This window comes from Bradyrhizobium sp. S3.12.5 (genome assembly GCF_040548225.1).
Classification (GTDB): Bacteria; Pseudomonadota; Alphaproteobacteria; order Rhizobiales; family Xanthobacteraceae; genus Bradyrhizobium; species Bradyrhizobium cytisi.
Map to the genome: position 1 here is coordinate 1 of NZ_JBEPRF010000024.1, position 56,117 is coordinate 56,117.

General features: G+C 64.8%; 53 protein-coding genes and 1 tRNA gene (1 of these 54 running past the window's edge). 28 read left to right on the plus strand and 26 right to left on the minus strand.

What is annotated here, in order from left to right:
• The 3 genes from ABIC09_RS29255 to ABIC09_RS29265 all read right to left on the minus strand — a co-directional run.
• A partial coding sequence (locus ABIC09_RS29255; RefSeq protein ID WP_354111433.1) for an Hpt domain-containing protein occupies positions 1–395 on the minus strand: 395 nt, incomplete at its 3' end.
• Between the two features lie 418 nt (positions 396–813).
• The gene (locus tag ABIC09_RS29260) at positions 814–1,263 is read right to left on the minus strand and encodes a response regulator (protein ID WP_354111491.1); all 450 of its coding nucleotides are present in this window, start codon (positions 1,261–1,263) and stop codon (positions 814–816) included.
• A gap of 116 nt (positions 1,264–1,379) precedes the next feature.
• Positions 1,380–1,751 carry a hypothetical protein gene (locus ABIC09_RS29265; RefSeq protein WP_354111434.1) on the minus strand — a complete coding sequence of 124 codons (372 nt, stop codon included), beginning with the start codon at positions 1,749–1,751 and terminating at the stop codon, positions 1,380–1,382.
• A gap of 273 nt (positions 1,752–2,024) precedes the next feature.
• On the opposite strand from ABIC09_RS29265, the gene ABIC09_RS29270 reads away from it, so the two are divergent.
• The 3 genes from ABIC09_RS29270 to ABIC09_RS29280 all read left to right on the plus strand — a co-directional run bounded on the left by ABIC09_RS29270 (position 2,025) and on the right by ABIC09_RS29280 (position 3,625).
• Complete coding sequence (locus tag ABIC09_RS29270; RefSeq protein WP_354111435.1) at positions 2,025–2,720, plus strand: Crp/Fnr family transcriptional regulator; 696 nt, start codon at positions 2,025–2,027, stop codon at positions 2,718–2,720.
• A 163-nt stretch (positions 2,721–2,883) separates the two neighbouring features.
• A complete protein-coding gene (locus ABIC09_RS29275; protein ID WP_354111436.1) occupies positions 2,884–3,279 on the plus strand; it encodes an Hpt domain-containing protein in 396 nt (131 codons plus the stop codon).
• A 97-nt stretch (positions 3,280–3,376) separates the two neighbouring features.
• Positions 3,377–3,625, plus strand: coding sequence for a hypothetical protein (locus tag ABIC09_RS29280; RefSeq protein WP_148755166.1), 249 nt, complete (start codon positions 3,377–3,379; stop codon positions 3,623–3,625).
• Between the two features lie 40 nt (positions 3,626–3,665).
• Here the strand turns inward: ABIC09_RS29280 and ABIC09_RS29285 are convergent, their stop codons facing one another.
• Complete coding sequence (locus ABIC09_RS29285) at positions 3,666–4,286, minus strand: LuxR C-terminal-related transcriptional regulator (RefSeq protein WP_354111437.1); 621 nt, start codon at positions 4,284–4,286, stop codon at positions 3,666–3,668.
• Between the two features lie 342 nt (positions 4,287–4,628).
• Here ABIC09_RS29285 and ABIC09_RS29290 point away from each other — a divergent pair, with 342 nt between their 5' ends.
• The 3 genes from ABIC09_RS29290 to ABIC09_RS29300 all read left to right on the plus strand — a co-directional run bounded on the left by ABIC09_RS29290 (position 4,629) and on the right by ABIC09_RS29300 (position 8,113).
• Positions 4,629–5,792, plus strand: a complete 1,164-nt coding sequence (locus tag ABIC09_RS29290; RefSeq protein WP_354111438.1) for a hypothetical protein — start codon at positions 4,629–4,631, stop codon at positions 5,790–5,792.
• A gap of 395 nt (positions 5,793–6,187) precedes the next feature.
• A complete protein-coding gene (locus tag ABIC09_RS29295; protein ID WP_354111439.1) occupies positions 6,188–6,613 on the plus strand; it encodes a hypothetical protein in 426 nt (141 codons plus the stop codon).
• Positions 6,614–6,898: 285 nt separating this feature from the next.
• Positions 6,899–8,113, plus strand: coding sequence for an EAL domain-containing response regulator (locus ABIC09_RS29300; RefSeq protein ID WP_354111440.1), 1,215 nt, complete (start codon positions 6,899–6,901; stop codon positions 8,111–8,113).
• Positions 8,114–8,125: 12 nt separating this feature from the next.
• On the opposite strand, the gene ABIC09_RS29305 is transcribed toward ABIC09_RS29300, so the two are convergent.
• Positions 8,126–8,986 (minus strand): DMT family transporter, encoded by an 861-nt coding sequence (locus ABIC09_RS29305; RefSeq protein WP_354111492.1) that lies wholly within the window; start codon positions 8,984–8,986, stop codon positions 8,126–8,128.
• Positions 8,987–9,094: 108 nt separating this feature from the next.
• On the opposite strand from ABIC09_RS29305, the gene ABIC09_RS29310 reads away from it, so the two are divergent.
• On the plus strand, positions 9,095–10,516 hold the full coding sequence (locus ABIC09_RS29310) for an aminotransferase-like domain-containing protein (RefSeq protein ID WP_354111441.1): 1,422 nt from the start codon (positions 9,095–9,097) through the stop codon (positions 10,514–10,516).
• Here the strand turns inward: ABIC09_RS29310 and ABIC09_RS29315 are convergent.
• Entirely contained in the window at positions 10,513–11,106 is a 594-nt protein-coding gene (locus ABIC09_RS29315; protein ID WP_354111442.1) for a GDYXXLXY domain-containing protein, read from the minus strand. The two genes, ABIC09_RS29310 and ABIC09_RS29315, sit on opposite strands and share 4 nt — an antisense overlap.
• A complete protein-coding gene (locus ABIC09_RS29320) occupies positions 11,103–12,374 on the minus strand; it encodes a DUF2157 domain-containing protein (RefSeq protein ID WP_354111443.1) in 1,272 nt (423 codons plus the stop codon). The genes ABIC09_RS29315 and ABIC09_RS29320 overlap by 4 nt, the downstream gene beginning before the upstream one ends.
• A 330-nt stretch (positions 12,375–12,704) precedes the next feature.
• On the opposite strand from ABIC09_RS29320, the gene ABIC09_RS29325 reads away from it, so the two are divergent.
• On the plus strand, positions 12,705–12,866 hold the full coding sequence (locus tag ABIC09_RS29325) for a hypothetical protein (protein ID WP_354037613.1): 162 nt from the start codon (positions 12,705–12,707) through the stop codon (positions 12,864–12,866).
• Between the two features lie 82 nt (positions 12,867–12,948).
• Here ABIC09_RS29325 and ABIC09_RS29330 read toward each other — a convergent pair whose 3' ends face one another.
• Entirely contained in the window at positions 12,949–13,929 is a 981-nt protein-coding gene (locus tag ABIC09_RS29330; protein WP_354111444.1) for a Bug family tripartite tricarboxylate transporter substrate binding protein, read from the minus strand.
• A 31-nt stretch (positions 13,930–13,960) separates the two neighbouring features.
• The gene (locus ABIC09_RS29335) at positions 13,961–15,652 is read right to left on the minus strand and encodes an FAD-dependent oxidoreductase (protein WP_354037612.1); all 1,692 of its coding nucleotides are present in this window, start codon (positions 15,650–15,652) and stop codon (positions 13,961–13,963) included.
• Between the two features lie 62 nt (positions 15,653–15,714).
• Here ABIC09_RS29335 and ABIC09_RS29340 point away from each other — a divergent pair, with 62 nt between their 5' ends.
• The gene (locus tag ABIC09_RS29340; protein ID WP_148755156.1) at positions 15,715–16,614 is read left to right on the plus strand and encodes a LysR family transcriptional regulator; all 900 of its coding nucleotides are present in this window, start codon (positions 15,715–15,717) and stop codon (positions 16,612–16,614) included.
• A 2-nt stretch (positions 16,615–16,616) separates the two neighbouring features.
• Here the strand turns inward: ABIC09_RS29340 and ABIC09_RS29345 are convergent.
• Positions 16,617–16,706 (minus strand) — tRNA-Ser (locus tag ABIC09_RS29345).
• 202 nt (positions 16,707–16,908) lie between these two features.
• On the opposite strand from ABIC09_RS29345, the gene ABIC09_RS29350 reads away from it, so the two are divergent.
• Entirely contained in the window at positions 16,909–17,772 is an 864-nt protein-coding gene (locus ABIC09_RS29350) for an alpha/beta fold hydrolase (RefSeq protein ID WP_354111445.1), read from the plus strand.
• Positions 17,773–18,202: 430 nt separating this feature from the next.
• On the opposite strand, the gene ABIC09_RS29355 is transcribed toward ABIC09_RS29350, so the two are convergent.
• The gene (locus tag ABIC09_RS29355; RefSeq protein ID WP_354111446.1) at positions 18,203–19,363 is read right to left on the minus strand and encodes an ROK family protein; all 1,161 of its coding nucleotides are present in this window, start codon (positions 19,361–19,363) and stop codon (positions 18,203–18,205) included.
• Between the two features lie 331 nt (positions 19,364–19,694).
• On the opposite strand from ABIC09_RS29355, the gene rplU reads away from it, so the two are divergent.
• The 3 genes from rplU (at position 19,695) to ABIC09_RS29370 (ending at position 21,205) form a co-directional block, all read left to right on the plus strand.
• Positions 19,695–20,084, plus strand: a complete 390-nt coding sequence (gene rplU / locus ABIC09_RS29360) for a 50S ribosomal protein L21 (protein WP_148755153.1) — start codon at positions 19,695–19,697, stop codon at positions 20,082–20,084.
• A gap of 98 nt (positions 20,085–20,182) precedes the next feature.
• A complete protein-coding gene (rpmA, locus tag ABIC09_RS29365) occupies positions 20,183–20,452 on the plus strand; it encodes a 50S ribosomal protein L27 (RefSeq protein ID WP_128962840.1) in 270 nt (89 codons plus the stop codon).
• Positions 20,453–20,611: 159 nt separating this feature from the next.
• Positions 20,612–21,205, plus strand: coding sequence for a GNAT family N-acetyltransferase (locus ABIC09_RS29370; RefSeq protein ID WP_354031103.1), 594 nt, complete (start codon positions 20,612–20,614; stop codon positions 21,203–21,205).
• Positions 21,206–21,237: 32 nt separating this feature from the next.
• Here the strand turns inward: ABIC09_RS29370 and ABIC09_RS29375 are convergent, their stop codons facing one another.
• A complete protein-coding gene (locus ABIC09_RS29375) occupies positions 21,238–22,152 on the minus strand; it encodes a DMT family transporter (RefSeq protein ID WP_354031104.1) in 915 nt (304 codons plus the stop codon).
• Between the two features lie 244 nt (positions 22,153–22,396).
• Between ABIC09_RS29375 and obgE the strand changes: the two genes are divergently transcribed.
• On the plus strand, positions 22,397–23,437 hold the full coding sequence (gene obgE / locus ABIC09_RS29380) for a GTPase ObgE (RefSeq protein WP_354111447.1): 1,041 nt from the start codon (positions 22,397–22,399) through the stop codon (positions 23,435–23,437).
• Between the two features lie 71 nt (positions 23,438–23,508).
• A complete protein-coding gene (locus tag ABIC09_RS29385; protein ID WP_354111448.1) occupies positions 23,509–25,143 on the plus strand; it encodes an alkaline phosphatase family protein in 1,635 nt (544 codons plus the stop codon).
• A gap of 136 nt (positions 25,144–25,279) precedes the next feature.
• Here ABIC09_RS29385 and ABIC09_RS29390 read toward each other — a convergent pair whose 3' ends face one another.
• On the minus strand, positions 25,280–26,245 hold the full coding sequence (locus tag ABIC09_RS29390; RefSeq protein ID WP_354111449.1) for a Bug family tripartite tricarboxylate transporter substrate binding protein: 966 nt from the start codon (positions 26,243–26,245) through the stop codon (positions 25,280–25,282).
• 199 nt (positions 26,246–26,444) lie between these two features.
• Between ABIC09_RS29390 and proB the strand changes: the two genes are divergently transcribed.
• The 10 genes from proB to ABIC09_RS29440 all read left to right on the plus strand — a co-directional run bounded on the left by proB (position 26,445) and on the right by ABIC09_RS29440 (position 36,145).
• On the plus strand, positions 26,445–27,566 hold the full coding sequence (gene proB, locus ABIC09_RS29395; RefSeq protein ID WP_354031107.1) for a glutamate 5-kinase: 1,122 nt from the start codon (positions 26,445–26,447) through the stop codon (positions 27,564–27,566).
• Positions 27,567–27,782: 216 nt separating this feature from the next.
• Positions 27,783–29,078: a glutamate-5-semialdehyde dehydrogenase gene (locus ABIC09_RS29400; RefSeq protein WP_148755147.1), complete on the plus strand. Its 1,296-nt coding sequence runs from the start codon at positions 27,783–27,785 to the stop codon at positions 29,076–29,078.
• Positions 29,079–29,101: 23 nt separating this feature from the next.
• The gene (locus ABIC09_RS29405) at positions 29,102–29,746 is read left to right on the plus strand and encodes a nicotinate-nucleotide adenylyltransferase (RefSeq protein WP_148755146.1); all 645 of its coding nucleotides are present in this window, start codon (positions 29,102–29,104) and stop codon (positions 29,744–29,746) included.
• A gap of 213 nt (positions 29,747–29,959) precedes the next feature.
• Positions 29,960–30,316 (plus strand): ribosome silencing factor, encoded by a 357-nt coding sequence (rsfS, locus tag ABIC09_RS29410; RefSeq protein WP_148755145.1) that lies wholly within the window; start codon positions 29,960–29,962, stop codon positions 30,314–30,316.
• 104 nt (positions 30,317–30,420) lie between these two features.
• Positions 30,421–30,903: a 23S rRNA (pseudouridine(1915)-N(3))-methyltransferase RlmH gene (gene rlmH / locus ABIC09_RS29415; protein WP_148755144.1), complete on the plus strand. Its 483-nt coding sequence runs from the start codon at positions 30,421–30,423 to the stop codon at positions 30,901–30,903.
• A 31-nt stretch (positions 30,904–30,934) separates the two neighbouring features.
• Entirely contained in the window at positions 30,935–32,290 is a 1,356-nt protein-coding gene (locus ABIC09_RS29420; RefSeq protein ID WP_354111450.1) for a murein hydrolase activator EnvC family protein, read from the plus strand.
• Positions 32,287–33,645, plus strand: a complete 1,359-nt coding sequence (locus tag ABIC09_RS29425; protein WP_354031111.1) for a S41 family peptidase — start codon at positions 32,287–32,289, stop codon at positions 33,643–33,645. The genes ABIC09_RS29420 and ABIC09_RS29425 overlap by 4 nt, the downstream gene beginning before the upstream one ends.
• 144 nt (positions 33,646–33,789) lie before the next feature.
• Positions 33,790–35,010, plus strand: coding sequence for a divergent polysaccharide deacetylase family protein (locus ABIC09_RS29430; RefSeq protein WP_354111451.1), 1,221 nt, complete (start codon positions 33,790–33,792; stop codon positions 35,008–35,010).
• A 64-nt stretch (positions 35,011–35,074) separates the two neighbouring features.
• Positions 35,075–35,581 (plus strand): RNA pyrophosphohydrolase, encoded by a 507-nt coding sequence (locus tag ABIC09_RS29435; protein WP_354031653.1) that lies wholly within the window; start codon positions 35,075–35,077, stop codon positions 35,579–35,581.
• 63 nt (positions 35,582–35,644) lie between these two features.
• Complete coding sequence (locus ABIC09_RS29440; RefSeq protein ID WP_148755140.1) at positions 35,645–36,145, plus strand: RNA pyrophosphohydrolase; 501 nt, start codon at positions 35,645–35,647, stop codon at positions 36,143–36,145.
• A 13-nt stretch (positions 36,146–36,158) separates the two neighbouring features.
• Here the strand turns inward: ABIC09_RS29440 and ABIC09_RS29445 are convergent, their stop codons facing one another.
• From ABIC09_RS29445 to ABIC09_RS29470, 6 genes are all read right to left on the minus strand, one after another.
• Positions 36,159–37,817: an adenylate/guanylate cyclase domain-containing protein gene (locus ABIC09_RS29445; RefSeq protein ID WP_354111452.1), complete on the minus strand. Its 1,659-nt coding sequence runs from the start codon at positions 37,815–37,817 to the stop codon at positions 36,159–36,161.
• A 149-nt stretch (positions 37,818–37,966) separates the two neighbouring features.
• Entirely contained in the window at positions 37,967–38,374 is a 408-nt protein-coding gene (locus ABIC09_RS29450) for a F0F1 ATP synthase subunit epsilon (protein WP_354031114.1), read from the minus strand.
• A gap of 98 nt (positions 38,375–38,472) precedes the next feature.
• The gene (atpD, locus tag ABIC09_RS29455; protein ID WP_148755137.1) at positions 38,473–39,915 is read right to left on the minus strand and encodes a F0F1 ATP synthase subunit beta; all 1,443 of its coding nucleotides are present in this window, start codon (positions 39,913–39,915) and stop codon (positions 38,473–38,475) included.
• A gap of 52 nt (positions 39,916–39,967) precedes the next feature.
• Positions 39,968–40,843, minus strand: coding sequence for a F0F1 ATP synthase subunit gamma (locus ABIC09_RS29460; protein ID WP_148755136.1), 876 nt, complete (start codon positions 40,841–40,843; stop codon positions 39,968–39,970).
• Between the two features lie 176 nt (positions 40,844–41,019).
• A complete protein-coding gene (gene atpA, locus ABIC09_RS29465; protein WP_148755135.1) occupies positions 41,020–42,549 on the minus strand; it encodes a F0F1 ATP synthase subunit alpha in 1,530 nt (509 codons plus the stop codon).
• Positions 42,549–43,109, minus strand: a complete 561-nt coding sequence (locus ABIC09_RS29470) for a F0F1 ATP synthase subunit delta (RefSeq protein WP_354111453.1) — start codon at positions 43,107–43,109, stop codon at positions 42,549–42,551. The genes atpA and ABIC09_RS29470 overlap by 1 nt, the downstream gene beginning before the upstream one ends.
• 659 nt (positions 43,110–43,768) lie before the next feature.
• Here ABIC09_RS29470 and ABIC09_RS29475 point away from each other — a divergent pair.
• Positions 43,769–44,278 (plus strand): septal ring lytic transglycosylase RlpA family protein, encoded by a 510-nt coding sequence (locus ABIC09_RS29475; RefSeq protein WP_148755133.1) that lies wholly within the window; start codon positions 43,769–43,771, stop codon positions 44,276–44,278.
• 289 nt (positions 44,279–44,567) lie between these two features.
• On the opposite strand, the gene ABIC09_RS29480 is transcribed toward ABIC09_RS29475, so the two are convergent.
• A complete protein-coding gene (locus ABIC09_RS29480; protein ID WP_354111454.1) occupies positions 44,568–46,778 on the minus strand; it encodes a primosomal protein N' in 2,211 nt (736 codons plus the stop codon).
• Between the two features lie 123 nt (positions 46,779–46,901).
• Here ABIC09_RS29480 and ABIC09_RS29485 point away from each other — a divergent pair, with 123 nt between their 5' ends.
• Both ABIC09_RS29485 and ABIC09_RS29490 read left to right on the plus strand, forming a co-directional pair.
• The gene (locus ABIC09_RS29485) at positions 46,902–47,867 is read left to right on the plus strand and encodes a tyrosine recombinase XerC (RefSeq protein WP_148755131.1); all 966 of its coding nucleotides are present in this window, start codon (positions 46,902–46,904) and stop codon (positions 47,865–47,867) included.
• Positions 47,868–47,970: 103 nt separating this feature from the next.
• Positions 47,971–48,564 (plus strand): DUF4337 domain-containing protein, encoded by a 594-nt coding sequence (locus ABIC09_RS29490; protein ID WP_148755130.1) that lies wholly within the window; start codon positions 47,971–47,973, stop codon positions 48,562–48,564.
• Positions 48,565–48,728: 164 nt separating this feature from the next.
• Here ABIC09_RS29490 and ABIC09_RS29495 read toward each other — a convergent pair whose 3' ends face one another.
• From ABIC09_RS29495 to sucD, 6 genes are all read right to left on the minus strand, one after another.
• The gene (locus ABIC09_RS29495) at positions 48,729–49,259 is read right to left on the minus strand and encodes a hypothetical protein (RefSeq protein ID WP_354086587.1); all 531 of its coding nucleotides are present in this window, start codon (positions 49,257–49,259) and stop codon (positions 48,729–48,731) included.
• Positions 49,260–49,291: 32 nt separating this feature from the next.
• Complete coding sequence (gene lpdA / locus ABIC09_RS29500) at positions 49,292–50,692, minus strand: dihydrolipoyl dehydrogenase (protein WP_148755128.1); 1,401 nt, start codon at positions 50,690–50,692, stop codon at positions 49,292–49,294.
• A 57-nt stretch (positions 50,693–50,749) separates the two neighbouring features.
• Entirely contained in the window at positions 50,750–51,511 is a 762-nt protein-coding gene (locus ABIC09_RS29505) for an SDR family oxidoreductase (protein WP_502917714.1), read from the minus strand.
• A gap of 55 nt (positions 51,512–51,566) precedes the next feature.
• Positions 51,567–52,805, minus strand: coding sequence for a 2-oxoglutarate dehydrogenase complex dihydrolipoyllysine-residue succinyltransferase (gene odhB / locus ABIC09_RS29510; RefSeq protein WP_354031118.1), 1,239 nt, complete (start codon positions 52,803–52,805; stop codon positions 51,567–51,569).
• Between the two features lie 199 nt (positions 52,806–53,004).
• On the minus strand, positions 53,005–55,974 hold the full coding sequence (locus ABIC09_RS29515) for a 2-oxoglutarate dehydrogenase E1 component (protein WP_354111456.1): 2,970 nt from the start codon (positions 55,972–55,974) through the stop codon (positions 53,005–53,007).
• A 137-nt stretch (positions 55,975–56,111) separates the two neighbouring features.
• Positions 56,112–56,117: the 3' portion of a succinate--CoA ligase subunit alpha gene (gene sucD / locus ABIC09_RS29520; protein ID WP_148755124.1), read on the minus strand. Its footprint extends 879 nt past the window's final position; the window shows 6 of its 885 coding nt (coding positions 880–885); its start codon lies beyond the right edge, outside the window — the gene reads right to left on this strand; it ends in the stop codon at positions 56,112–56,114.

Sequence of the window (56,117 nt, forward strand, 5' to 3'; positions counted from 1 at the left end):
ATTGCCGCCATGGCCGCCATGCCCTGCTCGACCATCGCTTCCAGCTTGTCGATGAGGTCGCGGTCGGTGCCTTCGGGCTCGGCTTCGGTCGCCTCTAACCCTGCGAGGATCTCCTTGATGCGGTCGATCGAGGACAGGATCAGCGTCACCGCCGGGCCCGTCACCGGCATGCCGTCGCGGAACTTGCTCATCAGCGTCTCGCCGGCATGCGCCAGCGCTTCGAGCCGCGGCAGTCCGAGGAAGCCGCACGTACCCTTGATGGTGTGGACCAGGCGGAAGATGTTATCCAGGATCTTGGCGTTGTTCGGCTCCTGCTCGAACTTCACCAGCTGATTGTCCACGGTGTCCAGGCTCTCGCTGGTCTCCGTCAGAAACTCCCGTAACAGATCATCCATGAGCTACGCCTTGACTGAGCTGACCTCGACGCCTGCACCGCGCTTGGAATCGGCGGAAGTCCGCTCCTAGATCGTTAGACAACCCATTTCACGGTCCCGTTAATTTCATCCTCCGTGCTAATACGGATATTGAAGCGAAGTTTGCTGTTCGACCGCGCGAGGCTGCGGTTTTCGGCGAATCCCGCATGCGGCATCGGGCCGAAAGCGCAACAGGTAAACGCGCCGATAACAGCGCCGGGATAAGCGCAGAAAAATCCCGCCAGAATCGGGAGATATGCACGGACCGCGCGAATTGAATCAAATCACGCGCGACCGAAATCGCCTCTGCGACCGTCTGTCGATGTTGTGCTGAAATCCGCAAGGATCGCGCTCGCGGTAAACGGACTCTTACCTCGCGAGCGTCGCGGACAATAACGCGCTAACCCAGCCGCGCAGCAGCGGCATGACGTTCGGCAAGACAGTCCTTGACGGTAGCCAGCAGCGCGTCCGGCGTGAACGGCTTGCGCAGGCAGCGCGCGGCGCCGAGCTCGAGCGCCATCCTCAGGAAGTCGGGCGCTGGCGAGTTCAGATCTGCAAAGGCGTAGCCGGACATCGCGATCAGCGGAATGGCGGGTGCATGGTCATGAAAGAACCGGATCGATTCGAAGCCGCGCATATGCGGCATGAAGATGTCGACGATCATCAGGTCGAACTGTTGATGCTCGAGCGCGCGAAGTCCCGCTTCTCCCCCGTCGGCAATCGTGACCCGAAAACCGTTTCGCTGGAGATAGATTTCGATGGCCATGCGCACCATCGGGTCGTCGTCGACGACCAGAATATGGCGCGAGCTTTCTGTCGTCGCTCGAGTTTCTCGTTTCGGCGATTCAATGATTGCACCGTAGCGCACGCCGTTCTCCTCTCGCTTGCATTGAAATGGTGATGACCGCGCGCACAGTCGAACTTGTGCAGCATGCGAACAGGAAGAACGCGAGATCTGCGGCCAGGTCAGGCAATGGCGAGAGGCAATTGCTGACGGCTGAAAAGAATCGACGAAGGAGATAAGGTGGTGCGGAGCAGCTGGCAACCGATGAACATGCGGATGCAATGCCTGCCGTCGATTGCCCGTTTCCGGCTCATGAAGGCCCCCTTGCCACTCATTCCCGGTTGATGACGCAGGACTGGCTCGCCGGGCGCACGAATCAGCGCGCAGTTCTCATTTCCGCCGCAAATGCGGCAGGCCGCCTGCCCTTCAACGGGTATATAGACATCAACACAACCAATAAGATATATCTGTTTGGCGCGCAGCCAAGCGGACCAGCGCCCAACCAATTGCTGCGAATGCTCGCTGCTGCCGACTTCGCTCTGTTGCGCCCTCATCTCAATCGCGACTGAATTGGTCAGAAAGACTGTCTTGGGTGAAGGCGTAGCGCTGCGACACGCCTACTCGAAATCATCATCGGCGGGCACGGAGGCGACCTCGGCTGCATGCAGCGTGCACACCAAGCGGGTATCCAGGCGATGGGCGCAGCTGTGAACAACGAACCAATTGCCAATATATCCCGCCGCGAACATGATGGAACTTGCCGAGGACAGCGAATGCGGGGGCGGACGTTCCTCCGGCGGAGGAGACGGGAGGCAGATTTGGAAACGATGGTACGCCCATCCAACGGTTTCCTATCAGCACTGTCGGCAGACGATTATGAATCGATCCGTGCACATCTGCGCACGGTCGATCTGCCGCATGATGCGGTGCTGGTCGAAGCCGGCGAAGCGCTCAAGCGCGCCTATTTCCCGCACCGTGGCGTGATCTCGCTGGTCGTGAAACTTGCCAAGGGCGAGCATGTGCAGGTGGCCATGATCGGCCGTGACAGCCTGCTCGGGACACTCTCGATCATGGGCGATGCCAGCGCGCTGAACACGGCGGTCGTGCTGGTTCCCGGCGTCGCATCGGTGATGGACCTCGATCGGCTGCGCGTGGCGGCCGAACAGAGCTCCACCCTGCGGACGCTGCTGACGCGCCACGGGCTCGCGGTCTACGCGCAGGTGCAGCAGACCGCGGGCTGCAACGCAGCGCATCCGGTGGAGGCGCGGCTGTCGCGCTGCCTGCTGCACACCCATGATTTGTCGGGCGACTACCGGCTGCTGCTGACCCAGGAGGCCATGGCGCAGATGATCGGGGCGCGGCGCAACAGCGTGTCGCTGGTCGCCAATACCTTGCAGCAGGCCAATTTCATCCACTATAGCCGCGGACACATCCAGATCCTCAATCTGGAGGGGCTGCGCCAGACGGCGTGCGAATGCTACGCCACGGTCAAGGCCCAGTACGACCGGCTGCTCGGGCCCTGACGGGCGCGGCGCGTACTAAAACAAGTGCTTGCGGCGCATGGTAAAGCAAGTGCTTAACGCCGCCTGCAAAGACCGCATATCTCGAGACCAGAACCGAAATCGGGATGGCGTAGATATCCCGGACGCCTCGCACCGCGACGCGCATCACGGGGACCGGGACACCATGTTCGACGCCGCTTTCGCGCCCGCGCAGGGCGCGCTCGCTACCGCGCCCCTGCGCGAGCTTGAACCGCTGCGCGAGCCTGGCGCGTTCATCGTGCTCGTGCGCGAGATCGGCGAGGACGGCGCCTGTGAAGTGCGCGCAGTATTCTGGAGCGAGACGAGCGCGCGGCTCAAGCTGTTTCATACGCTCGCGCTCGGCCAGCATCGTGGCCGGATCACGCGCGAGGCGCATTCGCTGAAGAGCACGGCCAGGACGTTCGGCTATCTCAGGCTCGCGGCGCTGGCGCTGCGGCTCGAGAGCACTGCCGGCACCCTGGACGACGCCGAATTCAGCGATCTACGGCAGCAGATGGATGAGGCCTTCACCGCCGCGAAGGCGCAGGAACCGCAGGGCTGACCAACCTAGCCTGCACCCGCCGTACTTATACGGTTTGCAATTTTCACAGATGACTAATCATAGGTGGCGATAGTCGCCGGAAACCAGGAGGGTTTCCATGTTCACCTATGAGACTGCGGACCAGAAAGAGGTCCGTCGCTTCCGCATCGCGCAGTTCAACGGCCGGATGGCCACGGTGAAGGCGGGCGAGTCCACGGTGACGGGTTTTGTCCGCTCGGTGCTGGAGCAGGATTCGACGATCCCGCCGCGCTGGACCATCACCATCATCCCAAGTGCCCCGAAGGAAGAGCCGAAGGCGCGGCGGTCCAATTCGCGCGTGCGCCCCTTCGCCGAGGATTATTTTTAGGCGCGACCGCGCCGCTACCAGGCGGCGCCAGACGACGGCCTCAATCGATCGAATGCAGCAGCGCCGCGCGGACAAGGTCCGCGGTGTTGCGCGCGCCGAGCTTGCGCATCGCTTCGGCCCGATGGCTCTCGAAGGTGCGCGGGCTGATCTGCATCCGCAGCGCCCCCTGCTTGTTCGAAAATCCCTCGCTGATCAGCCGCAGCACTTCACGCTCGCGCTTGGTCAGCCGCTTGCCCGACAGGCTCGATAATTCGGACCCCGCCTCGCGCGGCGCCGGCATCACGCGGCCGGCCCTCGACTCGGCATCCTCGGTTGTGGACGGCGCAGGCAACGCGCCCTTGTGAGAGCCGGCGAGCTGCTTGACCAGGTCGCAGACGCGCTCGGTCTGCGCCAGTGCGTTCTCCACCACCTGCTGCAAATAGGCACGGTCCGCCGAGACGGGCGCGAGCTGGTCGCTGTGGTGCTTGATCTCGCCCATGTAGAGCAGGAGCGCGGTCAGGGGACCGTTGAGCTCGCGGGCGATGGCCGCAGCCATCTCGTCGGCCGCCTTGGCGCGGGCGGCATTCAGCCGGACGAAATCGAGCTCTTCGGTCGGAGCAGTGCTGCTTTCGAACCATTCCGACGGCCGCGAATCAGCAACCGTATCGTTCTGTGACCCCATGTGACTTGTGTAGCGGAACCCGGGGCGGTCTGTGGTTAACTTTTTTCTCCGTAAGACTACGGTGATTTCGTCGCTTCTGTGCTGAAAAGGCGACGCAGGCACAATTTATGCTTGCAAACTGGGATATTTGACCATGTCAGGGTTGATAAACCTGCCTAAATCATGAGCAGAGCGCCGGAGGCATCCTCAACGATCGCGACTCGCTTGCCCGCGGCGCCCCGGATTTTACGGATAAATTAACGGCGGCCTGCTTCTCTTTGTCACAATTGAGAGCGCGCAAATGCCTCCATGCACTGGGCCGCCGGTAGGGCCTGCTGGAATCGTTGCGAGAGATTGCGTGCCATGGACGAGGTCGACCAGCTTTCGGAGTTCCTGCAGAAGCTGACACCGTTGTCGCGCAGCTGTCTGCTGAGCGAACTCGAGCGGCTCGAATCGTGCGGCATCGACATGCCGGGATCGGCCGGCGTGCAGGCAAAACTGCGCGCCGAGTTCCGCAAGGACGGATCGAACCAGGCGCGCGCCACCAATCCTTCGCGCTACTTCTTCGCGCCGCTCGAGCTGCTCCTGATCGACGGCGCGCCCGAGCACGCCAATGCGGGGCGGATCTCGCGCAACACGCTCACCCCGATCTGGGAATGGATCTGCCGCGACCTGCTGCCGACCATGGCGCGCGACTACGTCAAGGCGATCAACGACCAGGTCACCGCCAACAATCCCAAGGAAGTGCTGAAGATCGCGACGACCTTTCAGGTCAAGGTCGTCAAGGTGCTCGAGAACACGCTCGCCTCGGCCGAGAGCACAGAGTTCGCGCGCGGCAAGCTCGCGCAATACACGGCTTCGCGCACCGCCTTCAACGACGTGAAGAAGATGCAGCAGGTGCTGCGCGCCGGCGACGCACTGCCGAAGTTCAACGCGAAGCTGCCCGAGACCATCACGAAATTCGACGACGGCCAGGTCGCCCAGATCACCGCGCGGCTCGACGCGTTCAAGAAGGCCAATCCCAATGCGCTGCCTTTTGCACTGGCGCTGGTGGCGAGGCGCCTGAAGACATTCTGGCAGCTCGCATACCTTGCGACCAATGCGGCCGCGAGCAAGAGCGCTGCCGACGTTGCAGCGGCGCCCTATGCTTGCGTCGTTCCCATGGTGCTCGACCGGCTCGACGACAAGCGCCTCGCCCTGCGGATCGCACTTCGCCACAACCGTTTCCTCGTCGCGCGCGACCTGCTCACCGAAATCTACGAGGCCGAACACGCGCTCAAGCTTCGCATCGACGGCATCGAGCAGAGCGAATGGGGCGCCCGGCTTCAGCAACTGATGGATGCGATCGCGGCGCTGGTGTCGGCCGAGGTTAGCCGCTTCCCCGCCAATGTCGGTCACATCCTCGGATCGCGCCGGCTGCGCAGCCAGGAAACGCTGGGCGGTAAGCTGAGCTATCTGGCCTGGAAGGGCCGCGACGCCGTGCAGGACGGCGCGGCGGCGCTTCGCAAATTGATCGGGGCGACTTAGAGCATGATCCGGAAAAATGTGAAGCGGTTTTCCGACAAGATCATGCTCAAACAGAAAATGTCTCCCCGCTATTCGGGCGCGTGCGGCAGGCACAGGAAGCGATCGAGAAATCGCCCTGACATCACGAACCTGAACCACCAATAGATCAATCGCCGCGTCGTCATAGCTGCAATCCCTGACAGCCCACCACCGGCTAGGTGGACCAATAGCGCAGGTGCAGCAAGGCGCATGTGAGGTGCTTCACACTTGTCGGCCCGGCGCCTGCGCGAGTTGTCGCATGACTGTCACGCGCGGCGGGGGAACATGCGCGCATCGCGCGAATATGAATTCGTGGACTGAACGTATCGCTCCTATTCTCCGATGCATCGCATGCTGCATTGGGAAGGAGATAGGCGATGAGATCAATCCGACTGGTGTTGATGGTGACGGCGTGGCTGACGGGCGCATGCGCGCTCACACCGGCGACGATGGCGCAGACGGCACCGCCCTCCGGCAACGCCGCGCCGACCGCCGACAATGCCGTGCTGCTCACCGTCTTCTTCAAGCACGACCAGTCGCGTCCGCTCAGCGAGCTGAATGCGCAGCTCGACAAGCAAGGCTTCCGCAAAGCCTTTCCACCGGCGGGCGTGGAAGTCGTGAGCTGGTACGTGATGATGGGGATCGGCCAGGTGGTCACGCTGCGGCTGCCGGCCGCGCGACTGCGTGAGGTCAACCGCATCATCGAGGACACCGCGTGGGGGCCGTACCGCACCGAATTCTATCCGACCTATGACTACAAGGCCGTCGGCATGGCCGAACACGACAAGGCGACGGCCAACTGATACCGGCGTTATTGATTTGGGCGAAGCGCGCGCAGCTTCGTCCAATTGCAGGACACCGGCTGCGCTCACGTGCGGCCGGCGTCCTCTTGGAAATCTCAGCGATTGCCGCGCCGCTGCGCGCAAAACGCCGGCGAAAGTGAAATCTTCTCGAAGATAATCCGGACAATTTTACATATGATGGCGGCTTTAACGTTACCCGGATAATTCGACAATCGACTGAAGCTCTCCATATTTGAATCCGCTCATATCGGTAACACCACCGTCACGAAACGGGAGTGGTGTGCGATGAGTGATGGGATCAGTGAAGTCGCCGAGCGGAGGCCTAAGACCTTCGGACGGCGAAAGGTGACGCCGCGCGCCTGCGTGGCCGACGGCAAGCGCCATCTGCGCGCCTTCCTGAGCGACGTGCTCGAGGATCTCGGCTTCGTCACCAGCGAATGCGGCAGCGCGGACGAGCTGCAAACGGTGCTTGCCAGCGAATTGCCGGACCTGATCCTGTTCGGCGTCGCCGCCGACGGCATCGAGCCGGGAAAATTTCTGGAGACGCTGGTGCGCGAGGCCTTTGCCGGCAAGGTGGTAGCGGTCGGCGCGCGCGAGTCGATTATCCTCAAGGCGGTACAGCAGGTCGGCGAGGAATATGGACTTGCGATGCTGCCGCCGCTCACGACGCCCTTTGCCGCGGAGACGCTGCGCGAGCGCGTGGCGATGCTGCTGCCCGAGGAGCCGGCCCCGAGCCCGGCCGTGCATGTCGGCGAGGCCCTGCATGCGGGCTGGCTCGAGCTCTGGTACCAGTCGAAAATCGACGCGCGCTCGCTGGTCCGCTGCGGCGCCGAGGCGCTGGTGCGGATGCGGCATCCGACCTGGGGTGTGGTGCCGCCGGCCTATTTCATCCCCGAGGCACATGATCCGCATTTCCGCGCCCTCTCGGAGTTCGTGATCGAGCGCGCGCTGCAGGACTGGCACTATCTCCTGGAGCGGCAGAGCGCGGTCGATCTGTCGATCAACCTGCCTGCGCCCTACCTGAGGGAGCCGCAGGCCGTGCGCGATCTCTGCCGCCGCGTGCCGACGCATCCGGCCTTCGGCGGACTGACGGTCGAGATCGCCAGCGAAGAGGCGATCCACGACATCGAATTCCTCACCGAAGCTGCGCGCGAAATGCGCTTCCACAATATCGGCCTGTCGATCGACAATCTCGGCGCCAACTGGCCGGAGCTGATGGGCCTGGACAATATCCCCTTCATCAACCTGAAGGCCGACCGGCAATTCATCACCGGCTGCGGCAATGATCGCCTGAAGCGGACGGTGTGCCGCCATATCGTCGAACTCGCGCATGGTTACGGTGTGCGCACGGCGGCCGAAGGCATCGAAAGCCGAGCCGACCTGGTGGCCGCCAACGAGCTCGGTTTCGACCTCGTGCAGGGCTATCTGTTCGGCAAGCCGATGCCATTGAAGAAATTTGCAAGAAGCGCGCTGACGCGGACGGTGATGGGGCAAGAGTGAAGCGCGAGGGCCTCAGGCATATCGTCGCGCGAAGAACACGCAGACGACGACGAGCGCGGTCGCGGCGACCATGCTCCAGGCGACTGGCTCGTGCAGCAGGAAGCCGGCCAGCGCCAGGCCGAAGAACGGCTGGAGCTGCTGCAACTGGCCGACGCGAGCGATGCCGCCGATCGCTAGCCCGCGATACCAGAAGATGAATCCGACGAACATGCTGAAGATCGAGACATAAGCGAGCCCGATCCAGGCCGGCGCACCGACGCCGCTCCATGTCGACGGCCAGGTCCAGATCATGACGGGCAGCATCAGCGGCAGCGCCAACAGCAACGCCCAGGAGATGACCTGCCAGCCGCCAATCCGGCGCGACAGCGCGGCACCCTCGGCGTAGCCGAGCCCGCACAGCACGATCGCGGCCACCATCAGCAGATCGCCGGTGACCGATGCGGTGCCGTCATTCGAGAGGGCAAAGCCTGCCACCGTGACGCTGCCGAGAATTGCGAACAGCCAGAACAGCGGCTGCGGCCGCTCGCCGCCACGCAGCACGGCAAAGATCGCGGTCGACAGCGGCAGCAGGCCGATGAAGACGATCGAATGCGCCGAGGTGATGTGCTGGAGCGCCAGCGCCGTCAGCAAGGGGAAGCCGACCACGACGCCGATGGAGACGATGGTCAACGAGGCGAGATCCCTGCGCGCCGGCCACGCCTGACGCAGCAAGCCGAGCACGGCCGCACCGATCAGCGCCGCGATGATTGCCCGCGCCGACGTCAGGAACAGCGCGGAGAAGCCGCCGACCGCGACGCGCGTCGCCGGCAGCGAGCCGCTGAAGATGATGACGCCGAGAAGCCCGTTGCCCCAGCCGTTGCCCGCAGATTGCATGTCCGTCCCACTTTTTTGAGTTGCCATCTTCGGCCTCCGGCGGTGGCGAGACCAGTGACAATCCAGTACAATCCGGCCAATCTGTATTGGTGTGGAAGGCAGTACACCTTGGACATCGAAGCGCGAACGAAGGGGCGCGGCGGCACCCGGACCATAGACGTGATGAGCGCGATCCGCGCCAAGATCGCCGGACGCGCGCTTGGCGCCGGCGACCGCCTGCCGGCGATCCGCAGCCTTGCCGCCACGATGCGCGTCTCGCCGTCCACGGTGGTGGAGGCCTATGATCGCCTCGCCGCAGAAGGCCTGATCCGCGCGCGCCGCGGGGCGGGCTTCTATGTGTCGCCGATGGTCACGCCGCCGCTCGCATTGACCGAGGTCGAGCCGCGCCGCGATCGGGCGGTCGATCCGTTCTGGGTCTCCAGGCAATCGCTCGACGCCGACGCGGCCGTGCCGAAACCCGGTTGCGGCTGGCTGCCGCCGGAGTGGATGCCGGAAGCAGCGTTGCGGCGCGCCACTCGCGCGCTTGCCCGCACCGACGCGAGCGTGCTGACCAACTACGGCTCGACATCCGGCTCGCTTGCGCTGCGCCGGCTGCTGCTCGCGCGCCTCGCCGAAGACGAGATCGAGGCCTCGATCGGCCAGCTGATGCTGACGGGTTCGGGCACGCAGGCAACCGACCTGATTTGCCGCTTCCTGCTTCGTCCCGGCGACACCGTGCTGGTCGACGATCCCTGCTACTTCAATTTTCGTGCGCTGCTGCGCGCGCATCAGGCGAAGATCGTCAGCGTGCCCTACACGCCGTCGGGCCCTGATGTCACGGTCTTCGAGCAAATTCTCGTAGCCGAACGGCCGCGGCTCTACATCACCAATTCAGCGCTGCACAATCCGACCGGCGCGACGCTTTCGCTTCCGACCGCGCACCGGCTGTTGACCGCGGCGGCTGCGCACGATCTCACCATCATCGAGGACGACATTTTTGGCGACTTCGAGCCGGAGCGGTCGCCGCGCCTTGCCGCGCTGGATGGACTGAACCGCGTGATCCGGATCGGCAGCTTCTCCAAGACGCTCTCGGCCTCGGTTCGCTGCGGCTATATCGCTGCACGGGCCGACTGGGTCGAGCATCTCATCGACCTCCAGGTCGCCACCAGCTTCGGTGGCCCGAGCCCGGTCGCGACCGAGGTCATCACAAAGGTGCTGGCCGGCGGCAGTTATCGCAAGCACATGGACGAGCTCAGGCAAAAGCTCACGCGCACCCGACGCGACGTCGCGCGAAAGCTCGGGGCGTTGGGCATCGAACTCTGGCTGATGCCGCGCGGCGGCTTCTTCCTGTGGTGCGGCCTCGCCGACGGGCAGGATGCCACCGCCGTTGCACGCGCCGCGCTCGAAGAGGACGTGGTGCTCGCGCCCGGCAACGTGTTCAGCGTGTCGCAATCGGCGTCGAATTCCATGCGCTTCAACGTGGCGCATATGAGCGATCCGCGGATCTGGGACGTGCTGCGGCGAGCGCTAAAGGCGCAGCACGACCGCTAGTACCACGGCTCCTCATAGATCGGCTGACCATCGAGCAACAGCAGCTTGATTGCGGCGCGGCCCGAGGGCAGCACGGCGGCGACGACGCGCAGCTTTTGCTGGTTGCGGGCCTGCTCGAGCGTCTTGCCCTCGCCTTCCGGCACGAAATAGCTTTCGAGGCCGTATCTGATCTGCAGCTTGTCGCAGAAGGTGCGGCTGGTCGAACCGCAGGAATAAACGACGCGGCCGCGGATCAGCACTTCGGGCGCCGTGACCGTCACAGGCGCGGCATGCACGGAAACCGCCTGATAGAGGCCGTTGGCATCGGGTGCGAGCTTGATGAACACGATCGGATTGCGCTCGGCGGTCGGCTGGCCGGCGAGCGCACCTGCCGGCACCTGCGAGATGTCGTAGCCGAGCACGACATAGTTGCCGCGCAGGAGATCGCGGGGATCGAGCGGCCGGGTCTGCAAGGTCACCTCGCGGCCTTCGCGCAGGATTTTCACGCGGTCGGCGACCATCAGAACCAGCAGCGCGCATTGCAGCAGGATGGCGGCACCGAACAGCACGGCCTTCGGGATACGGTGCCAGAGCGCGACGAGCCTGATCATCGTTCAGCCCTCGGCAGCGCGCGATTGAGTGCGGTTGCAAAGACGACGGCAACGACGCCGGCCACCGCCAGGAAGGCCGAGCGGCGCAGCAGCGAGCCCTTCACCGCCCAGGTGATCGCGGCGATGACGCCGGCGATGCCGAGCCAGCCGGCGACGATCCGTGGACGCACATCGTCGAGCACGCCGGAGACGACGAGGCACAGCATGGCGCAGAGCAGCGCGGCATAAGCAAACCAGGGCTCGCCGGCCGCGGATGCGGGCCAGACCGGCGCGGCGATCAGCACGAGGGCGATCGCGCATGCCGCGAGGATTTCGCCGAGACGCCTGGTAACGCCGGCGGACGCGAGCGCGAGCACCACACCCGGGACGCCGCACATGATCGCCCACGATGGTTGGGCCGCGGTCGTGCTTGTCCGAAGGCGGAAGAGATCGTCGACCGTTGTCACCTCCAGGAAGGCGACGACGGCCAGCGCGAACGCGCCATAGATCGCCAGGACGGATCCAAGCCCGCGCGCCCGCGGCGACGGCACGGCGGCGATGGCGAGCCCGGCGCCGAACAGCAGGGCCGCACCGTTCGCCAGCACGAAGGACGGCTGGACACCTTCGAAGTCGAAGCGCAGCGACGTCGCGATCCACCACGGCAGCACCGCAATCGCGACGAGATGGGCAGCGACGCGGGAATTCCATGCGAGCGCGAGCGCGGCGGCGATCAGCCAGACCACCGCGAATTGAAGATGGAGGGCGTCCGGTGCATCATAGACGCGCATGCAGGTCCAGATGCAGGCGGCCGCGAGCCCGACCGCAAGCGCGCCGCGCGAGCCGGTCAGCAGTGCCGCGGCAAATGCGCCGATCGACCACAACAGCATGCCGCCGGCAAAATCGTCGCCGAGATGATACATCTGGCCGACCAGCGCGATGCCTGCGCCGAAGATGATCGCGCCGATGCTCGCGCAGAGGTCGGCGAGAACAATGCGGCCGCTCGCCGCGAACCACGCCCCGAGGCCGCCGGCGACGACCATGCCGGCAAGCAGGATCGCGAACCGCAACAGCCGCGCGATCTCGGTCCAGTGCGCCGCGACGAAGGCAAGGAATGCGGCCGCAATCAACAGGCCGCCGACGATGGCAACGATCACCGCGATGTTGATGCCCGGCGAAAGCGGCGGCAGCGCATGACGAATGGAGGCGGCAGCCGCCGGCGCAATCACGCCATCGGCTTCCCATTGCGCAAGATCAGCTTCGAGGCGCTGCCGGTAGGTCTTGTCGAACATCGTGGTGGATCACCTGACGGCTGGCCTGCGGCTGGCTCCCTGCCGGCCGCGGGATGTTGGTCGAATCGCGCCGGCGGCAGGTTCAACGTAGCATCGCGCAGGGGGTGTTCCCCAGCCTGACAACAAAAAAGTCGAAAACAACCCCATGCACAGTAGACGGCGGCTGCCGGCGCGAGGCGCGCTGCAGCCGGCGAAGCATCTGATGCGGTGGGTAAAATTTGGAGAGCGGCGCACGCCGGGTGGAGGTGGGTCGGAATCGACACTGTAGCTAGTTGTTGGCGACACTGCCGCCAGGTCTCCAATCACGCTTTCGGAGGTCGGCAGAGATAAATGGCGACCGCAGCGTCGGCGACTTCGGATGACCTCGCGCGGCGTTTGACACGTCGGGCAAAACAGGAGCACGATGTCATCATTGCAAAGCGCCTGATCGGCACTGACGCTGTTGAGCTCATCGAAGCGGACGCGGCTGGGCGGCGCTTCCAGTTCGTGTGACACGCTACCTAGTTCAGGCGCGCTCATGGTCGGGCGCGCCGCGCAATTTTGTGCATTGTCAACGTAACTCGAAACGGCAGCGCTAGTTCGCCTTGATGCCGGCCTCGCTGATCAGCTTGCCCCATTTCGCGCTTTCGCTCTGAATGAAGCGGCCAAACTCTTCCGGGGACGTCGGGGCGGGCTCTGCGCCGAGGGTCTGGATCCTCCCGGCCACCGATGGGTCCTTCAGGGCTTTTACGAAGGCCTCATTCAGTCTGACGACGATGTCCGGAGGCGTGCCTGAAGGAGCGACCAGCCCGAACCAGCCGACGGATTCGAAGCCCGCAATGCCGCTCTCGGCGAGCGTCGGCACGTCGGGCAGGGACGGAACACGGCGTGCCGAAGATACGCCGATTGCGTTGAGCTTGCCGTCGAGAATCAATTGCATCGACGCAGGAATGTCCAGCACCGCGAAGGGCACATGGCCTGCGAGAACGTCGACCGACGCCGGCGCCGTGCCGCGATACGGGACCAGCTCCATGTCGATCCCGGTCTTCTGCGTGAATAGCGCGGCCGTCAAATGCATCGCCGTCGAATTGCCGCCATGGCCGATCGACAGCGCGCCGGGCTTCGCCTTGGCGAGTGCGGTCGCCTCCGCAACGTTGTGCGCGGGAATGTCGGCCGACGAGACCAGCACGAACGGAATTTCCGCAAGCAGCGTGATCGGCGCGAGATCCTTCGGATCGAACGGCATCGACGAATTGAGGTGCGGATTCACCGTCAGCGCGCCCGCCGGCGCGACGCCGAGCGTGTAGCCGTCGGGCTTGGCCTGCGCGACAGCCGCCATGCCGATATTGCCCCCGGCCCCGGCGCGATTCTCGATCACCAGGCTCTGCCTGAGCTCGGCGGTGACGAGCGGCTCGAGCGCGCGGATGACGGTGTCGGCACTGCCGCCGGGCGGGAAGGTCACGATGATCTTGATCAACTGCTCCGGATAGGCCGCGTCGACTGCCTGTAGCGGCAACGCGGCGAGAACCGCACCCGACAGCACGGCCAGAATGCGGCGCCTTGCAACGTGAAACACGCTCTCCTCCCTGGTCTCTTTTATGAATTGCTTACGCCGCCACGCCGGTGAGACGCGCCAACAATGCTTGTGGATCTTCAGGCGTCGCCTGCCCGCGCCAGGCGATGTGCTGGTCGGGCCGCACCAGCACGAGCTTCTCGGCATAGGCGCCGTTGGCCTCGTCCGGCGCGATGTCGATCAGTGTGAGCGGAACGCCACGCGCTTCTGCGGCGGACTGCAATCGTGCCACATCGATCGCCGGATCGAACCGCAAGAGATTGTAGCCCGTACCGAATGCGTCGTAGAGTGATCGCCCGTCGCGCAGGAAAACGTGCGGCGCGCGTGCGCCCGGCACGGTGGAGGGGGTGAAGCTGCCCATCGCGTAAACCGGCGGGGTCTCGCCATCATAAGCGATGATCGGCGAGGTGTCGTAGTAATAGCCGAAGTTCAATCCGGCGCAGCAATATTGCTGCACGTTGAGATCATAGGCTGCTTTGGCCAGTGCCGCGCGCGCCGCGTGGCCCCGCGGCGTGTCGTCCTCGATCTCCGCCGATACGCCGCCGCGCTGCGCCATCATCTTCATCGCGTGGTCCATCGCAAAGCGCGACACCTGGTCGGTGATGGGCTGGCGCTCTGCCTCGTAGGCGTCGAGCATCGCAGCGGACGCCCAGCCGTTCAGATGCGCCGCCAATTGCCAGCAGAGATCGACGGCGTCGGCGATGCCGGCGTTCATGCCATAGCCCGCATAGGGCATCCACAGATGCGCGGCGTCGCCGCAGATGAATACCCTGCGGTCGCGGAAGCGATTGGCCACCAGCCGGCGCCCGACCCAGTCTTCCTTGCTGACAATCTTGTATTCGAAACGCTCGTCGACGCCGAGAATGGCGCGGATCGACCAGTCGCGATCGACCGAGTCGAACTCGGGCTCGTCGGGCCTGAGGTGGTTGTGGATCAGCCAGCGGTCGTGACCGTCGATCGCCACCGTCGTGCCCGAGCGTCGCGGGTTGAGCGACAGCACCATCCAGGCCGGCTTGTGCGCCCCCATCAACTCCTTCAGTTGCGGCGCTTCGATAAAGGTCGATTGTACGCGCTGAATCACCGGCGTTCCGGACAGGCTTGCTCCAATCGCTTTGCGAACCAACGAGCGGCTGCCGTCGCACCCGATGATAAAACTGGCTTCGATTCGAAGCGTCTCTCCGCTGTCGAGATTGCGCGCACGCGCAACCGCGTGGTCATCGTCCTGCTCGATCTCAGTGATTTCCGTGCGCGCCAGAATAGTGATGCCCGCCTGGGCGGCGGCGTGGCTGAACAGGATCGGCTCGAGATAGACTTGATTGATCCGGTGCGGCGGCTCCGGCGTCGGCCACCAGGTGTCGGGGCCGCCGGTCGCGCTGTAGCGGCGCGCGCGGGAAGGAATGTCGATACGGCAGAGCTCGATGCCGGTCGCCGTGGTCCGGTAGGAGCAATCGTTCGGGAAGTCCGCGGGCAGGCCCGCATCGCGCAGCTTTGTCGCCACGCCGAGCCTCCGGAACACTTCCATCGAGCGCGCCGACACGTGATTGCATTTGACGTTGGGCGGATCACCGGCATGGCGGATCTCGGCGACGACGACGTCGATGCCGCGCGAGGCCAGATCCATCGCCGCGGTCAATCCGACCGGGCCGGCACCCACGATCAGGACCTGTGTCCTCACGGTCTGTCTCCATCCCAAGGCCGCGAACTTTGCCGCTTGCGCAGCATGCATTTTATTGCAGGCTCGGTTATAAGATTAGCCGGAAAGAACTCATCAATTCATGAGCTTTGCCTATGAACGTCACCCTGCGGCAGCTGCGGGCCTTTACCGGCGTGTATCGTACGCGCAGCATCACGCGGGCGGCGCGCGAGCTGGGAATCACGCAATCCGCCGCAAGCCTCCTGATCCAGCAGCTCGAGGTCCAGCTCGGCGTCAGGTTGTTTGACCGCTCCACGCGCTCCGTGCAGCCGACGCCGGCGGCCGACGAGGCCTATCAATCCGCCGAACGGATGCTGAGCGATGCGCTCGGCCTGTCACGACGCATGCGCGACCTCGCGCAGGCGCGCGCCGGCCGCGTTGCGTTTCTGGCGTCGGCCGGCGCGGCCTCGGCGCTGCTGCCGCCGGTGCTGGCAAAATTCCGCGCAGGCTTTCCTGACATCGAGATCGACATGCGCGACATGGCGGCCGACGATCTCGTTCCACGCATGATGTCGACGGACGCGGAATTCGCGATCGGCAGCGTGGAAGGTGAATTGCCTGAGATGACGATCGAGACCCTGACCCGCGGCAGGCTGAGTGCGATCGGCCGGCGCACAGCCGACTTCGCCGCGCAGCCGTCGCTGACATGGGACGAGTTGGCCGAGCGGCCGACAATCGCGATGCGGCGCGAGACGCGCATCCGCATGCAAATCGATCTGGCGCTGAGCGCGCAGGGCAAGCGGCTCACGCCCACCCATGAAGTCGCGCTGATCAACACCGCGCTCGCCATGACGGCTCAGGGGCTGGGACTTGCCATTCTTCCCGCCACGATGCTGCCGGCCGATCAGTTTCCGACCCTGATCGCAAGGCCTCTGGTGCGGCCGGCCATCACGCGACCGGTGTCGCTGCTGCAGCGGCAAGGCCGATCGCTGTCGCCGGCGGCGCAGGCGTTCGTGGCGACGGTACGGACGGTGCTAGCGGGGCGGGTTTCTTGAATTGGCGGAGAGGGAGGGATTCGAACCCCCGATAGGCTTGCACCTATGCCGCATTTCGAGTGCGGTGCATTCAACCACTCTGCCACCTCTCCTGAAGGCGCCATGGTAGGAGCAGGGCCCCTGTGGTTGAGGGCGTTAATAGGCGAGGATGGCGGGCCAGACAAGGCGCGAAAGGGGAAAATCCGCTGCCTCTTTCAGCTCCGCACCAGCTCAATTCTTGCTTGACGCGTTTTCTTGGACCGCGAACCGGCGTCCACTTCGCTTGAAAACGCTGTTGTCCCGGGAGGAACTGCCATGGAGCACCTGACGATCTCCGCCAATGGCGCCAAATTCCATCTGGTTCGCGCCGGGACGGGCAAACCGCTGCTTTTGCTGCATGGTTGGCCGGAATTCTGGCTGACCTGGGAGCCGGTGATCTCAAGGCTTTCGGACCGTTTCATGCTGATCGTGCCCGATCTGCGCGGCTTCGGCGACAGCGACAAGCCTGATAGCCCTTACGGGCCGGACGGCCATGCGGCCGACATGCAGGCGCTGATGGACGGGCTCGGCATCGCGCGATTCGGCGTGGTCGGCCATGATGTCGGCGGCGCGGTGATGCAGCAGCTCGGCCGCCAGGCGCCGCAGCGGCTGGCCGGGCTGTTCCTGTTCGATTTCGTCTATCCCGGCATCGGGCCGCGGATGGCCGCGCCCGATAGGCTCAACCACATCTGGTATCAATCTTTCCACCAGATGGAGATGGCACCTCGGCTCGTCGGCGCGAGCCGCGAGAGCTGCCGGCTCTATATCGCGCACTTCCTTAAAGGTTGGGCCCATCGCAAGGACGCGTTCGACGACGTGCTCGATGATTTCGGCGACAATTTTTTCAAGGACGGCAATCTCGCCGGCGGCTTTGCGCATTATCGGGCGTCGCATGCCGGCCGCATCGCGATGATGAAGGGCGAAGCCCCGCAGCTGCCGCCGATCGACGTTCCGACCTGCGTGCGCTGGGCCGAGCACGATCCGCTGTTTCCCTATGAATGGACCGACCGGCTGGGAGAGACGTTTGCCGAGCTCGATCTGGCGATGTTTCCGGGCGTCGGACACTTTCCGCATCGCGAGGACCCGGATCGCGCGGCGGCGGAAATCGCGGGGTTCTTTCAGCGGATCGGGTGGAGTTGAAGGGCAGGGGCAGCTGAAGCGGGGGCTGGTCGAACGGGCGATCGCATACGGCATTTTGTACGAGCTGAGTGCGCGCCTCGTCCTTCGAGACGACCGCTTCGCGGTCTCCTCAGGATGAGGCTAAGCGGCATCGGTGCCCGTTGAAACTGCTGCCTCACACCTGGTCCTCATCCTGAGGGCCCGCCAACGGCGGGCGTCTCGAAGGATGGCCACTGGGAAATCGTTCGGCCGCGAGTCCGGTCCGATCCGATCATGCTCTTAGAGAACGGGTGGGACCGCCAGACGCGGTAAACACTGGCGGTCCCGTGCCGCTCATCGAAATGCTGGCCAGGAAGGGCGGCTTCGCAGGCCTGCGTGAGGCGACGATTCGACCCTAGCGTGCAGATGCTCCGCCGCAACGCAATCCGTCCCTTAACCTAACCAGTCAAGGTTACTCCTTGTCGGCCTTCTGGTCGTTCTTGTTGTTTTGCTTGGCCTTTTTCTTGCCGTTCTCGGTAGTATCCCGGTCCTTGTCCTTGCCGTTGCCGCCGTCCTTGTGGCGGTTGGTAAAGCGCGCGTTGCCAAGGCCGGTGCCGATGGTGAGCACGCCCCAGCGATCGACATCCTGCATGAACGGCACCTCCGAGAGACCCTGAACCACGCCGTCATTGTGCATCAGGATCGCGGTGTCGTGCTCGCCGATCTGCGGAATGGCTTCGATCAAGCTCGCCGGCAGGTTGAACTTGCTGCTCTCCCAATTGCCCGGCAGGTTCTGCGCGCCCTTCTCGATCGAGCCGTCCGGGTTGATCACGCCGGGACAGGCGATGCCGATGAAGGGCGCGAGCTTGAAGCCGTCTGTCTCGGCATCGGTGATCAGCCCTTTCAGCATTTTCGCGAGTCGCTTCACCGCGCCTTCGCGCGTCGGCTCGTCGTCGGCGTGACGCCACAGCTCGGACTTCGCGACCTTGGCCTTCGACAGGTCCCTGGCCTTCTTCCAGCCGGTCTCCACCAGGCCGCAGCGGATGTTGGTGCCGCCGATATCGACCGCGAGGATGCTGTCATGCGCCTCGAGAATCCAGGATGGCGCCAGATGCAGCGCGCCGATCATGCCGGCCTCGTCGGGATGAGCGCGGATCGGCATCACGTCGATCTTGAAATCCTCGGATTTCAGGATGATTTCCGTGCGCGCGATCGCGAGCTCGCCGAGCCGGGAGTCGCGAAAACCGCCGCCGACCACGATGCGCTCGGTCCTGGCCCAGGCCTTGGTCTTGAGGAAGCGCCGCGTGACATAGGCGAGCTCCTGGGCGAATTCCTCGATCGCGCTGTGCACGATCGCAGACGCCTCGGTGTCGTCGCCGACCAGGATCGCATCCAGGGTCTTCTTGCTGATCTGGTCCGAGGGCTCGTCGCCGAAGGGATCTTCGCCGGATTTGCGCAGCGGCTTGCGCCAGCGGTCGAGCATCTCCCGGAACGCGCCCTTGCTGGCGCGGTCGCCGAGGAAGCCGTCCTCGTCCTTCAGTTCGACGTTGAGGCTGTCGATATCGACCGACGGCAGCCGGACCGCGCCGTGCTGCGCGATGCCCGTGGTCGCGACCAATTCGTCCGTTGCCATGGAAAGCCCTTGCCCGTGTCCGAATTCGCGGAGACAACGGCGCGGGAACCCGTTGGTTGCAGGGCCGGCGGCAGATTCGGACGGGAGGCGGAAGGCCCCCAAATCCTTCCAATCCTGGGCCTTTTCACCTGCTTTTCCTTGACTCTCTTGGGATGGCGGCTATAAGTCCCACAACCGGCGCGGGGCGTTTCTCGCGCCGCCTGTTTTTGCGTGGGTTTTCAAAGGGATAACTCCCGCCCGCACAAAACGCGCATAAACCCATAGCGACTGACAAAAAGCCGGCCCCGACAAGATGTCGCGAGGCCGGGATTGAACACGAAGGAAAACAACGATGTTCGCAGTCATCAAAACCGGCGGCCGGCAGTACCGCGTCGTTCCGGATGATGTCCTGGAAGTAGGCAAGATCGAAGGCGAAGTCGGCACGATCGTGCAGCTGAGCGAAGTTCTTATGGTCGGCGGCGACACGCCGGTGCTGGGTCTGCCCACGGTGGCCGGTGCGACCGTGGCCGTCGAGGTGCTCGACCACAAGCGCGGGCCGAAGGTCATCGCGTTCAAGAAGCGCCGCCGCAAGAATTCGCGCCGCAAGCGTGGCTATCGCGACGAGATCACGGTTCTCCGCATCTCCGAGATCCTGACGGACGGCGCCAAGCCCACCAAGGGCCCGCGTCCGAAGCGGGAAAAGGTGGCGAAGGAAGCCGACAAGGAAGCCGACGCCGCATAAAATCGATCACGCCAATTCACGAATTGATGCGCGAGAGATTTTGAAATGATTCCGTCAAGGAATTGACCTAGACATACGCAGGATTTCGGAGACGAGCCATGGCTCACAAAAAAGCAGGCGGTTCATCGCGCAACGGTCGCGATTCAAAGGGTAAGCGCCTCGGCGTCAAGGTGTTCGGCGGGGAGCACGTGATTCCCGGCAACATCATCGCGCGTCAGCGCGGCACCACCTGGCATCCAGGCCTTAATGTCGGCATGGGCACGGACCACACCCTGTTCGCCAAGATCGAGGGTCGCGTTGAATTCCAGGCCAAAGCCAACGGCCGCACCTTCGTAGCGGTACTCCCGCTCGCAGAGGCTGCTGAATAGACGGTGGATCTCATTTGGAGTCCGCCGGGTCCTTGACCGAACCGGCGGAGTTCCAGAGATCATAGAGATCGAAGGCTCCGGGGGGAGGCAGGGAAACCGGCCTCCCCCTTTTCGTTTGACGAGCTCACTTTCCACTTAGTGACTTTGACGGAGCCGGACATGTTGCAGGATTTCTCGAGCGTGACCTTGCGGGAGGCGAGACCTGGTGTCGTCGCCACCGAACGGCTGACCTTGCGGCGGCCGACACTCGCCGACGTCAGGACCATCGCCCGCCTCGCCAACGACCGCCGCGTCGCGGAAAACACCCGCCGCCTCCCGCATCCCTATTCGCAGGACGACGCCGTCGCATTCGTCCGCGCCACCGCCGCACTCGGCAGCGAGACCGTGTTCCTGATCGAGTACGACACCACGCCGGTCGGCATGGTCGGTATCGACCGCTCCACGCCCGACAATGCCGAGCTCGGCTACTGGCTCGGCGTCGAGCATTGGGGCCGGGGCTTTGCCACCGAGGCCGCGCGCGGCGCCATCGACTTCTTCTTCGAGGAGTTCGAGGACGATCAGCTCTATTCGGGTGCGCGCGTCACCAACCCGGCCTCGCGCAACGTGCTGGAGAAGTGCGGCTTCCAGTGGAGCGGCGTGCAATTGCATCGTTTCCTGGCGTTGGGCTCCTCCACGCCGGTCGACTGCTTCCGCCTCTCGCGCGGGGTGTGGTCGTCGCTGAAAAGCTGGAGCAGCGCGCGGCGGATGAGGTAGGGCGCGCTTACCCTCCCCTGGAGGGTAAGGGACTACGCCGGCGGAGTAACATCTCCGCCGGCGCGGCCGAGATCGCGCTCACGCAGATAGATGTAGAAGCCAGCGCCGATGATGATCGCGGCGCCGACGATGGTGGCGACTGACGGGACGTCGCCGAACACGACGAAGCCGAAGATCACCGCCCAGACGATCATCGAATATTGGTAGGGCACCACCACGCTCGCCGGCGCGAGCTTCAGCGAGCGGTTGACGCAGAACAGTGCGGTGACCGATATGCATCCGGCCAGCGCGAAGAACACGAGGCTGCCCGGCGTCGGCGGCACCCAGTGGAAGGCCGACAGCACCGCGCCCAGCGAAAATGTCCCGATGAACTGCGAGGACGCCATCACGATGTCGGGCGTCTTGCGCAGGCTGCGGGTGATCAGCATCAGGGTTGCAAACGACAGGCTGCCGCCGAGCGCGATCAGCGCGGGCAGGCTCACGGTCTGCGCCGACGGCCGCAGCGCAATCAGCACGCCGCAAAAGCCGATCAGGATCGCGGTCCAGCGCCGCCAGCCGACCTTCTCGCCCAGAAAGATCGCCGACATCGCGGTGACGAAGATGGGGCCGGCAAGATAATAGGTGATGACGTCGGCGAGCGGCAGATAGACGGTGGCGAGGAAGAACGCCGCGACCTCCAGCGTCGACAGCACCACGCGAAACAGCTGCAGGCGCGGCCGCTCCAGCTGCAGGAACTGATGACGCTGCCGCCAGATCAGCGGCGACAGCAGCAGCAGCGCCGCGCAGGCGCGCAGGAACAGCAGCTGCCCCACCGAATACGTCCCGACCAGGAACTTGCCCATGGCGTCGCCGAACGAGAACATGAAGATCGACAGCACCATGAGGGCGATGCCGGCCAGCCGCGCCGAGCGGTCGTCATAGGCGGAGAGATTCTTGAAGAAGGGCATTGACGAGTTTGCTTCGAGAACTCGGGGGAGAGAGCATCAGGAATCGGCACGTGGTGTCGCTTGGGGCTGTTTTAATGGCGTGGGCGACGGGGACAAGCCCGCCACCTCAAATTGAACGGATTGTCGCACTCCCTGATCCGCCGCCGGCCGGTTGGTTAAGCACGGGGCGAAAATCGCCGAAATTCGGCCGATTTGCGGGTAACTCCGGGTTGCCGCGCGGGACCGGCTGGCCTACCTATGGCCCATGAAATTCCTCGACGAAGCAAAGGTCTATATCCGCTCCGGTGACGGCGGCAACGGCTGCGTGGCGTTCCGCCGCGAGAAGTTCATCGAATTCGGTGGCCCGTCCGGCGGCAATGGCGGCCGCGGCGGCAGTGTCGTCCTCGAAGTCGCCGACGGCCTCAACACGCTGATCGATTACCGCTACCAGCAGCATTTCAAGGCCCAGAAGGGCGAGAACGGCGCAGGCTCGGACCGCCACGGCGCCAACGGCAAGGCGATCGTGCTCAGGGTTCCCATGGGCACGCAGATCTTCGACGAAGATCGCGAGACGCTGATCCACGACTTCACCAATCTCGGCGAGAAATTCGTGCTCGCCGAGGGCGGCAATGGCGGCTTCGGCAACGCGCATTTCAAGTCCTCGACCAACCGCGCGCCGCGCAACGCCAATCCCGGCCAGCCCGGCGAAGAGCGCTGGATCTGGCTGCGGCTGAAGCTGATCGCCGATGCCGGTCTGGTCGGCATGCCCAATGCCGGCAAGTCGACCTTCCTCTCCAAGGTCAGCGCAGCCAAGCCGAAGATCGCCGACTATCCCTTCACCACGCTGCATCCGCAGCTTGGCGTCGTGAACGCCGACGGCCGCGAATTCGTGCTCGCCGACATTCCCGGCCTGATCGAAGGCGCGCACGAAGGCACCGGCCTCGGCGACCGCTTCCTCGGCCACGTCGAGCGCTGCCGCGTGCTGCTGCATCTGATCGACGCCACCTGCGAGCATGCCGGCAAGGCCTACAAGACGGTGCGCAAGGAGCTCGACGCCTATGGCGGGCTGCTCACCGACAAGATCGAGATCGTCGCGCTGAACAAGATCGACGCGGTCGAGCCGGACGAGCTGAAGAAGCAGAAGGAACGGCTGAAGCGCGCCGCCAAGAAGACGCCGCTGCTGCTCTCAGGGATCACCGGCGACGGTGTCAAGGAAGCGCTCCGCGCACTCGTCGATGTGATCGGCGAGGCCCCGGTGTCGGCCAAGGCGAAGAGCGCGGCCGAAGCGGAGCCGTGGTCGGCGTAAGGGCCGCCCGCTTGTCTTCGCTAGCGCGATAGCGCAGCATCGAACAATCAAGAAACGACCGGGGCTGACGCATGCCGCGCGCAAAAAACGTTCTCTGGATCATGTGCGACCAGCTTCGCTATGATTATCTCGGCTGCACCGGCCACCCCGCGCTGAAAACGCCGAACATCGACGCCTTGGCCAAGCGTGGCGTGTTGTTCAGCAAAGCCTATGTGCAGTCGCCGATCTGCGGCCCGTCGCGAATGTCGTTCTACACCGGCCGCTACATGCGCTCGCACGGCTCGCACTGGAACGGCTGGCCGCTGCGCGTCGGTGAGCCCACGCTCGGCGATCACCTCAAGAAAATCGGCGTGCGCAACGTGCTGGTCGGCAAGACTCACATGGCACCCGACCTCGAAGGCATGAAGGCGCTCGGCATCCCGCCGGAATCGATGATCGGCGTGCACGTCGCCGAGTGCGGCTTCGAGCCTTATGAGCGTGACGACGGCCTGCACCCGACGGGCCGGCCACGCCCGAAATACGACGCGTATCTGCGCAGCCAGGGTTTTGAAGCCACCAACCCGTGGGAGCATTGGGCCAATTCAGGCGCAGCCGAAGACGGCTCGTTGCAGAACGGCTGGCTGCTGGTGCACGCCGACAAGGCCGCGCGCGTGCCGGACGAGCATTCCGAGACGCCCTACATGACGCGCCGCGCGATGGACTTCATCGGCGAGGCCGAGACCGACGGCCGGCCGTGGTGCCTGCATCTGTCCTACATCAAGCCGCACTGGCCCTACATCGCGCCAGAGCCCTATGCGAGCATGTATTCGACCGATGACATGATCCCGGCGATCCGCTCCGAGCGCGAGCGGCAAAATCCGCATCCGGTGTTCGGCGCCTATATGGACATGCGCTATTCCCGCAACATGGCGCGCGACGATGCCCGCGAGAAGGTGATCCCGACCTATATGGGCCTGATCACCCAGATCGACGACCAGATGGGCGTGCTGATGAAGTTCCTGGAGGAACGCGGCCTCACGGAAACAACCATGATCGTGTTCACCTCCGATCACGGCGATTATCTCGGCGATCACTGGATGGGCGAGAAGGATCTGTTCCACGAGCAATCGGCAAAGATCCCGCTGATCATCATCGACCCATCGAAGGAGGCCGACGCCACGCGCGGCACACGCTGCGATGCGCTGGTGGAGGGCATCGATCTCGCGCCGACCTTCGTCGATTATTTCGGCGGCAAGGTGCCAGGACACATCCTCGAAGGACGTTCGCTGCTGCCGCTGCTGCGCGGCCCGACACCGGGCGACTGGCGCAAGGTGGCGTTCTCCGAATATGACTACGCCATGCAGGATGTGCGGCTGAAGCTGAACCAGCCGATCGAGCGCTGCCGGCTGTTCATGGTGTTCGACGGCCGCTGGAAATACATCCACGCCTCCGGCTTCCGCCCGATGCTGTACGACCTCGAAACCGATCCGGACGAGTTCTTGGATCGCGGCGACGATCCGGAGTGTGCCGGCGTCATCGCGCGGTTGCAGGCCGAGCTGTTCGACTGGGCGCTGCATCCCAACGACCACATCACCACGCCGCGCGAGAAGATCGCGAACTATGCCGACAGCCAGCTCCAGGTGAAGGGCGGGATTCTGATCGGCGTCTGGGATGAGGCCGAGCTTGCGTCGATCAAGGACGGCATCGCACAGCGCGCGAAGTTATAAGTGAGGGAGCAAAGCTCTCTCAACTCGTCATGGCCGGGCTTGACCCGGCCATCCACGCGTAGCCGAGCCTGACGCAAGACGTGGATGCCCGGGACAAGCCCGGGCATGACGACGGAGTGTTTGGCACGAGCCGAGCCTAATTCTCGATCTTGTACCCCGTCGCCTTCACGATCGGCTGCCAGAACGCCGTGTTCGCTGCGAGCTCCCGGGTCAGTCCATCCGCGGTGCTGCCGACCGGGATCAGGCCGATCGCCGTCAGTTTCTCCCTCACCTCGGGCTTGGCAAGCGCTGCGCTTGCGGCCGCGCCGAGCTTGCTTGCAAACTCCGGCGGACTGCCGGCGGGGAGCCACATGCCGTACCAGGCATCCGCAACGAGATCGATGCCGCTCTCCTTCAGCGTCGGAACGTCGGGCGCGAACGGCGACCGCTCCGCGCTCGAGACCGCAAGGATCTTCACGCCCTTGGCGCGATGCTGCGGCAGCGCATCCGCTAGCGTGGTGATTCCAAACGAAATGTGGCCGCCGATGATGTCGTTGAGGATCGGCGCGCTGCCACGATACGGCACGCGCGTCAGCGGAATGCCGAGATCCTTCTCGAGCTTGGAGCCCATGAAATGCGGAATGGTGCCGTTGCTCGGCACCCCGAACGACGTCTTGTCGGGATGTGCCTTCAGCCACGCGACGAATCCCTTGAAATCCGAGGCATCGATCCCCGGACCGATCACGACGGCGAACTCGAACCGCGCAAGCAGGGACACCGGCATGAAATCCTTCGCCGTGTCGAAGCTCGGTGCCGTCTCCACCATCGGCAGCAGATACATGGTCGGCCCCGTCGTCACCAGCACCATGCTGCCGTCGGGGCTTGCACCTTTCACCGCCTTGATACCGATCAGACCGTCACCGCCGGTACGGTTCTCGACCACGATGGTCCGTTGCAGCACCGGCGCGATCTCCTGCGCGATCAGCCGACACAGCGTGTCGCCGCCCGCCCCCGCCGCGAACGGGAAGATGACCTTGCTCAGCCCGGCCTGCGCTTTTGCCCCAACCACCTGCGACAGCAGCGGCAACCCGAGACATCCGGCCATGAATTTGCGGCGATCCATTGGTTTCCTCGTCCAGCCCGCTATTGGTTGGCGGCATTAGAACCGGGCTGGCCGGCAAGACAAGGCCGACCTTCGCCGTTTACGATCCCGCCCGCCTTGCGCCGGCCATCGTCCTGCTGCAAAAGCAGGCCTCAACCGGCGCCGTTCTCCGCGCCGCCGTTTCCAGAGCAATTCGTCACACGCGCCAGCACCTACAGACATGGCCAGCCCCGAGCTCAGTCAATTCCGCCGCATCGTCGTCAAGGTCGGCTCCGCACTGCTGGTCGATTCCGACCGGGGCGAGGTGCGGGCATCGTGGCTCGCCGCACTCGCCGACGACATGGCCAAGCTGCACCAGGAGGGGCGCGACGTCCTCGTGGTGTCCTCGGGCTCGATCGCACTCGGCCGCAGCCGGCTCAAACTGCCGCGCGGGCCGCTGAAGCTGGAGGAGAGCCAGGCTGCCGCCGCCGTCGGCCAGATCGCGCTGGCGCGAATCTGGTCGGAGGTGCTTGGCGCGCATGGCATTGGCGCCGGACAGATTCTGGTGACGCTGCAGGATACCGAAGAGCGCCGCCGTTATCTCAACGCCCGCTCCACCATCGGCAAGCTTCTGGAATGGCGCGCGATCCCCGTCATCAACGAGAACGACACTGTCGCGACCAACGAGATCCGCTACGGCGACAATGACCGCCTCGCCGCGCGCGTCGCCACCATGGCGAGCGCCGATCTGCTGGTGCTGCTGTCCGACATCGACGGGCTCTACGACGCCCCGCCGAAGAACAATCCCAACGCCAAGCTCATTCCTGTCGTCGACAGCATCTCCTCCGAGATCGAGGCGGTGGCCGGAGATGCCGAGTCCGAGCTGTCGCGCGGCGGCATGCGCACCAAGGTCGAGGCGGCCAAGATCGCCACCACCGGCGGCACGCACATGCTGATTGCGTCCGGCAAGATCGAGCATCCGCTGCAGTCGATCGCCAATGGCGGCCGCTGCACCTGGTTCCTGACGCCTGCCAATCCCATCACCTCGCGAAAACGCTGGATCGCGGGCACGCTGGAGCCGAAGGGCACGCTGACCATCGACGCCGGTGCGGTGACGGCGCTGCGCGCCGGCGCCAGCCTGCTGCCGGCCGGCGTGATCAAGGTCGAGGGCCAGTTCGCCCGCGGCGACGCCGTGATCGTCCGCGGCCCCGACGCCAGCGAGGTCGGCCGCGGCCTGATCGCCTATGACGCCGAGGTCGCCGAGCGGATCAAGGGCCGCTCGTCGCCGGACGTGATGACCATCCTCGGCAGCAGCGGGCGGTCAGAGATGATCCACCGCGACGATCTGGTGGTGGGGGGATAAGGGCCTTGCCGTCATGCCCGGGCTTGTCCCGGGCATCCACGTTCTTTCGGGGCCAGCAAAGACGTGGATGGCCGCGTCAGGCCCGGCCATGACGTCGGGCTGGGCCAGTGGCCGAGCCCGAACCCACCGACCGAAGCCCTGCCATACCCGCCCGACCCTTCGCAAAAGCGGGATTTCCGTGCTAGGACACTGCCTTAGCAGAAGGTTGAATTCCCGATGGCCGCCCCCCTCAAAGCCGTTGACGGCAATGCCGATCTTCAGGCGCTGATGTCCGATCTCGCAGCCAAAGCCCGCGCCGCCGCGCGCGTGCTGGCGCTGGCGCCGCCGGAGCAGAAGAACCGGGCGCTGGAGGCCATGGAGCGGGCGATCCGCAGCAATGCTGCAGCGATTCTCGCCGCCAATGCCGAGGACGTCGCCGAGGCGCGCGCCTCCGGCAACGCCACCTCCTCCTTCATCGACCGCCTGACGCTGACGCCGGCGCGTGTCGAAGGCATGGCCGAAGGCATCGCGGTCGTGCGCGGTATCGCCGATCCCGTCGGCATCGTCACCGAGAGCTGGCAGCGGCCGAACGGCATGACCATCGAGCGCGTGCGCGTGCCGCTCGGTGTCGTCGGCGTGATTTTCGAGAGCCGGCCGAACGTTGCCGCGGACGCGGGCGTCCTGTGCCTCAAGTCCGGCAATGCCGTGATCCTGCGTGGCGGCTCCGACAGTTTCCGCTCCTGCCGTGCCATCCATGAATGCCTGGTGCAGGGCCTGCGTGAAGCGGGCCTGCCCGAAGCTGCGATCACGCTGGTGCCGACGCGCGACCGCGCGGCGGTCGGCATGATGCTGTCGGGCCTCAACGGCGCCGTCGACGTCATTGTGCCGCGCGGCGGCAAGAGCCTCGTCGCGCGCGTCGAGCAGGAAGCGCGCGTGCCGGTGTTCGCGCATCTTGAAGGCGTCAATCACGTTTACATCGATGGCAGCGCCGATCTCACCATGGCGAAGTCGATCGTCCTCAATGCCAAGATGCGCCGCACCGGCGTCTGCGGCGCCGCCGAAACGCTGCTGGTCGATCGCGCCGCGGCTGCGAAGAGCCTGAAGCCGCTGGTCGAGATGCTGCTCGAGGCCGGCTGCGAGGTGCGCGGCGACGACGCCGTGCAGAAGACCGACGCGCGCGTAAAACCTGCCAGCGAAGACGATTGGGACACCGAATATCTCGACGCGATCATCGCAGCCAAGGTGGTCGACGGCGTCGACGGCGCAATCGCGCACATCCAGGATCACGGCTCGCATCACACCGATGCAATCGTGAGCGAGAATGATTTGGCTGCGAAGAAATTCCTCAGCGAGGTCGATTCCGCAATCGTGCTGCACAACGCCTCGACGCAGTTCGCCGATGGCGGCGAGTTCGGCTTCGGTGCCGAGATCGGCATCGCCACCGGCCGCTTCCATGCCCGTGGTCCTGTTGGTGCCGAGCAGTTGACCAGCTTCAAGTATCGCGTTCACGGCACAGGGCAGACGCGGCCGTAAGGCATGGCGCGAGGCGTGGGGCATTGAATAACAATTTCGTCGCGCCACGTTTCTTCGCGCAGGCCATACCGCCCTACACCGAAGGCATGCGCATCGGCCTGCTCGGCGGCTCGTTCAATCCGCCGCACCAGGCCCACCGCGCGATCAGCCAGTTCGCGCTGAAGCGCCTTCAGCTCGACCGCGTGTGGTGGCTGGTGACGCCGGGGAATCCGCTGAAGGAGAACGGCAATCTGCATGAGCTCGGCGCGCGCATGCAGGCGGCGCGCGATGTCGCCAACGATTCCAGGATCGAGGTCAGCTGTCTCGAATCCGTCATTCGCACCCGCTATACTATCGACACGATCAACACCTTGCGCCGCCGTCTCAGTGGCTTGCGCTTTGTCTGGATTATGGGCGCCGATAACCTCGCTCAATTCCATCGTTGGCAGCACTGGCGGCGCATCGCCGATCAGGTGCCGATGGCGGTCATCGATCGCCCGCCGCAGAGTTTTCGTGCCCTTGCCTCGCCCGCGGCCCAGGCGCTCGCGCGCTATCGCCTGCCCGAGACTAAGGCAGCATTACTTGCGGACCAGCCGGCGCCAGCCTGGGTCTTCCTGACCGGATTGAAGCTCAACCTCTCCTCGACGGGCTTACGGAACCCGGACGGGAGCTGGAAAGGTACGAAGTGAGACAGAGTGTGCGGGATTGAGGGCTCTCTGGCATATTGAAACCCTTAACCCCACATGATGTAGTGTAACCCGTGAGGGGCGGATTCGGCCCTCGCGATACAGTGAAAGGAATGGTCCCTGGCCACGTCTGTATTGTCCAAGTCAGCTTCAACGAAGTCTGTTTTACCCAAGGCTACGAAACCGACGCGTAAAACATCGACAAAAGCTGCAGCCTTGAAGGCGCAACCCGACGCCGACAAGACGCTGAACCTGATCCTCTCCCGCCTCGACGACATGAAGGCGGAAGAGACGGTCACCATCGACCTTCGCGGCAAATCGGCATACTCCGACTACATGATCGTCACCACCGGCCGCGTGAACCGGCACGTTGGCGCGATCGCGGAGAACGTCGCAAAGAGCCTCAAGGAAACCGGCATCAAGAACATCCACGTCGAGGGCTTGCCCAATTGCGACTGGGTGCTGATCGATTCCGGCGATGTGATCGTGCACGTGTTCAGACCCGAGGTCCGTGAGTTCTACAATCTCGAGAGATTGTACACGCAGGGCCCAGGGGCGGCGAAAGCGATCTGACGCGATCTTAGAGGCGACTGGCCGATTTCGAATCGGCTGACGCGCATGCTAGCGTCGTGCGCGCGCGGATTGCGCGCGGTTCGAAAACACGACTCTGAAACCTCATGCGTGTTGCTGTCATTGCGGTGGGCCGGCTGAAGCAGGGCCCCGAACGGGAGCTTGCCGACCGCTATTTCGAGCGGTTCGACGAGGCCGGCCGCAAGCTCGGATTTCGCGAGCTCACCATCCACGAAATTCCTGAGAGCCGCGCACGCGACACCGCGACGCGAATGACTGAGGAGGCCGCGGCGATCGCCGCGCATATTCCCGAAAAGTCGATCCTGGTGGCGCTGGACGAGCGCGGACAAAACCTCGATTCCACCGTATTCGCACGGCATCTCGGGCGCTGGCGCGACGAGGGCGCCGGTCATACTATCTTCGTGATCGGAGGGGCGGACGGACTTTCGCCCGAATTGCGCCGTAAGGCCAAGCTCGCGATCGCGTTCGGCTCTGCGACCTGGCCGCATCAAATGGTCCGCGTCATGCTTCTGGAACAGCTGTATCGGGCCGCCACCATTCTGGCCGGCCATCCCTATCATCGCGCGTGATTCGCGCCACAACGAGCACCTTGCCGACAAGATGCGAGCGCCGATCCTCAATTTGCTGCTGATTGCGAGCTGCGCCGGCGCAAGCCTCTTCGCTGAAGAAAGCCTCGCGCAAGCTCAGACGGCGGCGCCGGCGCCACAGACCGCGGCCATCTCGCCCGACGCTATCAAGCAGCGCGAGCAGGAGCTGGAAGCCGCGCGCGCAAGCAAGAAGAGTGCGGAGGAGGCGCAGGCCAAGCTGAAGGCCGAGATCACCTCGCTCGGCCAGGACCGCACCCAGCTCAATCAGCAATTGATCGACACCGCCGCCAATGTCCGAACCGTCGAGACCAAGATCGACGAGGCCGAGGCGCGGCTGAAGACGCTGAACGGCCGCGAGCAGCAGGCCCGCACCTCGCTCGATTCGCGCCGCGCCGACATCGTCGAGGTGCTGGCGGCCCTGCAGCGCGCCGGACGGCGCACACCGCCGGCGCTGCTGGTGCGGCCCGAAGATGCGCTGCAATCGCTGCGCACCGCGATGCTGCTCGGCGCCGTCGTGCCGGAATTGCGCGGCCGCGCCGAGAAGATCGCAGGCGAGCTCGGCGAGCTCGTGACCTTGCGCAAAAGCATCGCTAGCGAACGCGACCAGCTCGCCTCCGACCGCGACAGGATCCGCAGCGACCAGACCCGGCTCGCCGCCCTGGTCGACGAACGGCAGCGCCAGCAGTCCTCGCGCGAAAAGGACCTCGACGCCGAGAATTCGCGCGCCATCACGCTGTCAAAGCAGGTCGGCGATCTGCAGGGGCTGATCGCCAAGATGGAGCAGGACCTGCAAAGCGCAGCCAAGGCGGCCGAGAAGGCGGCCGAGGCCGCAAAGCAGGCCGAGGCCAAGGAAGCGGCAAACGCGGCCGCCAACGCCAAACCCGGCCCGGCCGCGTTCAAGGACCGCTCCCGGACCAGCCCGGCCATCCTGTTCGCCTCAGCCAAGGGACTCCTGCCGTTGCCGGTTAACGGTAACAAGATCAGGGACTTTGGCGGTTCCGATGGGCTCGGTGGGCTCCAGAAGGGCATTTCGCTGGCAACCAAGCCCGGTTCGCAGGTCACGACGCCGTGCGACGGCTGGGTGGTGTATGCCGGCCCGTTCCGCAGCTATGGACAACTCTTGATCCTCAATGCCGGGGGCGGGTATCATGTCCTGATCGCCGGGATGGAGCGCATTTCGGTCAACATCGGACAATTTGTGCTCACGGGGGAGCCGGTCGCGACCATGGGGTCGACATCTCAAGTCGCCTCCATTCTCGCCACGAACGCGAGTCAACCTGTGCTGTATGTCGAGTTCCGCAAAGACGGCACTCCAATCGATCCAGGCCCATGGTGGGCCGCAAATGAAGGCGAGAAGGTTCGCGGATGATGCGCAAGACTTCAGTTATCCTCCTCAGCGCTGCGACCGGTGCGGCGCTGACGCTGTTCGTGACCCAGCCGCGCGCGGTGTTCATGGGCTCCAGCGCGCGAGCCGCGACCGCCGACACCTATCGCCAGCTCAATCTGTTCGGCGACGTCTTCGAGCGCGTGCGCTCCGACTATGTCGAGAAGCCCGACGACACCAAGCTGATCGAATCAGCGATCAGCGGCATGCTCACCGGCCTCGATCCGCATTCGAGCTACATGGACGCCAAGAGCTTCCGCGACATGCAGGTGCAGACCCGCGGCGAGTTCGGCGGCCTCGGCATCGAGGTCACCATGGAGGACGGCCTTATCAAGGTGGTCTCGCCGATCGACGACACGCCCGCCTCGCGCGCCGGTGTCATGGCCAACGACATCATCACCAATCTCGACGATGAAGCGGTGCAGGGCCTGACCCTGAACCAGGCGGTCGAGAAGATGCGCGGCCCCGTCAACACCAAGATCAAGCTCAAGATCATCCGCAAGGGCCAGGACAATCCGATCGACGTCACGCTGGTGCGCGACAACATCCGCGTCCGTTCGGTGCGCGCGCGCGTCGAGGCTGACGACATCGCCTATATCCGCATCACCACCTTCAACGAGCAGACCACCGAAGGCCTGAAGAGGGAGGTCGCCAACCTCTCGACCCAGATCGGCGACAAGCTCAAGGGCTACGTCATCGACCTCCGCAACAATCCGGGCGGCCTGCTCGAGGAGGCCGTCACTGTCTCCGACTCGTTCCTGGAGAAGGGCGAGATCGTGTCGACCCGCGGCCGCAACGCCGAGGAGACCCAGCGCCGCACCGCGCACGCGGGCGACCTCACCAAGGGCAAGCCGGTCATCGTGCTCGTCAACGGCGGCTCGGCCTCGGCGTCCGAGATCGTCGCCGGCGCGCTGCAGGACCACAAGCGTGCGACCATCGTCGGCACGCGCTCGTTCGGCAAGGGCTCGGTGCAGACCATCATCCCGCTCGGCTCGGGCAACGGCGCGCTGCGCCTCACCACCGCGCGCTACTACACGCCGTCGGGCAAGTCGATCCAGGCCAAGGGCATCGTGCCCGACATCGAAGTGCTCCAGGACGTGCCGGACGAGCTGAAGTCCCGCACCGACACCAAGGGCGAGGCTTCGCTGCGCGGCCATCTCAAGAACGACGGCGACGAGAAGACCGGCTCGCAGTCCTACGTCCCGCCGGATGCCAAGGACGACAAGGCGCTCAAGCTCGCCGACGATCTGCTCCACGGCATCAAGAACAGCGCCTCCGCGGCGCCGACGCCCGGCACCACCGACAAGGCGGCAGCCGATAAGCCCAAAGCGGCGAACTAAGTCGCAAGCTCAGCAACCTACGGAAAAGGGCGGCTCTTAGGAGCCGCCCTTTTTGCGTGGAACTCCTGACGTCCCCGGCCTATCCCGGCCTGCCGCCGCTTGACCTCGGCGTGGTATCGTCGGTGGAGTGATTCGGGATCTCGCATGACTGAAACGGCCGATGATCTGAGCGCCCCGCTCGGACAGGACAAGCCGCGCCGAAAACGGCGGCTGCGGCTGCCGTTCACGGTCCAGCAGGCGCTGGCCATGATGCTCGGCCTGTTCCTGGTCGCCTTTGCCGGCTTCGCCATCTTCAACAAGGACCCGCTCGGCGGCGAACCGATGACGCGGCTCGCGATTCGCGATCCCAAAGCCACAGACGAGAAGCCTGCTGCCGGCCACGGCGAGGAGCACGCTCAAGAGAGCAAGCACGCGACTAAGGAGGCGCCGAAAGAGGCTGCCTCCGGCGAGCAGAAGACCGTCACCATGATCGACGGCTCCACCGGCGCGCGCCACAACGTGGTGATCGGCGCCGGCGACGCCGCCGACAAGGGCGAGGCAGCCGCAGCAGTGCCGGCCGTCATGGCCGGGATCGACCCCAAACTGCTGGAGAAATCCCGCTACGGCATGATCCCCGCGGTCTCAGGCGATCTCAAGCCGTTCAATGTCTACGCAGCCGAGGCCGACCGCGCCAAAGCCGCGAAAATGCCGGTGGTGGCGATCGTGATCGGCGGCCTCGGCGTCGGCGCCGCCAAGACCACCGATGCGATCATGAAGCTGCCGGGCGCGGTGACGCTGGCCTTCACGCCCTACGGCGCCGACCCCGGCAAGCTCGCCGAGCGCGCCCGCGCCCAGCGCCACGAGATCTTCCTCCAGATCCCGATGGAGCCCTATGACTTCCCGGACAACGATCCGGGGCCGCAAACGCTATTGACCTCGCTGACCGCCGACCAGAACACCGACCGCCTGTACTGGCACCTCAGCCGGATGCAGGGCTATGTCGGCATCACCAATTTCATGGGCGCCCGCTTCGTGGCGACCGATGCGGCGATGCAGCCGATCATCCGCGAGGCCTCCAGGCGCGGGCTTGGCTTCTTCGACGACGGCTCCTCGCCCCGCAGCATCGCGCCGCAGGCCGCAGGAAGCCTCGCCGTGCCGTTCGGCAAGGGCGACATCGCGCTCGACGCGGTGCCGACCCCGACCGAGATCGACCGCGCCCTGAACAAGCTGGAAGCGACCGCACGGGAACGCGGCGTTGCCGTCGGCACCGCCTCGGCGCTGCCCGTCTCGATCGAGCGGGTCGGCGCCTGGATCAAGACATTGAGCGACCGAGGTATCCTTTTGGTGCCATTGACAACCGCGATGCTGAAATCAAAATCCAGCTAAATCAAACAATTGGTACGGCACGGGCCCGACAGCCCTGCCGGCAGCACGCGAGGGGTTTGGCGGCATGGCGCGTTATGAGGATCTGCCCTACCGAACCTGCGTCGGGGTGATGCTGATCAATGCGAAGGGCCTGGTGTTCATCGGTCGTCGTGCCGGCGGTCTCGAGCAGGTCGACGACGGCCATGTCTGGCAGATGCCGCAGGGCGGGGTCGATCCCGGCGAGGACACCTGGGATGCCGCGAAACGCGAGCTCTATGAAGAGACCAGCGTGCACTCGATCGAGCGGCTCGGCGAGGTTCCGGACTGGCTGATTTACGACATCCCGCGCACGGTGGCAGGGCGCGCCTGGAAGGGACGCTACCGCGGTCAGCGCCAGAAATGGTTTGCGGTGCGCTTCACCGGCAAGGACAGCGAGATCAACGTCGAGAAGCCGGGCGGCGGCGGCCACAAGGCCGAATTCGTCAGCTGGCGCTGGGAACCGATGAAGAACCTGACCGGGCTGATCATCCCGTTCAAGCGCCCGGTCTACGAGCGCGTGGTGAAGGAATTTTCCGCACTCGCGGATGACTAAATCGAATTGTCATCCGGCTTTGGTGCTAAGGCACCGGCTGGGCTGACAACGAGAGATCCACGCGTGACGAACGAAAAACCCTACCGTCCCAATGTCGGGATCGCGCTGTTCCACGCCGACGGCCGTGTGCTGATCGGGCACCGCTTCAAGGGCGACGGCCCCGAGATCATTTTGCCGGGGCTCGACTGGCAGATGCCGCAAGGCGGCGTCGACGAGGGCGAGGTCTTGCGCGATGCCGCGATGCGCGAGCTCTGGGAGGAGACCAGCGTCGTCAGCGCCGACTATCTCGGCGAGACCGACTGGCTCACCTACGAGTTCCCGCCCTACGACGGACCGCAGACGCATCGGCTGGCAAAATTTCGCGGTCAGCGCCAGAAGTGGTTCGCGCTGCGCTTCACCGGCAAGGATGACGAGATCGATCCGCTGACGCCACGCAACGGCCAGCCCGCGGAGTTCGACGCATGGCGCTGGGAGCGGCTCGACCGCGTCGCCGACGTCGTGGTGCCGTTCCGCCGCGAGGTCTACCGCGCGGTAGCGCAGCAGTTTTCGCCCTTCGCAAGCTGAAATCGCGTTCGCACTAGTTGGTCGGCCCGACCGTAAACGGGCCGATCGCGATGACGTGGCAGTCGCTGTCGTGCTTGACGCAGTCGGCCAGCGCGCCGTTGACGGCGGTCTGCTCGTCGGCGGCCTTCAGGCCGAGGCCGGGACGGCCGGCGGTGCCGACGGCGACCGCGTTCCAGCCCATGCCATCGCCAAGCTTGCGCACGACCTCGTCGCGCGCATCGGCCACGATCGAGGGATTGGTCGGGGCGTGGAAGAAGCCGTTGGGCTTGAGCAAAGTCGGGATCGGCACAACGAAATTGTCGTCGACCGCCACGATCATGCAGGCCGAGCCCGCAATCGCGCCGCAGGACTCCAGCGAACGCCGCGTCGTCTCGTCGACCGATGCCGCCCCCAGCACCATGAAATATTGCCCGGCCGGGCCGAGCGCGACCGAGCGCGATTTTGCCGCCGGCGCGTAGATGTTCTCGACCCGGGTCCTGGCCTGATCACGCAGCATCGGAAAGTCTTTCGAGACGAACGGGCGCTCGGTCATGGTGTCGTGCCGCACCCAGGGCTGCGGCGGCATCGGCGGGCTGCCATGGCTGTAGACGACCTTGTTGCCGACCGCATAGAGCTCGCAGCGCCGCGGCGATTGCGCCGCGTCCGCGCGCTTCTGGCACTGGTCGAGCGCCGCATTGCGCGCGGCCTCCTCGTTCGGCTGGTTGAGCGCGGAGCCGTTGAAGCCGGCGATGTTCAGGGCGTAGGCCTTGTAATCGCCGGCCGCGGAATATTCGTTGCTGAGATAGGCGCGCTGCCGCTCGCCGATGTACGGCACCGCGTCCACGGCGATCTTGCCGCCCGATGCGGCCGGCGGCGAGGGCGTCGGTGCCGGCGGCGGCGTCAGGGCAGCCGTTTGTGTCGGTGTTGACGGCGGCACAGGCGAGGGCATCGGCGCCATCGTGGGCGTCGGGCTTGGGGATAGCGCAGCGGCCGGGCTCGGCGAAGGCGCAGCCGCAGTCGATGACAGCTGGGTGGTCTCGAGCTTGGTGAAATAGAGGAAGCCGCCGACGCCGATGGCGACGACGGAGACCACGCCAACGACCAGCGGCCACATCCAATTCGGCGCGGGCTGCGCCTTGGCGACCTTCTTCAGCTGCGGCGTCGCATAAGTCCCGTCCTCGCGCCGCATCGCGATCATATAGGCATGCACCGGCGTCGGGATATTCTTCACTTCCTGCGCGCCGATATCGGCGAACTGCACCGACAGCTTGTTGGCGACCTGCTCATGCACGGCACGGGAGACGCAGATGCCGCCGACCTCCGCCAGCCCCTCGAGCCGGGCTGCGATGTTGACGCCGTCGCCGAGAAGATCGCCGTCGCGTTCGACCACGTCGCCGATGGTGATGCCGATGCGGAACGACATCTGCCGGCTCGGCGGATAGGCCATGTTGCGGGTTCGCAAGCTTTCCTGAATGTCGATCGCGCAGCGCACCGCATCGACCGCGCTCGGAAACTCCGCGAGCACGGCATCGCCGGCGGTGTTGAAGATGCGGCCGTTTGCCTTTGCGATAAAATCGTCGATGACTTCGCGGTAGGAGGCCAGGCGCCGCAGCGTCTCCTCCTCGTCTTCCGCAACCAGCCTTGAGTAGCCGGCAATATCGGCCGCGAAAATCGCCGCGATCTTGCGCTTCATCTGCACCAGCCCTGGAACCTCATCCGCGGCGGCAGAATGCCGCTATCGGCGGCGCGGTGCAACAAAGTTTCAGCGCCCGCCACGGCTGTGACGAGCGCTGAACTTTTTCAGGAATTCTAGGCTTGAGCCCCGACGCAGTGCGCCGGGGCTTAGTGCATAGCCGTGGAGCTGAGCTGCTGCTGGATGCTCTTGTAGTGATCGAGCCGCTCGATGGCCTGATCGAGCTCGGTGCCTTCGTGCTCCTTGAGGCCCTCTTCCATGTCCGAGATGGTCTCGGCGAACTTGGCGCGGTCGAGCTCGGCCAGCGACGTTGCGACGTCGGCGAGCACGGTCAGGCCCTTCTCGGAGACTTCGGCGAGGCCGCCGAGCACGATGATCTTCTCGTGCCGACCGCCGGTGGTGATGGTGAGGATGCCGGGGCGGATCGCAGCCACGACCGGCGCATGACCCGCCAGCACGCCGAAATCACCCTCGGCGCCGGGAATGTCGACCTGATCGACCTCGCCCGAGAATGCGAGCTTTTCCGGAGAGACGAGATCGAAGTGGAAGGTGGCCATGGGTTACCTGCGAATGGTGAGTAGCGACCAGGCGAGAGTGGCGAGTAGCGAATGGCGAATAGATTCTACTCGCCACTCCCTATTCGCTATTCGCCAGCTTAGGCGGCCTCGGCCGCCAGCTTCTTACCCTTCTCGATCGCCTCTTCGATGGTGCCGACCATGTAGAAGGCGGCTTCCGGCAGGTGGTCATATTTGCCTTCGCAGAGGCCGCGGAAGCCCTTGATGGTGTCCGCGAGGTCGACGAACTTGCCTGGCGAGCCGGTGAAGATTTCGGCGACGTGGAACGGCTGCGACAGGAAGCGCTCGATCTTGCGGGCGCGGGCCACCGTCAGCTTGTCCTCTTCCGAAAGCTCGTCCATGCCGAGAATGGCGATGATGTCCTGGAGCGACTTGTAGCGCTGGAGCACTTGCTGGACCTGACGCGCGGTGTCGTAGTGCTCCTGCCCGACGACGAGCGGCGAGAGCATGCGCGAGGTCGAGTCGAGCGGATCCACCGCCGGATAGATGCCCTTTTCCGAGATCGCGCGGTTCAACACCGTGGTGGCGTCCAAATGCGCGAACGAGGTCGCGGGCGCCGGATCGGTCAAGTCGTCGGCCGGAACGTAAATGGCCTGCACCGAGGTGATCGAGCCCTTCTGCGTGGTGGTGATGCGCTCCTGCAGCGCGCCCATGTCGGTGGCGAGCGTCGGCTGATAACCCACCGCCGACGGGATGCGGCCGAGCAGCGCCGACACTTCCGAGCCGGCCTGCGTGAAGCGGAAGATGTTGTCGACGAAGAACAGCACGTCCTGGCCCTGGTCGCGGAAGTGCTCGGCGACGGTCAGACCGGTGAGGCCGACGCGGGCGCGGGCGCCCGGCGGCTCGTTCATCTGGCCGAACACCAGCGCGCACTTCGACTTCACGCTCGGATCCGGATTGTGCGGATCGGCGTTGACCTTGGACTCGATGAACTCGTGATAGAGGTCGTTGCCCTCGCGGGTACGCTCGCCCACGCCGGCGAACACGGAATAACCGCCGTGCGCCTTCGCGACGTTGTTGATCAGCTCCTGAATCAGCACGGTCTTGCCGACGCCGGCGCCGCCGAACAGGCCGATCTTGCCGCCCTTGGCGTAGGGCGCGAGCAAGTCGACGACCTTGATGCCGGTGACGAGAATTTCAGCTTCGGTCGACTGGTCGGTGTAGCTCGGCGCTTCCTGATGGATGGCGCGCTTGCCCTCGAACTTGATCGGACCGGCTTCGTCGATCGGCTCGCCGATGACGTTCATGATGCGGCCGAGGGTGCCGTCGCCCACCGGGACCGCGATCGGCTGGCCGGTGTCGGTCACGGCCTGGCCGCGCACCAGACCTTCGGTCACGTCCATCGCGATCGTGCGCACGGTGGACTCACCGAGATGCTGCGCAACTTCCAGCACAAGGCGGATGTTGCCGTTCTTGGTTTCCAGCGAATTGAGAATGGCCGGCAGGTGGCCTTCGAACTGAACGTCGACGACGGCGCCCATGACCTGGGTGACGCGACCGACCTGGTTAGCTGCTGTAGCCATGAAGCTCTCCTTCGAAATTCTGTACTTGAACGACCGTCGTTTGGTTCGTGCGTCAGACCGCCTCGGCGCCGGAGATGATCTCGATCAGCTCCTTGGTGATCTGGGCTTGACGGGTTCGGTTGTAGATCTGGGTTTGCTTGCGAATCATTTCACCCGCGTTGCGGGTGGCGTTGTCCATCGAGCTCATCTGCGCGCCGTAGAACGAGGCGTTGTTTTCCAGGAGCGCGCGGAAGATCTGCACCGCGATGTTGCGCGGCAACAGGCCGGAGAGGAGTTCATCCTCCTCCGGCTCGTATTCATAGGACGTCGTCGGCGCGTTCGCCGCCTTTTCCTCGACGACGAGCGGAATGATCTGCTGCGCGGTCGGGATCTGGGCAATCACCGACTTGAACTGCGCATAGAACAGCGTGCAGACGTCGAACTCGCCGGCGTCGAAACGGGCCAGCACCTTCCTGGCGATGTCCTCGGCGTTGATGAAGCCGAGCTGACGAACGCCGCGCAGGTCGAGGTGCTCGACGATCTGCTTGTCGTAGAGGCGGCGGAGCTGCTCGTAGCCCTTGCGGCCGACGCAGAAGAATTTGACTTCCTTGCCCTGGGCAATCAGCGCCTGGGCGCGCTCGCGGGCGAGGCGCACGATCGAGGAGTTGAAGGCGCCGGACAGGCCGCGCTCGCCGGTGCAGACCAGCAGCAGGTGAACCTGGTCACGGCCGGTGCCGGCGAGCAGCGCCGGCGCACCGGGCGAGCCTGCAGCGGCGCCGGCGATGTTGGAGATCACGGCGCTCATCTTGTCGGCATAGGGCCTCGCCGCCTCGGCCGCTTGCTGGGCGCGGCGCAACCTGGACGCCGCGACCATCTGCATGGCCTTGGTGATCTTTTGCGTCGCCTTGGTGGAGGCGATGCGGACGCGCATGTCTTTAAGTGACGCCATTCTTCGTTCACCCCGGCGGTTCGGCCCTTACAGCCAAGCCACGAGCCTATCCCAGTCATCATGCCCGGGCTCGTCCCGGGCATCCACGTCTCATCTTCCACACGGCTAGGCGTGGATGGCCGGGACATCAATTGCGAAGACGCGCTTCGCGCTTTAGCCCGGCCGTGACGGTGTTCTTATGCGAAAGACTTCGCGTAGCCCTCGACCACCGACTTCAGCTTGGCAGCGGTGTCGTCGGTGAGGTCGCGGGTGTCGCGGATCGAATTGAGGATCTCGGTGTTCTTGCCGCGCAGCAGCGACAGCAGACCGTCCTCGAACGCGCGCACCTTGTTGACCGGAAGCGGATCGAGATAGCCGTTGGTGCCGGCCCAGATCACGCAGACCTGCTCCTCCATCTTCAGCGGCGAGAACTGCGGCTGCTTCAGGAGTTCGGTCAGGCGCGAGCCACGATTGAGCAGGCGCTGGGTCGAGGCATCGAGGTCGGAGCCGAACTGCGCGAACGCCGCCATTTCGCGGTACTGCGCGAGCTCGCCCTTGATCTTGCCGGCGACCTTCTTGGTGGCCTTGGTCTGCGCCGAAGAACCGACGCGCGACACCGACAGACCGACGTTCACCGCGGGACGGATGCCCTGGAAGAACAGGTCGGTTTCCAGGAAGATCTGACCGTCGGTGATCGAGATGACGTTGGTCGGAATGTAGGCCGACACGTCGTTGGCCTGGGTTTCGATGACCGGCAATGCCGTCAGCGAGCCGGAGCCCTGGTCCTTGTTCAGCTTCGCCGCGCGCTCGAGCAGGCGGGAGTGCAGATAGAACACGTCGCCGGGATAAGCTTCGCGACCCGGCGGGCGGCGCAGCAGCAGCGACATCTGGCGGTAAGCGACGGCCTGCTTGGACAGATCGTCATAGATGATGACGGCGTGCATGCCGTTGTCGCGGAAATACTCGCCCATGGTGCAGCCGGTGAACGGCGCGATGTACTGCATCGGCGCCGGATCCGACGCGGTGGCGGCGACGATGATCGAGTATTCGAGCGCGCCCTGCTCTTCCAGCACCTTCACGAACTGGGCAACGGTGGAACGCTTCTGACCGATCGCGACGTAGACGCAGTACAGCTTGATGTTCTCGTCGGGCTGCGCGTTGAGCGGCTTCTGGTTCAGGATGGTGTCGAGCGCGATCGCGGTCTTGCCGGTCTGACGGTCACCGATGATCAGCTCGCGCTGGCCGCGGCCGATCGGGATCAGGGCATCGATCGCCTTGAGGCCGGTCGCCATCGGCTCGTTCACCGACTTGCGGGGAATGATGCCCGGCGCCTTGACGTCGACGCGCATGCGCTTGTCGGCCTGGATCGGGCCCTTGCCGTCGATCGGATTGCCGAGGCCGTCGACAACGCGGCCGAGCAGGCCCTTGCCGACCGGCGCGTCCACGATGGCGCGGGTACGCTTGACGGTCTGGCCTTCCTTGATCTCGCGGTCGGCACCGAAAATAACGACGCCGACATTGTCGGTCTCGAGGTTCAGCGCCATGCCGCGGGTGCCGTTCTCGAACTCGACCATTTCACCGGCCTGGACGTTGTCCAGACCGTAGACGCGAGCGATACCGTCGCCGACGGACAGCACCTGTCCGACTTCGGAGACTTCAGCTTCCTGGCCGAAATTCTTGATCTGGTCCTTGAGGATCGCGGAAATTTCCGCGGCGCGGATGTCCATCAGCCTGCCTCTTTCATCGCGTGCTTGATCGAATTGAGTTTGGTGCGAAGCGAACTATCGATCATGCGGCTGCCAAGCTTCACGACGAGGCCACCGATGATCGAGGGATCGATCTTCACGTTGAGCGCGACGTCCTTGCCGGTCACCGACTTCAGGGCGACCTTGAGGGCGTCGAGATTCTTGTCCGAGAGCGCCTCCGCCACGGCGACATCCGCGGTCGCCTCGCCCTTGAACTTGGCGAGAAGGGCGCGATAGGCGCGAATGACGTCAGCCACCACGAACAGGCGGCGGTTGGCGGTCAGCACTTTCAGGAAATTGGCGGAGATGCCGGCGATGCCTGCCTTGTCCAGGACGGCCGAAAGGGCCCTGGACTGGGCATCGGCCGCGAACACAGGGCTGCGGACGAGGCGCTTGAGATCGGCGCTTTCATTCAGCAGACCCTCGAACCGCTCGAGATCGGCCTTGACCTCGTCGACCACCTTCTGGTCGCGGGCCAGTTCAAACAAGGCCGTTGCATAACGGCCCGACACACCTGAAACGGACGTATCTTCTGCAGCCACAGACGCGCTCTTTTAGCTGTTAAATTCGCAAGGGAAAAACCGTCGCCACGAAGCGGCGCCTAGCGATCCAAGCCCTTGGAATTCAAGCGGGACTTTGATTCTCGGCCGACACGGGACGTGCCGGGTCCGTTAAAATCGCGGCTTTGCTAACATAGCAGGCGCGCACGTGCAACATGACGGCAACTTAAAGGCCCGGCAGTTTCCCGCCAGTTCGTCGCACGCTGCGGTCATCGATCGCCGGCCCGCCAGCAACCTGCCGTGAACCTGCCATGCCACGGAATTGCCACGACCGTTACGTCGGCAAGTGGCCCATTCGTTCCTGCCCTCAGCGCATAGCGGCCATGAACACGGCTCGCTGAGGCGTGACCAGATCCGCGCCGCGCTCGTCCGTCGAATACTTATCGAATTCTAAATGTTGAAGCCGACGACTTCCATCTACAGTATTCTGAAGTAATACTTGGGTTAACAAATTGTTAAAGCGAAAGATTACGGAACATCCCCGGGAATATCCGCGCGGGTCACAAGATATTTCATCACGACACATAACAGAACTACTGCCCAATTCATGCCTCATTAGGAATCGAAACGCCAACCCGCTCACAAACTGATGGGGGCTCCACTGGCCACATATGTGGCAATACTAGCGTAGGGACCACTAAATGCTGTCTTTGAAGACGCTGGGCGCTCTGACCCGGCCGCCTACGGCGATCGCTTTCGCCGCCGCAACTCTCCTCGTCGGGGGAACTGCCACCGAAGCTTCCGCCAAATCCAGGCATCACCACAGCTACTCTCACCATCAACACCGCCACCACGCCCAGGACGATACCAACGCGACCTCCGATTGGCGCAACGCCAGTGCGTCGATGACGCCGTCGTCGGGCACGGGCCGCAGCTTCTCGGGCATGGCGTCCTTTTACGGCAACGAGTCCGGCAGCCGCACCGCCTCGGGCCAGCGCTTCAACCAGAACGCCATGACCGCAGCGCACCGTTCGCTGCCGTTCGGCACCAAGCTGCGCGTCACCCATGGCGGCTCGAGCGTCATCGTCACCATCAATGACCGTGGCCCGTTCGTGCGCGGCCGCGTGCTGGACCTCTCCACCGGCGCTGCCCGCGCCATCGGCCTCACCGGTGCCGGCGTCGGCCGCGTCACCGCGGAAGTCGTCTCCTAACGGCGCGCTGAGCGCCTCACCTCGCACGCGCAGTTTTCATCATCGTCCGCATGGACATGAGCAGTTTGATGCGCGCGTGAGACAAGCCCGTGGTCTTGGGGGACCGCGGGCTTTTTGTTGGCTGTCATGACGCACGTGTCCCGGACAAGCTGCAACGCCGCTTGGCGTTGCGGCGCAGAGCCGGGACCCAGAAGCAGCGAGTTCCCTTGCGACATGGCCCCCGGCTCTGCAGCGCACCGTCGAAGAGACGCTGCGCCGCGTCCGGGGCACGAGAGGAGAGAGCGATCTCTTACAAAAAGCTCTGCGGATCGACATCGACCTCGAGCTTTTGATTGCCCTTCGGCTTCGGGCATACCGCGAGCCAGTTCCGCAGATAATCGGAGAGATCAAAACCGCGCGCCGATTTCACCAGGATGCGGAAGCGGTAGCGGCCCTTGATCACGGCGAGCGGGGCTTCGGCCGGGCCCAGCACCACCACGCGCTCGTCGCGCGGCGCGAGCGCAACGAGCTTGCGGCCCAGGCCTTCTGCGCTCGGACGGTCGCCGGCCGAGATGATCAGGCTCGCGAGCCGGCCGAACGGCGGATAGAGCGTCTTCTCGCGCAGATCGATCTCGCTGTCGTAGAAGGCCTCGCGGTCGCAGGCGATCAGCGCCTTCATCACGGGGTGATCCGGCTGATGGGTCTGGAGATAGCCGACGCCGCGGCCCTGCTCACGCCCGGCACGGCCGATCACCTGGTTGAGCAATTGCCAGGTCCGCTCCGCCGCACGCGGATCGCCATTGGAAAGGCCGAGATCCGCATCGACCACGCCGACCAGGTTGAGCCGCGGAAAATTGTGGCCCTTGGCGACGAGCTGCGTGCCGATGATGATGTCGACGCGGCCCTCCGCGATCTCGGCAAGTTCGGAACGCATCGTCTCGATCGAGGTGATGAGATCGCTCGACAGCACGATGGTGCGCGCCTCCGGAAACAGCGCGGCCGCCTCCTCCTGCAGGCGCTCGACGCCGGGCCCGACCGCGACCAGCGATTCCTCCGCCGCGCAATGCGGGCAGGTCTGCGGACGCGGCATCGAGAAGCCGCAGTGATGACAAACGAGACGCTGGCGAAAGCGGTGATCGACCAGCCAGGCATCGCAGATGGTGCAGGCGAAGCGATGGCCGCAGGCGCGGCAGAGCGTTAGCGGCGCATAACCGCGGCGATTGAGGAACAGCAGCGCCTGCTCGCGCTTCTCGATCGCGGTTCTGATCTCGCCGGCCAGCCGCGGCGAGATGAAGCGGCCGCGCGCGGGCGGCTCGCGGCGCATGTCGATCGCCTCGATATGCGGCATGTGCTGGCCGCCGAAGCGCGACGGCAGCGCGATGCGTTGATAGCGGTTCTTGCGCGCATTGACCTCGGACTCGACCGACGGCGTGGCAGAGGCCAGCACGATCGGGATCTTGGCGATATGTGCGCGCACCACCGCCATGTCGCGGGCGTGATAATGCACGCCCTCGTCCTGCTTGTAGGCCTGGTCGTGCTCTTCATCGACGACGATGAGGCCGAGATTGGCGTAAGGCAGAAACAGCGCCGAGCGCGCGCCGACCACGACCGGCGCGCTGCCCTCGGCAATCGCCGACCAATTGCGCGCGCGGGTACGCGGCGTGAGCTCGGAGTGCCACTCGATCGGGCGCACGCCAAAACGTTGCGCGAAACGATCGAGAAACTGGCCGGTGAGCGCGATCTCCGGCATCAGGATCAGCGTCTGCTTGCCGCGGCGGATCGATTCCGCAACGGCTTCGAAGTAGACCTCGGTCTTGCCCGAGCCGGTGACGCCGTCGAGCAGTGCGACGTGGAAGGTGCCGTTGGCCGCGAGCGCGCGCATCGCATCCACGCCGGCCCGCTGCAGCGGCGAAAAATCCGGCCGGCCGAAATCCGGATCGGGCGCCGGCGGCGGAGGCGGGGGCGGCATCGGCTCGACCGTGAGCGTGCCCTCGTCGACGAGGCCGTCGATCACGCCGGCCGACACGCCGGCTTCCTTCGCGGCCTCGGATTTGGCGTGCAGCAGCCGGTCCGACAGCACCTCGATCACGCGCTGACGTGCCGGCGTCAGCCGCCGCGGGGGATCGCCAGCCAGACGCACGCCGGCACGCACGCGCTCGGGCCCGAGATGCTCGCCCATCCGCAGGCACATGCGCAGCACCATGCCACGCGGGCTCAGCGTGTAATTGGCGACCCAGTCGACGACCGCGCGCAGATCACCCTTGAGCGGGGGAAGATCGAGCTTCTCGTTGACCTCCTTGAGGCGGTTGTGGAGGCGCGGATCGGGATTGGCGTTTTCCGCCCAGACCACGGCGAGCACCTCGCGAGGCCCGAGCGGCACGCCGACGAGATCGCCGGCCTTCAGCTCCATGCCGCGCGGCACCTTGTAGGAATAGGTCTGGTCGAGCGCGACCGGCACCAGCACGTCGACCATGCGGGTCGCGGTGGCGGGGGCGGTCTGGGTGCGCGACGAATGATCCATGAATGATTTTTGGACGGAGAATCGGAACCTGGGGGAGTTGAGGCTAGCGCCGTGGCGTCGCCTTAGCGAACAGTAAACGGGTGTGATGCGATATACTGTGCGGAATCATTACGTCCAGAGCGCATGAGCAAAGCGGCCGCCCCTCCAATCGAGCTCGCCAGCGCCGATCCTGACATCGCGCAGGAGATGGCACGCTGGCTGGCGCATCTCGGCGCCGAACGGCGGCTGTCGCCGAAGACGCTGGAGGCCTATGGCCGCGACTTGCGGCAATGCCTGGATTTCCTGTGCAGCCATTGGGGTGAACGCGTGACGCTGGCGCGGTTTGCGTCGCTGGAAGCCACCGATATCCGCGCCTTCATGGCGATGCGGCGCGCCGACGATATTGCCGGCCGTTCCCTGATGCGCGCGCTCGCGGGCCTGCGCTCCTTCGGCCGCTTCCTGGAGCGCGAAGGCAAGGGCAAGGTCGGAGCACTCTCCGCGATCCGCGCGCCGAAGGTCGCAAAAACCTTGCCGAAGCCGCTGCCGATGGCGTCGGCAAAGCGCCTGGCTGACGCCGACGAGCGCGCCGGCGAGGATCGCGAGACCTGGATTCTGGTGCGCGACGCGGCCGTGATGGCACTGCTGTATGGCTCGGGCCTGCGCATCTCCGAAGCGCTGGGCCTGAAGCGCCGCGAGGTGCCGAAGGCAGGCGAAGGCGACGTGCTGATCGTGACAGGCAAAGGCAACAAGACCCGCATGGTGCCGGTGCTGCAAAACGTGCTCGCGCTGGTGCAGGAATATGTTGCGATGTGCCCGTATGCGCTGCCACAGGACGGGCCGATCTTCGTCGGCGCCCGCGGCGGTCCGCTGAGCCCGCGGATCATCCAGCTCGCGATGGAGCGGCTGCGCGGCGCGCTTGGACTACCCGACAGCGCTACGCCGCACGCGCTGCGGCACTCCTTCGCCACGCATCTGCTCTCGCGCGGTGGCGATCTGCGTGCGATCCAGGAATTGCTCGGCCATTCCTCGCTCTCGACCACGCAGATCTACACCGGCATCGATTCCGAGCGGCTGCTGGAAGTCTATGCGAGCGCGCATCCAAGGCGCTGACACCTGACATGAAGCTGTCATAGCAGGCTCTGTTGGCGAGCATGCCTCTTGCGCAGGCCGCGCGGTTCGGTCAATCGTTGCGGAACCGAGGCAGGAGGGATTTATGAGCGCACACGAAAGCATGGAGCACGCCGAGCATGCCGAGCACGCATCCGGCGAGAACAAGAAGATCGCCCTGTTGATCGCGGTGCTGGCGCTGTTCCTGGCGATCTCCGAGACGCTCGGCAAGGGCGCCCAGACCGAGTCGATCAGCAAGAACGTCGAGGCCTCCAACCTCTGGGCGTTCTTCCAGGCCAAGAGCATCCGCCGCACCGTGGTCCAGACCGCCGCCGACCAGGGCAAGCTGACACTGGGCGCCGCCACCGACGACGCCATGAAGGCCGCGGTGCAGAAGCAGATCGACGATTGGCAGAAGACCGCGGCGCGCTACCGCTCCGAGCCCGAGACCGGCGAAGGCACCGAGCAGCTCGCCGAGAAGGCCAAGGAAGCCGAGCACGTGCGCGACGAGGCGACCGCGAAGTACCATCACTTCGAGCTGGCGTCGGCCGCATTCCAGATCGGCATCGTGCTGGCGTCGGCCACCATCATCACCGGCATGCTGCCGCTCGCCTGGATCGCCGGCCTGCTGACGCTCGCCGGACTTGGCATGACCGTGCTCGGCGCATGGTCGCCGCATTTGTTGCATCTGCACGGGTGAGGGGCGCTGCCACGCACACCGCTGTCATGCCCCGGCTTGGCCGGGGCATCCAGTACGCCGCGGCTCCTCGGTTCTAATCTCGCTGTCTCTGGAATACTGGATCGCCCGCCCCAGTGCGCAAGTGCGCACAAGGCGGGCAACGACAGTGAGTGTGTGGCGAACGGCTACCGCGCTTCGTGCACGCTCTTGCGGAAGCGCTGGATCAGGCGGAGCGTGCGCGAGGACCAGCCTTCGCCGTTGCCTCTGACGAGCTCCTTGATGCGCCGCTTGACCGGATCGACGATCTCGGCGGCCTTGGCGCGCAGCTTCAGCACCAGCTCGTAGAGCCGCTCGAACCAGTGCATCTCCAGAAGCTTGTCGCGCGTGACGTCGAACACGAAGGCGGTGACGCCGACGCCGAGCATCTTGGCAAACAGGATCGTGAAGAGCGCGCTGGTCCAGTATTCATGCGTGAGCAGCCACAGGCCGACCAGCTTGAGCGGAAACAGCGGGATGATCGGGACGACGAAGACGATCAACGTCATCGCCGGGGAGAGCGCGTCGACGCGCTCCGAAAGCCAGTCCTTGAACCGGGCGAGCGGGATCAGCGCGACAACCCGCGCAACGATCGGCTCGCAATGGTCCCACAGCCAGGCTTCGATCAAAAAGATGATCGCCAGCAGGACCCAGACCGGTTGAAGAAGGCGGCGCAGCATATGTTTCCCGCCCGATTCGGCTCTGGGCGAACCTACATATGGATGGCCCGCTTGCCGACTGCAAGCGCGGCTTCCTTGATGGCTTCCGAGCGGGTCGGATGCGCATGGCAGGTGCGGGCGAGATCCTCCGCACTGCCGCCAAACTCCATGAGAACGCAGGCTTCATGGATCATTTCGCCGGCCTCGATGCCGATGATGTGCACGCCGAGCACGCGATCGGTCTTCGCATCCGCGAGGATCTTCACAAAACCGTCAGTGGTCTGATTGACCTTGGAGCGGCCGTTGGCGGTAAAGGGAAACTTCCCGACCGTATAAGCCACGCCGGCCTGCTTCAGCTCTTCCTCGGTCTTGCCGACGCAGGACACTTCCGGGGTGGTATACACGACGCCTGGAATAACGTCGTAGTTCACGTGACCGGCCTGGCCCGCAATGATCTCCGCAACCGCCACGCCTTCATCCTCGGCCTTGTGCGCGAGCATCGGGCCGGCGACGACGTCGCCGATGGCATAGACCCCCTTCAGGCTGGTGGCGAAATGCGGATCGATCTGCACGCGGCCACGGGGATCGAGCGCGACGCCGGCTTCCTTCAGGCCGAGCCCGTCGGTGTAGGGCACGCGGCCGATGCAGACGAGCACGACGTCGGCTTCGAGCGTCTCGGCGGCGCCGCCGGCCGCCGGCTCGATGGTCGCCTTCAGCGTCTTGCCTGAGGTGTCGACCGCGGTGACCTTGGCACCGAGCTTGAACGCAAAGCCCTGCTTCTCGAGGATGCGCTGGAATTGCTTGGCGATCTCGCCGTCCATGCCGGGCAGGATGCGGTCCAGGAATTCAACGACAACGACCTCAGCACCGAGCCGCTTCCAGACCGAGCCGAGCTCGAGGCCGATCACGCCGGCGCCGACGATGAGAAGCTTGCCCGGGACCTTGTCCAGCGACAACGCGCCAGTCGACGACACGATGCGCTTCTCGTCGATCTCGATGCCCTTGAGGCGCGCGATGTCCGAACCGGTGGCAATCACGATGTTCCTGGTCTCGATCACCTGCGACTTGCCGTCGGCGGAGACTTCGACCTTGCCGGTGCCCAAGATCTTGCCGGTGCCCTTGAGCACGTCGACCTTGTTCTTCTTCATCAGGAACTCGACGCCCTTGACGTTGCCGTCGATGCCCTGCTGCTTGAAGTTCATCATCGCCGGCAGCTCGAGCTTCGGCGTGGAGACGGACACGCCCATCTTGGCAAAGGAGTGCCCGGCTTCCTCGAACATCTCGGAGGCGTGCAGCAGCGCCTTCGACGGCATGCAGCCGACATTGAGGCAGGTGCCGCCGAGCGTTGCGTCCTTTTCGACCACGGCGACCTTCATGCCGAGCTGGCTGGCGCGCACCGCGCAGACATAACCGCCCGGTCCGGTGCCGATGACGACGAGATCGTAGGTAGCCATGAGAGAAAGTCCCGTAAGTTTAGCGTGATGAGGATGTGTCAGCGTCCGCGCGGCGCGTCAGCGTCCGCCGGACACATCGAGAATGGCTGAGGTGACGTAGGAGGCATCGTCCGACATCAGCCAGACGATGGCATTGGCGATTTCATCAGCGGTGCCGACGCGCTTCATCGGAACCAGATGGGCCAGGCGGTGGTGCCGGTCCGGCTCGCCGCCGGAGGCGTGGATTTCGGTATCGATCAGGCCGGGGCGAATACCGGCGACGCGGATGCCTTCGCTGGCGACCTCATAGCCGAGACCGATGGTGAAGGAATCGATCGCGCCCTTGGACGCGGCATAGTCGACATAGGTGTTGGGCGCACCAAGCTTGGCAGCAACCGATGACAGATTGACGATGACGCCACCCTTGCCGCCATGCCTGGTCGACATCCGCTTCACCGCTTCGCGCGCACAGAGGATGGAGCCGGTAACGTTGACCGCCATGACGCGCTGGATGCGCTCGGCCGACATCTCGTCGACGCGCACGCCGCTCTTGCCGACGACGCCGCCATTGTTGACAAGTGCGGCAAGCGTGCCGAACTGGTCGGCTTGCTTGAACAGGTCGACGATATCGCTTTCCTCGCCGACATCGCATTTCACCGCGATGGCCTTGCCGTTGCCGGCCATGATCGCGGCGACGACCTCGTCGGCGGCCTTCCTGTTGCTGGCATAGCCGACCACGACGCGGTAGCCGCGCGCGGCTGCCGCAAGCGCGGTCGCCCGCCCGATGCCGCGGCTGCCGCCGGTGATGACAACGATTTTATCGGTCACGCGCGCCTCCATGGTTCGACACACGCCGTCGCGCAAAGCGGCGACGGCGCTGGCAGAGCATCGGGGATCAGAGGTCCAGCACCAGGCGCGCCGGATCTTCCAGGCTCTCCTTGACGCGAACCAGGAAGGTCACGGCTTCCTTGCCGTCGATGACGCGGTGATCGTAGGACAGCGCCAGATACATCATCGGGCGGACCTCGACCTTGCCGCCGACGACCATCGGGCGATCCTGGATCTTGTGCATGCCGAGAATGCCGGACTGCGGCGCGTTCAGGATCGGGGTCGACATCAGCGAGCCGTAGATGCCGCCATTGGTGATGGTGAAGGTGCCGCCCTGCATCTCGTCGATCTTGAGCTGGCCGTCACGGGCGCGGCGACCGAAATCGGCGATGCCCTTCTCAATGTCGGCAATCGACTTGTTGTCGCAATCGCGCACGACCGGCACGACGAGACCCTTGTCGGTGCCGACGGCGACGCCGATGTGATAATAGTTCTTGTAGATCAGGTCGGTGCCGTCGATCTCGGCGTTGACGGCCGGGATGTCCTTCAGCGCCTGCACGACGGCCTTGGTGAAGAAGCCCATGAAGCCGAGCTTCGAGCCGTGCTTCTTCTCGAACGCATCCTTGTAGTGGGCCCGCAGCGCCATGACGTTGGTCATGTCGACCTCGTTGAAGGTCGTCAGCATGGCCGCGGTGTTCTGCACGTCCTTGAGGCGGCGCGCGATGGTCTGGCGCAGGCGGGTCATCTTGACGCGCTCTTCGCGGGCGGCGTCGTCGGCCGGCGAGGCGCTGCGCACCTGCACGGCGGCGGCGGGCTGGTTGACCGGGGTCGGCGCAGACGCCGCACGCTCGATCGCGGCGAGCATGTCGCCCTTGGTGACGCGGCCATCCTTGCCCGAGCCCGGAACGGTCGAGGCATCGACGCCGGTCTCGGCGGAGAGTTTTCGCACGGACGGGGCGAGCGGCGCATCGGCCGGCGGCGCCTTCGCAGCCGGAGCGGGAGCCGCAGCAGCAGGCGCCGGAGCAGCGGCGGCGGCCTTGGCGGGAGCAGCAGCCGGCTTTGCACCGGCGGCACCTTCGGTGATCTGGCCGAGCAGCGCGCCGACCGCAACGGTCGTACCGTCAGCGGCGATGATCTCGCTCAGCGTGCCGGCGGAGGGCGCCGGGACCTCGATGGTGACCTTGTCGGTCTCGAGCTCCACCAAGGGCTCGTCGACGGCGACGGGATCGCCGGCCTTCTTGAACCAGCGGCCGATGGTGGCCTCGGTGACGGATTCGCCGAGCGTCGGCACACGAATTTCAGTCATGGTCTTTTCCTTAAGGGATCGCCAATGCGGTCGTGAATTTCATACGTCATTGCCCGCCTTGTGCGCGCTTGCGCACGGGGGCGGGCAATCCAGTACGCCGAGACTTTCGTGATTAAAACGAGCGCCGCGGAATACTGGATGCCCCGCCCTTGTGCGCGATTGCGCACTGGGCGGGGCATGACGACGTCTTGAAAACTTCTTAGCTCAATGCTTCGTCCAGGAACGCCTTCAACTGCGCCTGATGCTTGGACATCAGACCAGTGGCGGTCGCGGCGGAAGCGGCGCGGCCGACATACCGCGGACGCCGGCTCACGCCGTTCACCTGGTTCAGCACCCATTCCAGATAGGGCTCGATGAAGTGCCACGCGCCCATATTGCGCGGCTCTTCCTGGCACCAGATCACTTCGGCCTTCTTGAAGCGGGACAGCTCGGCCACCAGCGCCTTCAGCGGCACCGGATAGAGCTGCTCGACGCGCATCAGGTAGATGTCGTCGATGCCGCGCTTCTCGCGCTCCTCGTAGAGGTCGTAATAGACCTTGCCCGAGCACAGCACGATCCGGCGGATCTTGTCGTCCGGAACGAGCTTGTTGGCCTCGCTCGGCTGCATCTGGGCGTCATCATAAAGGATGCGGTGGAACGTCGTTCCCTTCGCGAGCTCCTCCAGACGCGACACCGCGCGCTTGTGGCGCAGCAGCGACTTTGGCGTCATCACGATCAGCGGCTTGCGGATCTCGCGATGAAGCTGGCGGCGCAGCACGTGGAAGTAGTTCGCGGGCGTGGTCGGATAGACCACCTGCATGTTGTCTTCCGCGCACATCTGCAGATAACGCTCCAGACGCGCCGAGGAGTGCTCCGGTCCCTGGCCCTCATAGCCGTGCGGCAACAGGCAGACGAGACCGGACATGCGCAGCCATTTGCGTTCGCCCGAGGAGATGAACTGGTCGAACACGACCTGCGCACCGTTGGCGAAATCGCCGAACTGGGCTTCCCACAGGGTCAGCGTGTTCGGCTCGGCCAGCGAATAGCCGTATTCGAAGCCGAGCACGGCTTCTTCCGACAGCAGCGAGTTGATGACCTCGTAATGGCCCTGCTCGTGGCCGAGATGGTTGTACGGCGTGTAGCGGCTCTCGTCCTCCTGGTCGATCAGGACCGAGTGGCGCTGCGAGAAGGTGCCGCGCTCCGAATCCTGGCCTGACAGGCGCACGTGGTGGTTCTCGTTGAGCAGCGTGCAGAACGCCAACGCCTCGCCGGTTGCCCAGTCGATGCCGGCGCCGGTGTCGATCGCCTTCGAGCGGTTCTCGAGAAACCGCTGGATGGTGCGGTGAACGCGGAAACCGTCCGGCACCTTGGTGATCTTGCGGCCGATGTCCTTCAGCGCGGTGACGTCGACACCGGTGACGCCGCGCCGCGCATCCTCTTCCTGGTCCGCGATCTTGAACCCGGCCCACTTGCCGTCGAGCCAGTCGGCCTTGTTCGGCTTGTAGGAGGTGCCGGCCTCGAACTCGGCATCGAGCCGCGCGCGCCAGTCGGCCTTGGCCTTGTCGACCTCGCCCTCGGTCATCACGCCTTCGCCGATCAGGCGGCGGGCGTAGAGCTCCAGCGTCGTCGGATGAGCCGCGATCTTCTTGTACATCACCGGCTGGGTGAACGCCGGCTCGTCGCCTTCGTTGTGGCCATGCCTGCGGTAGCAGAACATGTCGATGACGACGGGCTTGTGGAACTTCTGCCGGAACTCGGTCGCGACCTTGGCCGCGAACACTACGGCTTCCGGATCGTCGCCGTTCACGTGGAAGATCGGCGCGTCGATCATCTTCGCCACGTCCGACGGGTAAGGCGAGGAGCGCGAATAGCGCGGATAGGTGGTGAAGCCGATCTGGTTGTTGACGATGAAGTGCACGGAACCGCCGGTGCGGTAGCCCTTCAGGTCCGACAGACCAAAACATTCCGCGACCACGCCCTGGCCGGCGAACGCGGCGTCGCCATGCATGAGCAGCGGCATCACCGAGATGCGCTGGTCCGGCGGATCGCCGTGCTGGTCCTGCTTGGCGCGAACTTTTCCGAGCACGACGGGATCGACGATCTCGAGATGCGAGGGGTTCGCGGTCAGCGACAGATGGATGCGGTTGCCGTCGAACTCGCGGTCCGAGGACGCGCCGAGGTGGTACTTGACGTCGCCCGAGCCTTCGACCGCGTCGGGATTGGCCGAGCCGCCTTTGAATTCATGGAACAGCGCGCGATGGGCCTTGCCCATCACCTGCGTCAGCACGTTGAGGCGGCCGCGATGCGGCATGCCGACCACGACTTCCTTCACGCCGAGATTGCCGCCGCGCTTGATGATCTGCTCGAGCGCGGGGATCAGCGATTCAGCGCCATCGAGGCCGAAGCGCTTGGTGCCGGTGAACTTGGTATCGCAGAATTTCTCGAAGCCTTCGGCTTCGACCAGCTTCATCAGGATGGCGCGACGGCCTTCGCGGGTGAAGGAGATTTCCTTGTCCGGACCCTCGATGCGCTCCTGGATCCAGGCCTTCTGGGCGGCATTGCTGATGTGCATGAACTCGACGCCGAGCGTCTGGCAGTAGGTGCGCTCGCAGATCGCGGTGATCTCACGCAAGTTGGCGTATTCGAGACCGAGCACGTGATCGAGGAAGATCTTGCGGTCGAAATCGGCCTCGCTGAAGCCGTAGGTGCGGGGATCGAGCTCTTCGCGGTTGCGCGGGGCTTCGATGCCGAGCGGATCGAGCTTGGCGTGGAAGTGACCGCGCATGCGGTAGGAGCGGATCAGCATCAGCGCGCGGACCGAATCGCGCGTGGCCTGGAGCACATCTGGGGAAGAGACATCCGCGCCCTTGTCAGCCCCCTTGGCTTGCGCCTTGGCGGCGATCTTGGTGCCGATCGCCTTCTCGACCTCGGCCCAGTTGCCGTCGAGCGCGGAGGTCAGGTCGTCCTTCGGGGTCAGCGGCCAGTTGGCGCGTTCCCAGGACGGGCCTTCGGCGTTCTTGCGGACGACAGCGGGCTGGTCGTTGAGGCTCTTGAAGAACTCCTGCCACTCGGCGTCGACCGAGGACGGGTCCTTCTCGTAGCGGGCGTAGATTTCGTCGATGTAGGTGGCGTTGGTGCCCTGCAAAAAGGATGAGAGGGCAAAGGCTGCGTTCGCGTCTTGGCGAGACATACTTGAGTTCCTGGCGATTTCGGTTCGCGCATAACAAACGGCGCTCACGCTGAGCTCCCCGGCAGGGGCTCAGCGCGACAGGCACCATTTATCCTATTTGCTGCGAAACTTCGCCCGGAAAAGCACGAAGGAGTGAATTAGCC

Coding starts and splice junctions, on each gene's coding strand:
- ABIC09_RS29265 (WP_354111434.1), bottom strand. CDS start 1,751: ATGAGGGCGCAACAGAGCGAAGTCGGCAGCAGCGAGCATTCGCAGCAA.
- ABIC09_RS29270 (WP_354111435.1), top strand. CDS start 2,025: ATGGTACGCCCATCCAACGGTTTCCTATCAGCACTGTCGGCAGACGAT.
- ABIC09_RS29275 (WP_354111436.1), top strand. CDS start 2,884: ATGTTCGACGCCGCTTTCGCGCCCGCGCAGGGCGCGCTCGCTACCGCG.
- ABIC09_RS29280 (WP_148755166.1), top strand. CDS start 3,377: ATGTTCACCTATGAGACTGCGGACCAGAAAGAGGTCCGTCGCTTCCGC.
- ABIC09_RS29285 (WP_354111437.1), bottom strand. CDS start 4,286: ATGGGGTCACAGAACGATACGGTTGCTGATTCGCGGCCGTCGGAATGG.
- ABIC09_RS29290 (WP_354111438.1), top strand. CDS start 4,629: ATGGACGAGGTCGACCAGCTTTCGGAGTTCCTGCAGAAGCTGACACCG.
- ABIC09_RS29295 (WP_354111439.1), top strand. CDS start 6,188: ATGAGATCAATCCGACTGGTGTTGATGGTGACGGCGTGGCTGACGGGC.
- ABIC09_RS29300 (WP_354111440.1), top strand. CDS start 6,899: ATGAGTGATGGGATCAGTGAAGTCGCCGAGCGGAGGCCTAAGACCTTC.
- ABIC09_RS29305 (WP_354111492.1), bottom strand. CDS start 8,986: ATGCAATCTGCGGGCAACGGCTGGGGCAACGGGCTTCTCGGCGTCATC.
- ABIC09_RS29315 (WP_354111442.1), bottom strand. CDS start 11,106: ATGATCAGGCTCGTCGCGCTCTGGCACCGTATCCCGAAGGCCGTGCTG.
- ABIC09_RS29320 (WP_354111443.1), bottom strand. CDS start 12,374: ATGTTCGACAAGACCTACCGGCAGCGCCTCGAAGCTGATCTTGCGCAA.
- ABIC09_RS29325 (WP_354037613.1), top strand. CDS start 12,705: ATGGCGACCGCAGCGTCGGCGACTTCGGATGACCTCGCGCGGCGTTTG.
- ABIC09_RS29335 (WP_354037612.1), bottom strand. CDS start 15,652: ATGCATGCTGCGCAAGCGGCAAAGTTCGCGGCCTTGGGATGGAGACAG.
- ABIC09_RS29340 (WP_148755156.1), top strand. CDS start 15,715: ATGAACGTCACCCTGCGGCAGCTGCGGGCCTTTACCGGCGTGTATCGT.
- ABIC09_RS29350 (WP_354111445.1), top strand. CDS start 16,909: ATGGAGCACCTGACGATCTCCGCCAATGGCGCCAAATTCCATCTGGTT.
- ABIC09_RS29355 (WP_354111446.1), bottom strand. CDS start 19,363: ATGGCAACGGACGAATTGGTCGCGACCACGGGCATCGCGCAGCACGGC.
- rplU (WP_148755153.1), top strand. CDS start 19,695: ATGTTCGCAGTCATCAAAACCGGCGGCCGGCAGTACCGCGTCGTTCCG.
- rpmA (WP_128962840.1), top strand. CDS start 20,183: ATGGCTCACAAAAAAGCAGGCGGTTCATCGCGCAACGGTCGCGATTCA.
- ABIC09_RS29370 (WP_354031103.1), top strand. CDS start 20,612: ATGTTGCAGGATTTCTCGAGCGTGACCTTGCGGGAGGCGAGACCTGGT.
- ABIC09_RS29375 (WP_354031104.1), bottom strand. CDS start 22,152: ATGCCCTTCTTCAAGAATCTCTCCGCCTATGACGACCGCTCGGCGCGG.
- obgE (WP_354111447.1), top strand. CDS start 22,397: ATGAAATTCCTCGACGAAGCAAAGGTCTATATCCGCTCCGGTGACGGC.
- ABIC09_RS29385 (WP_354111448.1), top strand. CDS start 23,509: ATGCCGCGCGCAAAAAACGTTCTCTGGATCATGTGCGACCAGCTTCGC.
- ABIC09_RS29390 (WP_354111449.1), bottom strand. CDS start 26,245: ATGGATCGCCGCAAATTCATGGCCGGATGTCTCGGGTTGCCGCTGCTG.
- proB (WP_354031107.1), top strand. CDS start 26,445: ATGGCCAGCCCCGAGCTCAGTCAATTCCGCCGCATCGTCGTCAAGGTC.
- ABIC09_RS29400 (WP_148755147.1), top strand. CDS start 27,783: ATGGCCGCCCCCCTCAAAGCCGTTGACGGCAATGCCGATCTTCAGGCG.
- rlmH (WP_148755144.1), top strand. CDS start 30,421: ATGCGTGTTGCTGTCATTGCGGTGGGCCGGCTGAAGCAGGGCCCCGAA.
- ABIC09_RS29420 (WP_354111450.1), top strand. CDS start 30,935: ATGCGAGCGCCGATCCTCAATTTGCTGCTGATTGCGAGCTGCGCCGGC.
- ABIC09_RS29425 (WP_354031111.1), top strand. CDS start 32,287: ATGATGCGCAAGACTTCAGTTATCCTCCTCAGCGCTGCGACCGGTGCG.
- ABIC09_RS29430 (WP_354111451.1), top strand. CDS start 33,790: ATGACTGAAACGGCCGATGATCTGAGCGCCCCGCTCGGACAGGACAAG.
- ABIC09_RS29435 (WP_354031653.1), top strand. CDS start 35,075: ATGGCGCGTTATGAGGATCTGCCCTACCGAACCTGCGTCGGGGTGATG.
- ABIC09_RS29445 (WP_354111452.1), bottom strand. CDS start 37,817: ATGAAGCGCAAGATCGCGGCGATTTTCGCGGCCGATATTGCCGGCTAC.
- ABIC09_RS29450 (WP_354031114.1), bottom strand. CDS start 38,374: ATGGCCACCTTCCACTTCGATCTCGTCTCTCCGGAAAAGCTCGCATTC.
- atpD (WP_148755137.1), bottom strand. CDS start 39,915: ATGGCTACAGCAGCTAACCAGGTCGGTCGCGTCACCCAGGTCATGGGC.
- ABIC09_RS29460 (WP_148755136.1), bottom strand. CDS start 40,843: ATGGCGTCACTTAAAGACATGCGCGTCCGCATCGCCTCCACCAAGGCG.
- atpA (WP_148755135.1), bottom strand. CDS start 42,549: ATGGACATCCGCGCCGCGGAAATTTCCGCGATCCTCAAGGACCAGATC.
- ABIC09_RS29475 (WP_148755133.1), top strand. CDS start 43,769: ATGCTGTCTTTGAAGACGCTGGGCGCTCTGACCCGGCCGCCTACGGCG.
- ABIC09_RS29480 (WP_354111454.1), bottom strand. CDS start 46,778: ATGGATCATTCGTCGCGCACCCAGACCGCCCCCGCCACCGCGACCCGC.
- ABIC09_RS29485 (WP_148755131.1), top strand. CDS start 46,902: ATGAGCAAAGCGGCCGCCCCTCCAATCGAGCTCGCCAGCGCCGATCCT.
- ABIC09_RS29490 (WP_148755130.1), top strand. CDS start 47,971: ATGAGCGCACACGAAAGCATGGAGCACGCCGAGCATGCCGAGCACGCA.
- ABIC09_RS29495 (WP_354086587.1), bottom strand. CDS start 49,259: ATGCTGCGCCGCCTTCTTCAACCGGTCTGGGTCCTGCTGGCGATCATC.
- lpdA (WP_148755128.1), bottom strand. CDS start 50,692: ATGGCTACCTACGATCTCGTCGTCATCGGCACCGGACCGGGCGGTTAT.
- ABIC09_RS29505 (WP_502917714.1), bottom strand. CDS start 51,511: ATGGAGGCGCGCGTGACCGATAAAATCGTTGTCATCACCGGCGGCAGC.
- odhB (WP_354031118.1), bottom strand. CDS start 52,805: ATGACTGAAATTCGTGTGCCGACGCTCGGCGAATCCGTCACCGAGGCC.
- ABIC09_RS29515 (WP_354111456.1), bottom strand. CDS start 55,974: ATGTCTCGCCAAGACGCGAACGCAGCCTTTGCCCTCTCATCCTTTTTG.